Below are 57,671 nucleotides of genomic sequence, written 5' to 3' on the forward strand. Positions count from 1 at the left end.
AGTTCTTCTAAATTAAACATGCCTGAGGATCTCCACGATTTTGTTTTCTTTGACAAAAACTTTGATCGTGCCTCAGGCACTTAGTTCCCTTCTTAAGCAAACCTCAGGTTATATTACGTTGTAAGCAACTGGTGGAATTAGAAATGCAAAAAGCCCGCACTTGGCGGGCTTCTTACGAATTTGGCTCCTCCAACTGGACTCGAACCAGTGACATACGGATTAACAGTCCGCCGTTCTACCGACTGAACTATGGAGGAATTGTCCTTGACAACGAGGCGAATAATATCTGGGTATTTTGGGCTTGTCAAAGGGGAAAAGTAAAAATTGAGTTTGATTGGTTAACTGATGTTCAATAATGATGTTTTTTACCATTTTTTGGTCAATTAAATTTTCAGCTCAAGAAATGCGGGAACTAACTGATATTTACTCATGATAATTAGATGGTGAAAATATCATCTATATTTTTATTTAGAAAATAATTAATCATGAGCATTATAAATATAATTAAATATATATTAGATAATTTTATTTTTGTGTTATTTATGGTATTTTTATATTTCATGGTAATTTTCCTATTTTATCTGTTTTAATAGGTCACTTATTGTATTTTGATATTTATTAGCAGATTTACTCGTCTATAATTCTTAACCGAAAAAGTAATTTGTTATTTGATCTCTGATTTGGCAAACATGATATTAATCCACGCCAAAGCGAATGTTAAAGAGTTTGCCATTAATAATGAAATCTCATTTTCTGCTAGTACACTAAAGTATTTTCGATCTGATAATATATTTATATATGCATATAAAACGCAATGAAATGAATAAAAACTATTTCAGAAAATATTTTAAATTAAATAGTTGGTAAGGAGGTTAAAGTAATTTTAAATATAAAATAAGTAAATAATTTTCCCCCTGAAAAGAGTGGCTAATTTTCTGGTGATTTTTATAAAATAGATGAGGAGAAGTCATGAAGTTTTTAATTAATACTGATGTAACTAACTGGGTTTCACATAAAGACTGGTTTAACGTTCCATTACGATTGTTTGTAGTTCTACAGGATGATGATGGTTCTGTATCGTTAGAAAATTACAAAAGTAAAATCGTGGTGAATGGCTTGAATGAGGGTGAATATGAAATCGTAAATAACAATAACATATTTGACCCCATTAGTAGAGCATCTGAAATATTAGTAAAAATTAAGACAGATCAGAGAGTTAATGCTACAGTTGGTTTTGATGCCGAAGTAACGGATGCGAGTGGTGGTGTGGTAGCGAAAGCCGCTCTGAGTCGATTTAAACTAAAGTCAGTAGGATTGGCAGCACCTGTATATCCAGCACATTATGATAATGTTATTAGCGGTGATGATATAAAAGCAGGAGTTAGAGTACTTTTTACTGATTCCAATATTTTAGATAAACATGAACTGAAATTTGTTTTTGATAATGATAATGTTGAAGTTGTTCCTGGTGTACAAAATAGCGGTGATATTCGTAGTTTGCCTGTGAAAAATGATCTCCTTACTGAAGGTAAACATGATAGCCTTTATTATACTATTAGCGAAAGCGGTACTGCTAGATTTTCTGCTATTCAACGTGTACTTGTAGAGCTTGATGAAGATTCTGCAACAGTCCAGGTTCGTCGTGATTTAGAAGTGCCTTATATTGAAGAGTATGATGAAAATAGGGGCCGACCAATTGGTGAGAGTATTATTGATTATGACATCAATATTTTGGTCAACGATGTAAAACTTAAAAATAAGGAGTTGAAAAAAGGTACAGTACATATAAGAGGGTATTCTGCTGACAATCGAGATACAGGGGAATTAGTATTGAAGATAGATTCTTTACAAGGTAGTGAAGATAATATTTTCCGGTTAGCTGTAATTAAGCCTGAAGAAAATGCTGATGGTCAACCGGGTGGAGTTGATTTCTTTAATTATATAGGTAATGGTCAGGTAAAAATTCACTACGAAATATCATTTGTTGGTGAAGTGAATATATTGCATAAATCTAAAGAGAAGGTTTATAAGGTAGTTCTGGACTGATTATTTTGGTGCCGGAGAATGTGTTATTGCTTAAATAGAAAAAAGCCCAATTCTTATTGGGCTTTTTTGCATGCTAGCCATATTTTTTATACTAGCTATTCCATGCGTACTAGAGATTCTCTTTAGTATCTCCAGGCTTGAATTTGGCTCCTCCAACTGGACTTGAACCAGTGACATACGGATTAACAGTCCGCCGTTCTACCGACTGAACTATGGAGGAATCGTTCTTGAGAACGGAGCGAATACTAGCGATCAATTGAAACGCTGTCAACGCAAAAAAACTTACTAGCTTGTTATTTGCTTGCCATATGAGCGCATTGTCTTATAACTGTGCTATTTTATTGAAATTGAGAGCTTTTGTTCATTATCGGCTATTTATGATCGGTAACGATGTTGCTATATGTGATTGTTCAGGAAACGCCATGATATAAACATCATAAAAATGAATTTCGCCTTTCATTTGTATAATGCGTTTGATTTCATCTTTTATTGCCAATGGGACATGAGGGTGGGAACAAAGCTCTTTGATTGCGCAGTCTGAGATTTTTTCGCTGACGAACCATTCGCCGTTGTAACATACCCGTAGATCAAGTACGCCGATATCATCAAACCGATACACAGGTTTGATTTCGAGTAATAAAACCGCTGACATAATAATGAAGAGTACTGTAAAAGCTAGCAGTGAAAGTAAACTAAAATAGGGGGCGTACCAGATAAGTACAGCGAGAAACAGGTAGGATACAAGCATAGCCAGGCAGAGATAAGGATGATTGCTGATAAATTGTCTGTTAAAACGGGGTTTACCATCACGTTGTTCTTCAATGTTGATTCGTTCAAGATCCTGAATCAGTATCTGTTTAATGATATTCATATATTGACCTGATTAAGCAAAGGAAAAGTGAAATATTTTCATCACTATGTTGCTTTTAAGGTTAGCATGGGGGCGGTGATCTTACGTAGATCAGTTGTTTTATTTTAATCAGCCAATTGTTATTGACTAAGATTAACTCTAATGCTTTCATTAAGATAAAGGTTGAATAAATCAAAAAAACTTATAACCAATGACATTGTTTGTTAAATTATTGCATTAATAATGAGCATAAATATTTTTTTTAAAACACCTATGCATAAAAAGGTTGCTATTCCTTTTCTATCATGAGTTAATGCAGCCGGCCTGATAAACAGACCTACTTTATGTACGACATCTTGAGTTAATGAGTTATGTGTAAGTGTTATCCTCAGATAGCCTTTGTTGACGCGTTTCCTTCTTAGTGCCTCCATAAGTAATAGCTGATATAACTGGCCAATACATGCCCAATGGTGGCAAAATTTTTTTGATATATAGGAAAGTCACAATGTCTGACAAAATGAAAGGTCAAGTGAAGTGGTTCAACGAGTCTAAAGGCTTCGGTTTCATCACCCCAGCTGACGGTAGCAAAGACGTATTCGTTCACTTCTCTGCCATTCAGGGTAACGGTTTCAAAACTTTGGCAGAAGGCCAGAACGTAGAATTCACCATTGAAAATGGTGCGAAAGGTCCAGCAGCAGCAAACGTGATGCCTATCTAATTGCTTGGATGCTTTTGAAGCCCGTCACTATTTTCTATAGCGATGGGCTTTTTTTTTGCTAAAGCCATATCTTTCTTTACTTATTAATTACTCCTGATTATACTTCGTACGAATTTTATTGGAGAGATAACCATTGGATAGTCAAAGTTTTCAGTTAAATAGACAATAAAATGGCAAGCTATTTATTTCCTTCCGATTTGCTGCTTGCCAAATAAAGCGGGCAGTACCACTCAAAATGTCTGAGCTGTACTTAGAGCCTATCTCAATAGGCGTAATTGTTGAAGGCAGTTTGAACACGGACAGCGCGGAAAAACCGGAGCGTACACGTAGTACGTGAGGATTTTGAGCACTGCCCAGGTTCAAAATGGCAAATAAAATAGCCCTATTGGGATAGGTAGTTACTCAAAGAATGGTGTTATCCGGTACTTGGTCAAGTAGCCGGGATAGTATATTGGGTTTTTATTATGCTGTTATATATTTACGCTTTGTTACCTCCTGGTATGGACAGAAAATAGGGCTGAATTAAACATTCAGCATACGTTTCTGTGTGCAAAATAAATGCACATGATTATTTATCCATTTGGTTGTATGGAGAATGTCATGTTAATAACTCCTTTTGTCTTTCATTTATTATCGGCTATGTGCTTTGGCGCATTAATTGGTGCTGAGCGCCAATGGCGTCAACGTATGGCAGGTTTAAGAACCAATGCATTAGTGGCGACCGGCGCAGCAGTTTTTATCCTCAGTTCAATAACAACTTCACCCGATAGTGCTGGTCGTATTGCTGCACAAGTTGTTTCAGGCATTGGTTTCCTTGGTGCGGGTGTCATTATGCGGGAAGGTATGAACATTCGTGGATTAAATACCGCAGCAACCTTATGGTGCTCTGCTGGAATTGGTGTGCTGTGTGGCCTTGGACAATATTGGCTAGCTGCGATAGCAACCGCTATTATTCTTTGCGCAAATATATTGTTACGTGAGGCAGCTCAACGTATTAATTTACAACCCAGGCAGCAGGCTATTGATCAAGTACAGTGTTATGAAATTCACGTAGTGTGTGACAGTGATGACGAAATTCTGGTGAGAACGTTGGTATTACAGGCGCTCAATGGAGTAGCAGTGAGGTTAAAATCACTGAGTTTCGCTGATAGAGTTCAACCTGGAAAATTTGAAGTGTGCGTTGAAGTGTTAGCAACACTGGATGAGCAAAAAGAGATAGAAGCAATTGTTTGTCGTATAAGTCTGGAAAAGAGCGTTAGCTCAATAAACTGGAAAATTGCCCCTGAACTGCCGATCTGAAAAAAACAGCAATCACTAGTTTGATAAGGAATCACCGTTGACGAATGGTGTTTCGTCATAAGAAACAAACAAAACGTTGCCTATGGCGTGTTTCCTCGGTTAGGCAACGTTAATTAAGAGATCATTTAGCACTATTTTATGGATATTGTAGTTTTGCAGATCTTGGTACTAAGAATGACTGATCGAATATCTTGTACTAGGAGAGATGATGTTCTTGCTGCTATACCCGTTATCTTTTAAGTTGCTCTTTGTTGGTTGCACTCATTCACCCCGGTCACATCGTTCGCTATGTGGTCGGGGATTCGCCCCCTTGCCGTCTCCTCATATCAGAACTTAGTCGTGGTAAACCTGATATAGGTATCATACGCGGGTACAGAAAAATTGATGAGTTGATATTTAATTTGGTTCTCCATCAGCTGCTCATTATTGCTCAGAATTTTCAGTGAAAATATCAATTATTTTCAAAGGTTAAGTAGAAGAAGTGATCTAAGTTTGTTCTTATATAAGAGTAAAATAGATAATAATTCTGCTTGATGGAGAATGTCGTGAAAAAATAATGGAAGTAGCTGATGGTTACCATCAGACAAGATTTTAGAGTATTAATTTAACAGTTCGATATTTATCCGATGATAAAGTAAAAACACTTGTCATCTTTATGGTGATGAAAGAGTGATGATATTACAGGAGTTGCTAACTTTCCTTGATCCCGTGGAGGGGAGTGCGGTCCCTGTTATTTCTGTATTAAGAAAGAGTAACACAGCAGCAGGAGTTCTTACCGAGGATAATTCGGTTATTACTACCAGGATTTGTCATGGTGTAGGGTTAGAATTTAAAGTTATTTTAGCATTCTAACAAACAGAGTTGATGGTGGCTGAAATCTTGAGAAATGAAATCAGATTGGTATTTAGTAAACTGGGCATCGTAAAAATCCTGTATTGCAAAAGAACGGGCATACGGTTGGTTTCTTGATGATAACATTAATGGCGTTGTGGTATTGAGATACGCTGATGTAGGCGTTTTTGTTAGCAAAGGTACAGATAGTGCAAAAAAAGCGATAAATATTACTAGGCTTGATAAGAAGTTAGGGGTGTCAAATGAAGGGCCGTTAAGGGAAGAGAGGGGAGCGGGCGTATTATCAAGTGCTTGAATATAACGGTAAGTTTGAACTTTGCAATGTTTTTTCAATGTTGATTAGCAGAGCCTTTATTCCATTCTTTTTGTCGCAAAATATTCATTTACTAGTACAAGATCTGATGTGTGATATTTCTTGCTTTTTTTACATTGAGGTAAAATGGATTAAACAGCTCCCGAGAAGATCATGATAAATGAGGTAGTAAAAGTGTTGGATATTCTATAGTACTGGCGGAGCTAGTCTATTTCATTTTTATTTTATAGATATATATGTTGATATTGATGATTTTTTAGTGAAAAATTTCGTTAATCAGGTTTTATTTTAGCCAGATTAGTGTATTGAATTGTTATTTTTTCAGATACCTTTTGTTCATATATTATGCATATAAAGGATGTGTTTTGTCCAAAAAACAGATACATTTCCAGTGTTATTGATTACATAATTGATAATGATTCTCGATAGCTATATTCCCTTCTTGTTTGATGAACTATTGGGTTTGGTGACTTTTTTCTGAGAGTGTTTCTGTGATTAGGTTAGGTTGTAATCGGTTGTTGCATTAACTGTTATGTTTGATGAATAGGTATAATTACTTGGAAAATTATCACTATTATTTATATGGGAAAATAAATTTCTTATCAATATCCTATTTTTTCATCTTTTTTATGGAATATCAGGATATTTATATCACCAATGATTATTAATTTCATTATTCTGGTGGGAAATGATATTGATTTTTATCTCTATTCCTATTAATTATTTTGTTCTTGTAGAGTTAATTATTTTATCTATTTTTATCATTTAAGAAAATGACGGCTATGATATATATTAATGACATCATTAGCTATGTTTTTTATATGTATAAATAACGTTTTTGGGATGGTCGTCGTAAATATAATATGAAATAATGAAAAAAGGGAAAAATGACTTTTAATATTTCACTTGATTTGTATCATAAGAATATGAATTCGGAAATAGCATGTATTTTTTATTTAAATATTAATATGAAAACTATCCATTTATTGTATTATATAAATATTGGTAATTTAATTTATGATAGATATTTAATAAGATTATATATTTATATGGTTTGGAGGTTTTATTTCTGGAGTTGTATTTCTTATAGAACTTTAAAGCAGATTATAAGGATAATAAATTACATTCAATTCGTTTAAAATGCCTAATGTATTTAAAATATATATATTGACCATGTGTAAATTTAATTAATGATTAATTTAAAGTATGAAGACTAAAGATGAAAAAGATAAAATAATAGATAAAGAGGTTTTGCGTATTATTATATTATGAGATACAACATTTGATAAGTTTTTCTAATTGATTTTGCTGCTATTTAGGTTGTCAGGAGTTGAAATAGACCGATTTTTCTGGCTATCTCTATGCTGGATATTGATTGTTATGCAATCAATAAAATGTTGTTATAGTTGTTTTTTTATTCATTATCTTACTGTATTTTATGCTATTTTTGTATGGTTAGTGTTATTTGTGCAGGGTGGTATGCATTTTTAGTTAAGCTTTTTGGTTAAAAAAAGTACAAATATAAACGAAAAGTGATCATACCAGTATCTTTTTTGCAACCAAATTTTACATAAACTCAATCTGTTTTATCATACAAGTGGAAAGACTGGATCTCAGAATAAGATTATTGTTTACCCTGATTACTCAGGGATAAAACTGTCTTTTTTAGTGTTAGTTTGACTCAGGATAGGATTTTTTATCGTTATTTTAAATTTATAAGTTTAATAGATCGTATAAAATCAAAAAATATATCTAATATTTTTATTTAGATAATTTAACTTATTAAAATTGAGAATTCGGATTTTATTTAATTGTTTGAATGGTTAATGAGCAATTCATCGATTAAATGCATATTAAAAGCCCTTGTTTTTGTGAGTTATGTCACATAGTATTTAAAATTGCGCCCTCTTTCCGTTGTATAAGTTGATGATTCAGGAGTAAAGTTGTTCTGCATTAAGAATATTCTTAATCACCAATGAAAAATGTTATATCAGGTAACGCAATAATACTTTTGCAACTCACTACCGTAATATTTTTGACGTTAGATGAATCAAAAGTAATACAAAGGATGGTTACTGCTCTGACTAAGCCTGTATATTTTAGTTATGTAAGAGATTATTAATCCCTAAGCTATTTTAGGAATTTTGTCACGAGTGGTTTTTCGAACACTTAACTGATTTTTTAATGTAATCGGACGGGATAGAGAAATGAGTACGGTTGAATTGCTCAAACATATTTATGACATAAATTTATCGTATTTGCTTTTAGCTCAGCGATTAATTAACCATGAAAAAGCGTCAGCGATGTTCCGTTTAGGTATTAGCGATTCTATGGCTGATATGTTGTCTGAATTGACATTACCTCAGTTGGTCAAGCTCGCTGAGACTAATCAATTAGTCTGTAATTTCCGGTTCGAAGACAGTGAAACTATTCAGCAGCTTACTAGGGAATCTCGAGTGGATGATTTACAACAAATACATACAGGCATTTTGTTATCTACTCATTTGTTTCAGAAGTTATTTTCGAAAGACGATACGTCAGTGAAAAAAAGAGCATAAGAGATGGCCGAGAAAAGTATAGTTCAAGAAGCTAAGGATATACAGTTGGCGATGGAACTCATCACTTTGGGGGCACGGTTACAAATGCTTGAAAGTGAAACACAATTGAGCAGAGGGCGACTAATTAAGCTTTATAAAGAATTGAGGGGGAGTCCCCCGCCCAAAGGGATGCTGCCTTTTTCAACAGATTGGTTTATGACGTGGGAACAGAATATTCATTCATCGATGTTCTATAATGCCTATCGTTTTTTACTCAAGAGTGGTTATTGTGAAGGTGTAGAGGCTGTTGTTAAAGCGTATCGACTCTATCTTGAACAATGTCCTCCTGTTGAAGGGGACGCACCGGTTTTGGCGTTGACTCGTGCCTGGACGTTGGTACGTTTTGTAGACAGTGGCATGTTGCAACCTTCACAATGTCGGACCTGTGGTGGAACTTTTATTACTCATGCTCATCAACCTGTGAATAGCTTTGTTTGTAGCCTTTGCCAACCACCATCACGCGCAGTAAAAAAACGTAAACTTTCCTCTGAGTCTGCCGATACTAATTCACAACTGCTGGATGGACTTGCTCAGCACGCAGTGTGAATTTAAATGGGAAAATTATTCCTACAGGTTACAGATTTTACTTTTTCCTCCTGTAACCTGTATTGAAACCACAACCATTCTGGATTCAAACTGCTCAACTTCCCATCCGCTCACCAACTTAGCTAAAGGATATCGCGTGTTAGTACTTTTAGGATATATCGTAGTTTTTGGTGCGGTAATTGGTGGTTACCTGATTGTAGGTGGTCATTTAGGCGCACTTTATCAACCCGCTGAATTTTTAATTATCACTGGTGCTGGTATCGGTGCTTTCATTGTTGGTAACAACGGAAAAGCGATTAAGGCAACATTACGTGTTTTGCCAAAGGTAATGCGTAGATCTAAATATAACAAGGTGATGTATATGGATCTGATGGCGCTGCTTTTTCGGTTGTTAGCAAAATCCCGCATGCATGGTGTCTTAGCATTAGAGCGAGATATCGAACATCCTCAGCAGAGTGATATTTTCACCCAGTATCCGCGTTTGCTTAAGGATAAGCATTTGATGGATTTTATCACTGACTACATGCGATTGATTGTAAGTGGCAATATGAATCCCCATGAAATAGAAGCTTTGATGGATGAAGAAATTGAAACTTATGAGCAGGAAAGCGAGATTCCCGCAACCAGCTTGATGATGGTTGGAGATTCTCTTCCTGCTTTTGGTATTGTCGCTGCTGTTATGGGGGTTGTTAATGCTTTGGGCTCGGCAGATCGCCCGGCAGGAGAACTTGGCGTGCTGATTGCTCATGCAATGGTTGGGACATTCCTCGGTATTTTGCTGGCATATGGTTTTATCTCGCCATTGGCAACATTGCTACGTCAGCGCAGCGGTGAACATCTTAAAATGATGCAATGCATTAAAGTGACATTATTATCCAGCCTGAATGGTTATGCTCCACAAATTGCGGTTGAATTCGGTCGTAAAACACTCTACCTCACAGATCGCCCTTCTTTCACTGAGTTGGAAGAACATGTTCGCCGGGTAAAAGCCCCTGTCCAGCAAGAGACTGAAGAGCAGGTATGAAGGCGCGTAACGTCTCTGTCATTAGGGTAAAAAGACGTAAAAGGAATGGCATCAAACATCATGGTGGTTCATGGAAAATTGCTTATGCTGATTTTATGACCGCCATGATGGCATTTTTTCTGGTTATGTGGCTGTTGGCAATTTCCAGCCCACAAGAATTGACCCGAATTGCAGAATATTTTCGTACCCCGTTACAAGTTGCAATGAATAAAGGGGAGCGTAGCAGTGATAGCTCGAATCCTATTCCAGGAGGAGGGGAAGATGTGCTTCATCAGGAAGGCGATATTCTGCGTCAGGTTGAAGTCGTTGAAGCTAATGATGAGGCTCGCAAATTAAATAGGCTGCGTGAGCAACTTGATCAATTGATCATTACGGATCCTCGTCTTAAAGCATTACGTCCACATCTGTTGATTGACATGATGGATGAAGGGTTACGTATCCAGATTATTGACCGGGAAAACCGGCCAATGTTTATGGTTGGCAGTGCAAAAGTTGAAAGTTACATGAGTGATATTTTGCGGGCTATTGCACCAATCTTGAACGATATTCCCAATAAAATCAGCCTATCCGGTCATACCGATGACTTGAAATACGCTAATGGTGAGCGTGGTTACAGCAACTGGGAACTCTCCGCAGATCGGGCGAATGCATCAAGGAGAGAGCTGTTGATAGGTGGGTTGGATGAAGTAAAGATATTGCGGGTGGTTGGCATGGCTTCAACGGTTCGCCTGAAACAGGAAGATGCCAGTGCACCGGTTAACCGTCGCATCAGTATTTTAGTGCTCAATAAACAAGCGGAAGAGCGGATTGAACAGCAAAACACCGGCAGCGATTCCTTGATTATTAATGATAGTAAGGAAATTCACGAGGTGATTGGAAAGGATTCGGCTGAAAGTAGGCCAACACAACAGTCCAATGAAATCACAGTATTGGCCCAGCCAGCACCAGCGTCGCTGAGTGCTGAGCCTAATCGTGTACCGACCAAGGTGACAAAGTAACGATGGATATTACCGCGTTTTATCAGACCTTTTTTGATGAAGCAGACGAATTGCTGGAGGATATGGAGCAGCATCTATTGCAGCTCGATCCTGATACGCCAGATCAGGAGCAATTGAATGCTATTTTTCGTAGTGCTCACTCAATAAAAGGTGGCGCTGCGACTTTTGGTTTTATCAAACTACAGCAAACCACGCATGTTCTGGAAAATTTGCTGGACAGTGCCAGACGAGATGAAATGCGTCTGACGACTGATATTATCAACCTGTTTTTAGAAGCGAAAGATATTATGCAGCAACAGTTGGATGCCTATAAAAGTTCTCAGGAGCCGGATGAAAGTGCGTTTACCTACATCTGTGAGACTTTGCGCCAGCTTGCATTGGAAGTACAGAGAGAGAATGAAGATGGGGTTGAGTCTGTCATAGATGCGGTGATGCCAGAAGTGCCTGAATCTGAGCCAGAATTAAAATCGGAGCCTGTTGCGACTGAAAACCAGCAAGGTAGAGTTCGGGTTCATCTTTCTGGTCTGAAAGAGCGTGAAGTTTCTCTGATGCTTGATGAGCTGAGTAATCTTGGGGAAGTTTATGATGCTGAACAGACTAGGGATAGTGTTGAAGCATCATTGGTAACATCAGCCACAGAGGATGATATCACGGCAGTTCTCTGTTTTGTTATTGAACCGGAACAGATCACTTTCTTGCCGGTAGCTGAACCCAAAGACAAAGTTAACAATCAAGATACAGCTAAAGTCGTTAAAACAACGACGCCGGAAAAAGATTCCACACCGCCTGCTGGGCGTCCTGCGCCGATACCACCGGCTGGATCGCCACGTCAACGGGCAGAATCTTCCAGTATTCGGGTTGCGGTTGAGAAGGTTGATCAACTCATAAATCTGGTTGGTGAATTGGTGATTACCCAATCTATGTTGGCTCAGCACTGTAACGCTCTTGAACCGACTTTGCATGGCGATTTGCTAAATTGCATGGTTCAGTTACAGAGAAATTCCAGAGATTTGCAAGAATCTGTGATGTCTATTCGTATGATGCCAATGGAATATGTGTTCAGCCGTTACCCGCGTTTAGTCAGGGATCTTGCTAGCAAGCTGAATAAAAAAGTGGATCTAACTTTGGTTGGCAGTTCCACTGAATTGGATAAGAGTTTAATCGAGCGCATTATTGATCCACTGACTCATCTAGTCCGTAACAGTCTAGATCATGGTATTGAAGAGCCAGAGGTTCGGCTTGCTGTGGGCAAACCTGAAATGGGCAACTTGACACTTTCTGCTGAACATCAGGGCGGGAATATCTGTATTGAAGTTGTGGATGATGGCGCTGGGTTGAACCGTGAAAAGATTCTGGCCAAAGCGATATCACAAGGGCTATCAGTCAGTGAAAACATGAGTAACGAAGAGGTTGCGATGTTGATTTTCGCGCCGGGTTTTTCCACGGCTGAAGTTGTAACAGATGTATCTGGCCGCGGTGTAGGAATGGACGTGGTTAAGCGAAATATTCAGGAAATGGGAGGGCAAATCCAGATTAACTTCCAGGCAGGTAAAGGGACAGTGACGCGGATTTTGTTACCTCTGACACTGGCAATCCTTGATGGTATGTCAGTGAAGGTGAATGACGAAGTGTTTATTTTGCCGTTGAGTGCGGTAGTAAGTTCTCTTCAACCGCAGGAAGAAGATATTTATCCCTTGGCGGGAGATGAAAAATTATTGCATGTCAGAGGAGAATACTTGCCACTCATTAAGTTATATCGAGTTTTTGATATTCCTGATGCAAAAACAGATCCGACGAAAGGGATTATTGTGATTGTACAAAGTGCTGGCCGTCGTTATGCCTTGTTGGTTGATCAATTAGTTGGGCAGCATCAGGTGGTTGTGAAAAATATCGAAAGTAACTATCGCAAGGTACCCGGGATCTCCGCTGCCACAATTATGGGAGATGGCAGTGTGGCATTGATTATTGATATTTCTGCCTTGCAGCAACTCAATCATGACCAATTGGCACTCAACAAAGCTGAGTTATTAGCAAAAAATAAGCACTGAATGAGGAGGAATCCCCATGCAAAATCGTCAATCTCACAGTAAAAGGTAAGATCATGTCGGCCATAGAAGCGTTTAATAAATTGTCAGGAGAAACTGCTGGGGAAGGATATGTGGTTTTTACCCTAGGTGATGAAGAGTATGGTATCGAAATACTGAAAGTACAGGAGATCCGGGGCTATGATCAGGTTACCCGAATTGCAAATACGCCAGCATTCATTAAAGGGATAACCAATCTGCGTGGCGTTATTGTGCCTATTATTGACCTGAGAATTAAATTTGCTCAGGAAACGGTTACCTATAATGATAATACCGTTGTTATTGTTTTGAATCTGTTAAACCGGGTAGTGGGTATTGTCGTTGATGGTGTTTCGGATGTTTTATCGCTAAAAGCTGAGCAAATCTGTCCGGCACCTGAATTTGCAGTAACATTATCTACCGAATATCTAACAGGATTGGGTTCACTTGATGATCGCATGCTGATTTTGGTGGATATTGAGAAGTTGCTTAACAGTGAAGAGATGGCTCTGGTAGATTCAGTAGCTAAAAGTTAATTATTAAATATCACTGCCATCATCGACATCGACATCGACATCGACAGATGGCAGCTACTTTTGTCTACCCCTCATTAATTTCATCAGAAAAAATATTCAAATTTCTTTTATACGACCAGTAAAGTTTTCTTTGATGATGTCGATAACAGACCCATGCTGATCTATTGTAAAAAGGGAAAACATGTTTAACCGAATGAAAATAGTGACCGGACTGATGGCGGTCATCATATTATTTGGTGCTCTGCAATTTATATCTGGAGGGCTTTTCTTCCATGAGTTGAAAAGTAACAAGGAAAATCTGGAAATACTGGATAAAATGCGGGAACAGCAGACATTTTTGAATGACACTTGGGTTAATTTGTTACAGGCCCGTAACAACTTGAACCGTGCTGGCATTCGTTACATGATGAAAAAAGATGAGGGAGTCGATAATTACTACACACTGGAGCAGTTACTGACAGATGCCAGAAGTAACCTCTCTATCGCAGAGCAGCGTTTTGAACAATACGAACAGACCGCTAAATTGCCTATTCATGAATCAGAAAGTCTTAATCGCCTTAAAAAAGCCTATGATGTTTATATTTCAGCGCTGCATGAGCTTATTGTTCTGCTTGAACATGATCGGGCGGTAGAATTTTTCAACCAGCCAACGGGCAAATATCAGAGTGCTTTTGAGGAAGAATATAACTTCTATTTGACCCAAAACGATCATCTCTATTCTGATGTGGTATTTGATGCCAGTATCTCTTACAGAAATGCGGTGATTATGTTGGGTATCATCATGCTGATTCTGGTTTCAGCCATGATTTTTAGTTGGGTTAGCATTAAACATAGTTTACTGAATCCGTTAAACAAATTATTGGAGAGTATTAAGGCACTTTCTACCGGTGATTTGACACAAAATGTGACTGTTTCAGGCAGAAATGAGATGAGTACCCTGGCTGTTGGCTTGAAGCATATGCAAAAAGAATTTATCACGACTGTCAGTAGTGTTCGTCAAAGCAGTGAAAGTATTTATAACGGAACCAGTGAAATTGCTGCTGGAAATAATGATCTTTCTTCTCGCACTGAGGAACAGGTTGCTTCTTTGGAAGAAACCGCCGCCAGTATGGAGCAATTGACAGCAACTGTACGCCAAAATGCGGAAAATGCTCGTCAGGCAAGTAACTTAGCTGATAGTGCTTCTGAAGTTGCCCGCCAGGGTGGAAAAGTCGTGGCGAATGTTGTACAGACAATGCGTGAAATTGCCGGTAGTTCTCAGAAGATTTCCGATATTACTAGTGTTATTGATGCTATTGCGTTCCAGACTAACATTTTGGCACTGAATGCCGCAGTGGAAGCTGCACGTGCTGGTGAACATGGGCGAGGTTTTGCTGTTGTGGCAGGAGAAGTGCGTAATCTTGCACAGCGTAGTGCTGAGGCAGCAAAAGAGATTAAAACATTAATAGAAGATTCAGTAAGCCGCGCAGATACCGGTTCTGTCTTGGTTGAGAGCGCTGGCGAAACAATGAATAACATTGTCAGTTCAGTCACCCGTGTCACTGACATTATGGGTGAAATTGCATCTGCATCCGATGAACAAAGTAGAGGGATAACTCAGGTTGGTTTGGCTATCTCCGAAATGGATCGTGTAACACAACAAAATGCTGCTTTAGTTGAGCAATCCGCGGCGGCTGCGGCTGCACTGGAAGATCAAGCGGCTGGATTGAAGAAACTAGTTTCTCTGTTTCAATTACCGAATCTTGACGATAAATCTCAACCCGAAATGAAAATTGAGCATTTGCCTGTGGCTAAGATTCCTCCTGCTAAATCGAATCCACTGGTGTTGAAGAAAGCCAACAATGTGGAAGAACAAGCTAATTGGGAAACATTTTAAAACACTAAGCGATAACTACGGCTGCACATGCAGCCGTTAACAGAGGTGATTACATGTTAGGCAGGCTTCGTATATCAACCAGTTTATATCTGTTACTGATGATGTTTTGTGTAATGCAGATAATCTCAAGTGGTTTATCACTTGGAATCATTCACGCAGATCAATCTTATATTGAGCGGATTGATCTGGGCACACAGAAGAGGGATACCTTAGGGTTGAGCTGGGCAGCTCTGCTGCAATCGCGTAATACACTTAATCGAATCGCTGTAGGGAAAACGCTGCAACAATCTGAGGATCATATTGGCAGCATGACCGCTAATGTTAAGGAGACCTTAGATAGGGCTGAGATGCATTTTGCTGAGTTTATTGCGCTGCCTAAATTGAATGACGAGGATGGTAGTAGTGTATTGCTGGCCTCGGTAGAAACCAGTTATAAGGAATATATCAAAGCGCTTAGAGAACTCTCGGCTTTTTTAGAAAGTGGTAATTATGATGCATTCTTAGACCAGCCGACAGAAAAGTATCAGCAGCAACTTGAAGCTGATTTCAATCATTATATGCAATATATCGGTGAGGAGATTACAACCGCCGTTCAAGATGGTCGTCTTTATTACCAAATTTCAGTTGCCATGTTTGCAGGTGCGATCTTAATGGTACTGGTTGTTGCTTGGGCGGCGCATTGGTGGTTGAAAAAGAATCTGCTCAGACCTTTTGCCAATATGCGTAGTCACTTCCAGTATGTTGCGGAAGGAAAACTCAATAAAGAAGTTTCTGTTTTCACTCAAGATGAAATTGGTGAAGTGTTTCTCAAATTACGTGAAATGCAACGTTCACTGGTTAATTCCATTACTTTGGTAAAAGAGAATACTAACTTGATGTATAACGGTATTCAGGAAATTACTCAGGGTAATACCGATCTCTCTTCCCGCACTGAAGAGCAAGCTGCATCACTGGAAGAAACAGCCGCCAGTATGGAACAACTGACTGCGACTGTGCGTCAAAATGCGGAAAATGCTCGCCAGGCCAGTGAATTGGCGGTATCTGCATCGAAAACAGCCTCTAAAGGAGGCGAACTGACCGTTGATGTTGTGGAAACAATGGATGCAATTGCCAATAGCTCACAGAAAATCAGTGCCATTATCAGCGTCATTGATGGTATTGCATTTCAGACCAACATCTTGGCACTGAATGCGGCAGTGGAAGCCGCACGGGCAGGTGAACAAGGCCGAGGTTTCTCTGTTGTTGCTGGTGAAGTGAGGGATCTTGCTCAGCGAAGTGCCGAAGCAGCGAAAGAGATTAAGACATTAATTAGCGAATCCGTTCAGCGGGTAAGCCAAGGTTCCGAGTTGGTTAGTCATGCAGGGAAGACTATGAATGAATTGGTCGTTTCTGTAAACCAAGTCACGGATCTGATGGCTGAAATTGCTGCGGCATCTGATGAACAAAGTCGGGGAATTCATCAAGTAGCACAAGCTGTTACACAGATGGATCAGGTTACTCAGCAGAACGCGGCCTTGGTTGAACAGTCAGCAGCGGCGGCGGCGGCACTTGAAGACCAGGCCGATATTTTGGTGCAAATAGTGGCACAATTTGAGTTACCCGATAATTCAGAAAATAAGCTTGAAAATGAACTTTCACGGACACTGAGGTCTGCGGATAGAGAAGGGGCAGTCAATCAGACTCGCTGAGGCCAGATGAAATCAAATTTAATTGCTTCAGTGACAAGTTTGCCATCTTCGCCACTGAATCACATGATTCAGCGTTATACCATGGCAGATGCGCATTTTGAGCGCATCTGTCAGCTCATATATCAACGTGCGGGTATTGTGCTGGCTGCACATAAACGGGAGATGGTTTACAACCGTTTAATTCGGCGTTTGCGTACCCTTGAAATACGTGATTTTGGGCAATACCTGTTCATGCTTGAAAATGACATGAATAGTGAGGAGTGGCAGGAATTTATCAATGCATTGACAACTAACCTGACGGCGTTTTTCAGGGAAGCTCATCATTTTCCTCTGTTGGCTAAACATGCAAGTAAGAAGAATGGATCGTATCGGGTATGGAGTGCAGCGGCATCGACAGGAGAAGAGCCCTATTCGATTGCAATGACGCTAAGTGATGTCTTAGGGGAGCGTTTTCACCGGGCAAAAATTATTGCCAGTGATATTGATACCCATGTATTGGAAAAAGCACGCAAAGGGGTTTATCGACTGGATGAGTTGCGTCAACTGACTGATCAACAGAGAAAACGTTACTTTTTTAAAGGGATTGGATCTTATGAGGGTTATGCTCGTGTCCGGCCCCAACTTGCTGACATGGTGACATTCCAGCATTTAAACCTGTTAGATCCTAATTGGCCGTTTGAAGAGAAGTTTGATGCCATCTTTTGCCGTAATGTTATGATTTATTTTGATAAAAAGACGCAGGAACGGATACTGCGCCATTTTGTTGCTTTGTTAAAACCTGATGGATTGCTCTTTGCAGGGCATTCTGAAAATGTCACTCAAATAAGCCGGGAATTCTACTTGCAAGGACAGACCGTTTACGGTGTAGGTCGGGCAAGGAGAGGTCATGAATAAAATAACTGTTCTTTGTGTCGATGATTCAGCGCTTATGCGTCAAATCATGCGAGAGATCATCAATAGTCACCCGGATATGGAGGTAGTGGCGTGTGCGCCAGATCCACTGGTAGCGCGTGATCTCATTAAAAAGCATAATCCACAAGTGCTCACACTGGATGTTGAAATGCCACGCATGGATGGTATTGATTTTCTAGAAAAATTAATGCGCTTACGGCCAATGCCGGTGGTTATGATCTCTTCTCTGACAGCCAAAGGTTCTGAAATCACATTAAGGGCATTGGAACTTGGTGCTGTTGATTTTGTAACCAAGCCTCAATTGGGTATTCGTGAAGGCATGCTGGCTTACAGTGAACTTATTGCGGAGAAAATACGGACAGCAGCACAGGCTAAATTATCTGTGCCAATAATCACCCCGGTAAGTTCTGCTCCTTTAAGTTTTAAGCCTTTGTTATCCAGTGAAAAACTGATAGCAGTAGGCGCTTCTACTGGAGGAACGGAAGCAATAAAGAATTTGTTGCAACCGTTACCTGTCACGAGCCCGGCCCTACTTATTACTCAACATATGCCACCTGGTTTTACCCGTTCTTTTGCTGAACGACTGAATAAACTTAGCCAAATTACCGTAAAAGAGGCTGAAAATGGTGAACGGATTTTGCCGGGGCATGCTTACATTGCTCCGGGTGATCGCCATATGGAACTATGTCGTAATGGTGCTGATTACCAGGTTCTGATCACCGATGCACCGGCTGTTAATCGTCATCGTCCGTCTGTAGATGTGTTGTTCCGATCAGTGGCTAAATTTGCCGGGAAGAATGCTGTTGGAGTGTTACTGACCGGCATGGGCAGTGATGGCGCAGCGGGTTTACTGGAGATGAAGCAAGCTGGAGCGTACACGTTGGCGCAGGATGAAGCAAGTTGTGTGGTATTTGGTATGCCAAGAGCGGCAATACAAATGGGGGCGGTGGATGAGGTGATGGATATACTCAAAATGAGCAAGAGAATGCTGGTAAAAATAAGCTCGGGGCAAGCTGTCCGTATTTAACGGCTATCGGATAAATTTCATTTTTTAAGCGGCTCTGTGCTGATTGGTAAATAATTTCAAGGAATTTTTATGGCGAATAAGGATCTGAGATTTTTGGTGGTTGATGATTTTTCAACCATGCGTCGCATTGTTCGTAATCTTTTAAAAGAATTGGGCTTTAATAATGTAGAAGAAGCTCAGGATGGGGCGGAAGCCTTGACTAAGATTCGTGCATCTCAATTTGACTTTATCATCTCTGATTGGAATATGCCCAATATGGATGGTTTAGAGTTACTAAAAATCATTCGTGAAGATGCCCAATTGGCTAAGATACCGGTTTTGATGGTGACCGCAGAAGCGAAGAAAGAAAATATCATTGCAGCCGCGCAAGCCGGGGCCAGCGGTTATGTTGTTAAACCTTTTACCGCAGCTACTCTGGAAGAAAAGCTCAACAAAATATTTGAAAAACTGGGCCTCTAAGGAGACATAATGAGTGTAAATCCAGTCATGCCAAGGGATGAGACCATTAGCGCCAGTGAAATTATCAGCCGTATCGGCCAGCTTACGCGTATGTTGCGTGATAGTTTACGTGAGTTGGGATTGGATCAAACCATTGCTCAGGCTGCTGAGGCAATCCCCGATGCGAGAGAACGCCTGGACTATGTTGTGCAGATGACAGCGCAGGCGGCGGAGAGGGCACTTAATTGTGTTGAGGCGGCGCAACCTCGTCAGAATGAGTTGGAAGCATCGGCAATATCATTGACTAAACGTTGGGATGAGTGGTTTGAAAACCCGGTTGAATTGCCAGTGGCGCGCGCTTTGGTGATGGATACCCGGAATTACCTCGATTCGGTACCTGAACATACTGCTTTCACTAACGCTCAACTGCTGGAGATCATGATGGCACAAGACTTTCAGGATCTTACCGGTCAAGTTATCAAGCGGATGATGGATGTTATTCAGGAAATAGAAAAACAGTTGGTGATGGTATTAATGGAAAACATGCCGGCTGATCAGATGGCGAAAACTAAGAAAGAGGCTGATAGCTTGCTAAATGGTCCGCAGGTGAACCAAAACGGCGTGGGTGTTATCGCTAATCAGGCTCAGGTTGATGATCTACTGGATAGCTTAGGTTTCTGAATAAACGTGGCAGGGGTAAACCTGCCACTCAGGATTAAAGATTTTCCGGAAATTATTGACCACTACAGTCGAAAATTCTGATCTTGGAACAGGCACTTAGTTCCATTTTTTATCCACCATCCGAACAAATGTTGGCGGTTGTCTGCGCAGGTGGACGACTCAATGACATTTTTAATCAATTGCCCGAAAACCCATTACCCAAAGAGCAGAAGCAGAGGACAATATGACACAGCATAAAGAAAAATTTGATGGTTTGGCTAAAGGTTATGATCGCTACCGCCCTCGTTATCCACAGGCACTTTTCCGTGAAATTTGCCACTGGCTGCCTAAAGACAGGGCACTGTCTGTTGTCGATATTGGTGCTGGAACTGGCATTGCTCTCGAAGGGCTGACAAATCTGTTTGGTCAGCAACACCACTACACGGCTATTGATATTTCGCAGGATATGATCGACACCGGTAAACAGAAACTGCCGTGGGTCAATTGGTTACATGGCAGCGCTGAACAGCATCTCGCCAATGTGGGTAATCCTGACCTGATCATAGCAGCACAATCTCTTCAATGGATGGATCAGGCAACGGTATTAAATCTGGTCAGAAACAGTCTGGCAGATAATGGCATCATAGCGATCCTGCAAAATAACCGAGATTACCGGCATAGTGAATTTCTGAATGAGTATGAAAATCTGCTGGAAGAATTAAGCCCTAACTATAGCCGTCACTATCGGGATTTTGATTATGCGCAGGAATTGAATACTGCATTTCTGCATGAAAATGTCCTCCATATTACACTCAATACCCGCTGGAATATGCCTATTCCCGGCGAAACATTTATCGGGATGAGTCGTTCATCGACTCAAGTGCAACGTGCTTTAGCTGCTCACGGTGAGTTATTTATCGAAAGATTAAAAATGCTGGTGGATAAATATCAATTTGAGGGGAAATTGGCAGTTTTATATGAAAGTCAACTGTTTATGGTTGTTAAGCAGGTTAATTCTGGAAACGAATAATGTCAGAAATAGCGATCAGTTTTTCTATACCAATTGAGGAAGATATCAAGGGAATATTGGCACTCTTGCAAGACGTTTATCTGCCATTTGTGGCTGATTTTATGCCGACAGCACTGAATGAAATGCCTGTCAATATTATGGATAAGTTAATTTATTGGAGAATTGCTATACCCTATGGATTTCAATATGGATCGCGACGGCAAGGGAGTGAATCCTTGGGAGCATAGGTAACGATGTGACCGGGGTGAGTGCAGCCAACAAAGAAGCAACTTGAAAGATGACGGGTATACACACAATCATCCATGTCGTTACATGTGGCAACTGTTACTAAAGGTGAAACAGCTTATCGCCACCATTTCACCTTTCTCCTTAGAAGCCAGACTAATAAAACAAGAGCGTAGCGATAGTATCTAAACCAAATACAAGATCCAGAGAGCTCCAAATTTTTATTACAGCGATATCCTACTTAATGAGGTACTTCAAATTTAAAGTAATCGCTGAGGAGAACTATTTTGTCGTCCATAATTTCTATTAATGTCACGCCCATGTTGCTATAAATATCACTATTTTTACGGCGCCCTTCATTTTCCCAAATAACGCAAGCCTGGTTATTACTAGCAATGAACCCTGTTTGCCTAAAATGTAAATATTCAAAATTTGAGAAAAGTTTCTTGAGAAAAATAATCGACATCTTTTTACCTACCATTGGTGGAAGGCCCGGATAATAAAGTGAAATATCTTCAGAAAAAATATTATCCAGTCGTTTAAGGTCATACTGATTCATTGAGCTAAGAAGTTCTGCGGTTAACTCATCTATTCGGTTCATTATGTTTTGTCCTCTGTTTTATTTACTTGCCAGTATAATCACGTTAAAAATTTAGGTCTGGCTGACTACTTCATTTTCCTGCTGCAAAGCGTTCAATCGTTGCACCAGTTGGCTGACCCTCGGTGCGTTAAATAGATCGCGCAACGTTATTTCAACGCCGAAGTCACTACGCACTCTTGCTATTACCCGCATTGCAACCAAAGATTCGCCGCCGAGCTCAAAGAAATTATCCTCTGGAGAGATATTTTCTAATCCCAACAACTCGGCAAACAGACGACAAAGCGAGAGTTCCTGTGGGCTGGAGGAGACGCTTTCATTGACTACTACACTGTTCCACATGGGTTTCGGTAATGCTTTACGATCTAACTTTCCGTTAATGGTCAACGGGAAGTGATCAAGCTGCACTATTGCCGCTGGAATCATCGCTTCGGGCAGGCATGTGGTCAGACTGGACCGTATTAACTGTGATTCAAGCGTAATACCTTTATGAGCAATGACATAACCCACCAACCGCTTCTGTTGACCTTCATCTTCACGCACAATGACCTCAGACTGCACGATATCAGGGTGTGCATTTAGTGCTGCCGCCACCTCGCCCAATTCAATACGGAAGCCGCGGATTTTAACCTGATCGTCGGTACGGCCAAGGAAGTCCAGTACCCCATCCCGACGCAATCTTGCCAGGTCACCCGTGCGATACATGCACGCATCTGTGCCGATAAAAGGATCAGCAAGAAAGCGTTCAGCAGTGAGTTCAGGACGATTCAGATAACCACGCGCTACCCCCGCGCCGCCCACATATATCTCACCCACAAAACCTACCGGAACCGGGCACTGAGTCTCATCAAGAATATAAATACCGAGATCATCAATAGGTTCACCAATAAGACTTGAAGCAGGCTGAGCAATGACTTCACGTGAAAGAGGGAAATAGGTCACATGTACAGTGGTTTCAGTAATACCATACATGTTTATCAACTGAGGTGCGTTGTCATCGTGTCTTTGATACCACTCTTCCAGAATATGCGCATTCAGCGCTTCTCCGCCAAAAATCACCGTGCGTAGTACCAAACTCTGCCCAAGCTCAGGGGCTTCGCGATCAGCATGGATCAGCGCCTGAAACGCTGAAGGTGTCTGATTTAATACGGTCACTTTTTCGCTAACCAAAAGCTGCAAAAAATCTGTGGGTGAACGGCTGACTTCCCAGGGAACAATCACCAATCTTCCGCCATTCAACAATGCTCCCCAACACTCCCAGACAGCAAAATCAAACGCATAAGAGTGAAACATTGTCCAACAATCAGTTTCAGAGAAATGAAACCAGTGCTGGGTACTTTGTAGTAAACGCATCACATTATGATGAGTCACTACCACGCCCTTGGGCACACCGGTGGAGCCAGAAGTGTAAATGATATAAGCAGGATGCGCTGAAATCAGCGGTTGCAAGCGCTCTTTGTCAGACAGATCAGCAACACTCTGCATTTCCAGATGGGCGATCAACTCGGGGTCATCTAGCAATAACATGGGGATATTGGTTGTCAGACGTTGCGCAATTTCACTGGTGGTGATCACACAAGCAGGTTCAGCATCGTCAATCATAAAATCAAGACGACTTTGCGGATAATCCGCTTCTACTGGCACGTAAGCAGCACCAGCCTTGATGATAGCCAGCAGTGTCACCACCATCTCAATAGAACGTGGTAAGCAGACCATAACACGCTGTTCCGGGCCTATTTGCCGTGATACCAGATAGTGCGCCAGTCGGTTAGCACGTTGGTTCAATACCGCATAACTCACATTCTCCTGCTGATAAGTCAGCGCCACACTATCCGGCATGGCAATTGCTTGTTGTTCAAAGCGCGAGGTCAGTGTTTCCTCATTTAATACTGTGCGCCGTGCAGGTAATAGGCTGTTTCCTATGTGCCAGCCTGGTAATGTCAGTTCACCAATGGGGCGTGATATATCTGCCAGCAATTCAGTGATGAAGTGCTGAAAAAGAGATTTTTGCAGGTTAATATCGTGGGGAGTGTAGAGGTTATCATTCGTATCGAGCGTAAACTGCAAACTATCGCCTTCGCCATGATCATAAATGGTCACAGTGAGGTCTTCTACCGGCCCGCTGGACAAATTTTTGATACGTCCAAAATTACCCGCAAAGCTTACATTGCTGCTAAACAGCATCACATTAATATTCTGCGCAAACAAGCGGGGGGAAGAGCCATTTCGTTGTAAATCACGATAGATATCTTCAGAGCGATACTGCTGATGTTTGAGTAACTGGCGGATTTCTTGGCTGACGTGCTTACTAATGTCGCCTATGGAATGAGCAGGATCTATTGTCAGACGCAGAGGTAATACATTGGATACCATGCCCGGAATACTACGTAACGCACGCCCTGAACGCGCAGTGACTGGCATACCTAAAGTAATATCTTGCTTATCGGTCATACGAGAAATCCAGGAAGCAACGATGGCAATAATAATTTGTGCCATACTACTTCCACTCTCTTCACTCAGAGTACGCAGAATATCCTTGGCCTTTGTCGAGATTTCACATTGGGTGCAACTGAACGAACCCAAGTCAGCGAACTGACCGGGTTTCGCCCCCACGGCAAGGCTCTGTGGCTCACTTCGGCCAGCCATGTACTGTGACCACCACTGACGGTCATGTTGAAAATTTTCCGAGCGGCGGTACTCTTCATCAAAAGCCAACAGATTGCTAAGAGGTCCGAAAGGATTTTCCAGCTCAGCAGCGCCAGTCAATTTCTGGGTATACAGTTCAGCAAGCCGCTGAATCAGCAACGTAGTGCCAAAAGCATCACTCGCCAGATGATGGACACGGATAAACAAAAAATAGTGTTCATCGCTGATTTTTAGCAGCGCAAAACCAAACAACGGCCCCTGTGTTAACGCCATTGGCCGCACCAATTCAGCCTTCATCCAGATTTCAGCTTCTGTTAACACATCCACATGGTTAGATAGATCAATAAGCGGGCAGCTCCATTGCAGGTTGGTAACAATCTGTTGTTGTGGTCCTTGTGGGTGTTGCACAACCACCACTCGTAAACATTCAGCTTCATCTATCAACTGGGACAATGCCGTGTTAAGTGTCTCAATATCGATAGCGCCTGAAATATCAATATAACAACCAGTGTTATAAATTCCTGCGCTTACATTTAATTGTTCAGCCAGCCAAATTTCTTGCTGTGCTGCGGTCAGGGGGTAATAGGTCCCTTGATGTTGTTTCATAATTAATCCTCACAGGCTGGTGATATTTTTATTTATATAAATTGCGTAATGTGATGTCTGCCTGAGAACCACGCAGCAAAATCAATATGGCGCAGAAGCAAACAACGACAGCAATAACAAAGGGAAGCCCTTGAAAATAGAGAGATTGCCCCTGATGAGATGAAAAATGCAGCAATAACGCCCCCAACAGCGGTGAAGCAGTGATAGCCAGCCCCAACATACAGTTCTGTGCTCCCAGATATTCCCCTTGTCGCTCATTGCCGGCCCGCAATGAAATCAAAGCACGAAGCGTCGAATCGCTGATCAACGCCAGTGCATGCAGAGCAATTGCACCCGCAACAATCAGTGGTGATACCGCCAGGCTATAAGCGATAAACGCCAACATATAGAGTCCGTAACCGATGATTGCTGTGCGGTATTCGTTGCAGCGCGCCACGAACATTTTTAGCAACCAAGTTTGCGTTATGATGATCCCGACGCCGAGCCCGGTGAGAGCCAGACCATTTTCACGTGGTCCCCAGCCCAAACGCATTTCATTGAGTAAGACAAAACAGGCCAGAAAAATGCCATAAGCCACCATGCCAAGAGCCGAAGCATAAACCAATCGTCTCAGTACCCCATCTGTTGCCAGTAGTTTCAGGCTGCCCAAAGGGTTGGCACGGCGCCAGTCGAACGAACGCCGGTTCTCCTTGGTCAGACTTTCGTTCAGAACGAACATAGCGGCAATAGCGTTCACGGCGGCCAGTGAGCCAGCAATCACAAACGGAAGGCGCGGTGCAATCATGCCCAATAACCCTCCGAAGGCTGGCCCGGCAACCATGCCGAAGCCAAGAACACCGCTGACCAGACCGAAACGCGCGGCTCGCTGTGCTTCTGGTGTCACATCTGCTACGTAAGCCGATGCCGCGGAAGTACTGGCGGCAGTGGAGCCGGAAAGAAATATACCGGCCACCAGCCATCCTAGCGACGGTGCTGTTGCCACCAGCGTATAGCTTAGCGCTGTGCCAAACAGGGTTGCGAGCAATACCGGCCGCCTTCCCCAAGCGTCGCTAAGCGCCCCTAACAGCGGGGCGAAAAGGAACTGTGCAAAAGCATATAGTGAGACAAATAACCCGATTAACGGCACATCCGCTTCCGGTGGTTGCGGGGCAACCTCCCGCAACAGATCGGGTAAAACTGGGAGTACAATCCCGATACCCAAAGCATCCACAGCCAATGTCATTAGGATCACGGCCAATCGGCGTTTATGCTGGCGGTTTTCAGCAAGGTGAACCGTTGGGGATGAATCACTCATACCTGTCCTCCTGTGATTATTGACGGAAAGTGATGGATTATTGCCTGAGATACATGTGCTACGTGCTCTTCCATCAGACAGCTATAATGATTCCCCGGCACTTCTGCGATACGAATGGGAAGAGTGGAGAACTTCTCCCAACCCCAGGCATTGGTCTCCCGGATCTCTGGCACAACAACCCCTTTCGGTAAGGGTTCTACCGCTTTTACTAACAGCATGGGAATTGGCAACTGTACGGGTATTGGACGATATTTCGGTGACATATCCGACGCAGCCCGATAGACATTGAACAGTCCGTTAATTGAGCCCATATCATTCTGTGCCTGAATCAATGAGAAACGTTTTAGCTGCTCTTTGATATAGTTCAGTAACGCCTCGCGTGGTAATGCACGCATTTCGTTGTCATCCAAGCTGTCGATCATTTCCAGTCGGTCAGTGTAGTAAGCAAAAATACCAAGAATAACTTTGGCAATATCAGCATCTTCCTGATACGGAACCGGTGCATAGGGTGGTGCGGCAGAGTCGAGTAGCACTAGAGAACCGATGCTTTCTCCCTCAGCATGAAGCTGCCGTGCCATTTCATAAGCCACCTTGCCGCCCAATGAATGACCGCCGATATGATATGGCCCCTGCTTCTGTACCGAGCGCAAACAGGCAATGTAATGTGTTGCTATCTCTTCCACCGATTGGTGCGGCGCAGTTTTTCCATCAAGTCCTAAATACTGCATACCGATAAATGGCAGTTCTCGTGGTAATGCCGCCGCCAAAGGCATAAATTGGGTAACGTTGCCGCCCATACCCGGCACACAAAAGAAGGGTGAATAATTACCATGACCGCCGTGATTAATTGGCACCAAGCAGTAGCGGATATGGGCATTCTCAGGAGCCTGGCTCTTTTTCTCGTCAGAGAGTGAACGGACAACACGTGCCATTGTCGGCTGTTCGAGAAACTCCGCCAGCGTCAAACAGTGCTGGAAATGATCACGCAAACGGGAGATCATCTGTGTTGCCAATAGTGAATGACCGCCCAGTTCGAAGAAATCATCTTCCAAGTGAATCGTCTCTTCGCCCAGTAGCTCATACCACAATTGACGAACCGCTTCCTCTGGGCTGGCGGAATCAGATATCACTGATAAATCCTGTAATTGTGTGCGCTGAACAGGGGGAAATTTATTGACAACGATCTGTGCTTCCATTCCAGCGATCGCCAGATCGAAAATAGCGCAGCCCTCTTGATTACTGAGACCGATCACGCTTTCTTGACGGCGTGCAGCATAATCCACGGCCATCCCCACTTCTGCCCAGGTATCCCAGTTAACTGACGTTACCGGTATAGCCTGCTGTCGCCAGTAGTGCGCCACGGCATCAAGATAACGGTTCGCCGCCGCGTAGTCTGCCTGACCCATTCCACCTACCAATGAGGCAAGTGAAGAGCACAGCAGAACAAAGTCGAGAGGGTCCTGACTTATCGCCGTCATCAATTGCTGTGTACCACTTACTTTTGCTGCCATCACATGCCGCCAGTCCTGCGACGTGCCATGCTCCAGCAATCCACTGGCTTCAATACCCGCTGAATGAATCACACCGTTGATAGCACCAAATCTTGCCCGCATCTGTGCCAGTGCTTTAGTCAATGCCGCATCATCAGCAACATCAGCGCGTAACATCATGACTTCAGCACCGGATTTTTGTAACACATCGAGTAAAGCTTCACTTACCGCATTAGTTCCTCGGCGGCTCAAAATACCGAGTTTAACCTTACTGCATTGATTGCTGATGTGACGTGCCAGTAACTGACCGATACCCCCCAATCCACCCGTAATCAGGTAAACACCGCCATCCCGCAGAATTTGCCGGTGAGGTATCTCATCAAGCTCAGTAAATGTTTGTAATTCACGCTCACCCTGTTTAAGCGTAATGCTGGTAACCGGTATTCCTTCTGCTGCTTCTTCCGGTTGCATATCCGTATACAGCTCTGCAATCAGCGATTGATATGTAGCAACAGTGTCATCATCCAGATCGATATGACGTGCAGAACACCCCGGGTACTCGGCCGCTAATATTCCTAGCAAACCAAGCGCGGGTGCGGCATTACAGGCTTCCAACACGCTGGCTGCCTGTAACCCACGGGAAATCAGGGTAATATTAAAAACCTTGTGATGACCGGTAAGCGCTTTAATCGCAGCCGCCAGTTGTTCAAACGCAGCCTCTGGTTGCGAAATCCCTGCCGCAGTCCAGCACCAGATAATACGTTCTGGTAGCACTTGTTGCTGTATCAGGCAATCTATCAGTCGTTGATAATCTTCGGGTTGATCCTTACGCAAACGAAAGCGGTAGGTACTCTGTTGTAGAAATTCATCAGCATCTTCAACAACGATACTGCCGGGCGCCGCCGCTTCCGATAAATCACTCAGCTCAGCGGCTTGGGCACCAAAAATCAACCACGGCGCATGATTCTGTTTTGCTTCGCCTAGCGGCTTCGACAACCATCGAGGGTAACGACACCACCGTGCTACATTCGACTCGCTGGCTGGCTGGAATGGTAAAGAATTGAACTGTCGTAAATTGTAACCGTGGATTTCAGCCAGCACCTGCTTGCAATTTTGACTCTCATCCCAACTAAATAGCGTTATGTCATAAGTCCGAGGTGCCGTCTCAGCCGCCAGACTGTAAAATTCGGCGCATAATGGCTGGTGCAGCGTCAGCGAATCGTAATGGAACGGTATTGAAGCATCACCCGGCAACAGACAGGCATGTAAGAACACTGTGCCCAAGTCGAGCAAAGCCGGATGTAGTGCAATATCAGGCAAATCATCGATAAATGCCTGATTGAGTCGCAACTGTGCCAACGCACAGCGATCCCCCATCCATACACCTGCAATGCATTGCCAACGTGGTCCATAGTCAGCAAATGCCTGATTGAAACGCTCCGGGGCCTCTGTAACTTCTTCAAGCTGCAAATTCCGACGTAACTCATATGGTGAAACAATCTCTGCTGGTGGAGGGCATACGGCAGTAACATTGCCGTTTGCATGGAGTTGCCACATGTCATCACCATCACCGTGAGACTCCAGCGTAAAGGCAAAGCTGCGATCAATGGCGGTCAAGCTGATGCGTATCTGACGCTCAACACCCGACGATAATACCAACGGTGAGGGGAAGTAAACTTCACTGAAAGTCGCTGTGCCACCGGGTTGCAATTCGTGAAACGCACGACGCACTAATTCCAAGCAACCTGTGCCCGGTAAGACACCTTGCCCTTCGAAAATGCGATGTTCATCAATAAACCAGACATTATCATCCAGCTTACAAGTAAACTGCGTGACCCCCTCTCTATCCGATAACTGTGTGAAAGTCGGTAGTTTTCTCCGTTGTGTACTGATGACGGTGGCTGATGTAGTGACAGGATGTTCCAACCAGAGATGTTGGCGTTGGAAGGGGTACACTGGCAGCATAACCCGATGTAATTTGTGTGAATGACCAAATGCAGCCCAATCGATAGCAACTCCTTGCTGCCACAACTGCCCGATGGTATTGAGCAGCACCTCTTCATCCGGTTTTTGCTGGCGAGGTTGGCGCATTGTGGTCAGTGTCTGAGCCTGGCCTGTCTGCTGTAGATTTTTCAGCATGCTAGTCAGTGCACGCCCTGGACCGACTTCAAGCAGGATTGGATTATCATAACGGTTCAGTAACGTAAGAATACCATCATAGAAGCGTACCGGCCGACGCAGATGATCTCCCCAATAACCAGAATTATCGCGATCCTGTTCACTGAACCAACGGCCACTGATATTGGATATCATCGGAATGGTACCGGATTGTAGCGTGAAGCCTGCGCTGAATTCCCGCATCTGTTGTGCGGCAGTATCCATCAATGAACTATGAAATGCATGTGATGTTGTTAGCCGTTGGCAAGAAAGACCTGCCTTGTTGCATTGCTCTTCCAGTACCGCAATGTTGTCATGGCTGCCAGTTATTACGCACTGTTCAGGCCCGTTGATCGCTGCAAATTCACTCTCTGGCGCCAGCGAAACCATGCGCTCAGATGATGCCTGTACCGCCAGCATTGCTCCTGTGGGCTGGCGCTGCATGATTGCCGCTCGATTTGCTACCAATGCCAGTGTATCTTCCAGTTCAAGCATACCCCCTACACAGGCCGCAACCAGTTCACCGAGGCTATGACCAATCATTGCTTGGGGGGTAATACCCCAAGCTTGTAGCTGGCGGGCTAGAGCATACTCAACAGTGAATAGCGCAGGCTGGGTATAACGTGTCGCATTTAACCGGCTGACAGCATTGTCGCGCGCCGATTGCGGATAAATTAACTGCCTGATATCCAGTTTGATGTGTGGCTGTAGCAGTTCGGCACAGCGATCAAATTGCTGGCGGAATACACCATCACGCTGATAGAGCGACTGGCCCATTTCAATAGATTGACTGCCTTGTCCCGGAAACATAAAAATCACCGGCCGATGCTGTTGTTTGCGACTAACCGTCTGCGGTGATAGCTGGCGTAGTTGATTGATTAATTGCTCCCGATCTTTTCCCACAACAAAAGCACGCTCATTGAAGGCGCTGCGTCCCTGTTGCAAAGTCCCGGCAATATCCGCCAGTGGATCATTACCGGTAGTCAGTGCTACTGCCAAGCGTTCCCCTTGCTGAAGCAACGCTTGCGGCGTTTTCGCTGAAATCGGCAGCAGATGCCAGCGTTCGTCATCTAATATACGGGCATCTTGCTGACGCGGAGCTTCTTCCAGAATAAGGTGCGCATTAGTGCCGCCAATGCCGAAAGAACTGACACCGGCACGACGTGGCTGACTTGTTTGCGGCCACGGGCATGCTGTCTTGATCACAGCAAACGGGGTCTGTTCGAAGTGGATTGCAGGATTGGGTTGATGATAGTGAATACTTGGTGGCAAAGTCTGGTGACGCAGCGCCAACACGGTTTTGATTACACCGGCTATACCGGCAGCAGCATCAATATGTCCTATATTTCCTTTCACAGAACCTATTGCACAACTCCCTACCGGTAACACTTCACCATCAGATTGTTCCAGGAAAGCCTGAGTCAGCGCACGTATTTCTACTGGATCGCCTAAAGAGGTCGCCGTACCGTGTGCTTCGATATAACTGATGCTGGCAGGCGATACCCCGGCATTACGCAGCGCGTCTTTGATCACTGAAGATTGGCCGTCAATACTTGGTGCCGTGTAACTCACCTTTTGTGCACCATCATTATTGACAGCAGAACCTTTAATTACCGCATGGATGGTATCGCCATCTTCTAAAGCAGCGGACAGACGTTTTAGTAATATCATCCCACCGCCGCTGCCGCTAGCTGTACCGTTGGCTGCAACGTCAAATGGTCGGCAAAGGCCATCTGGAGACATAATTCCACCACTGACATGAACAAAGCCAACCTGTTGTGGGTCCAGTGCGACGGCACCTGCTAATGCCATATCACATTCACCACGCCGTAGGCTTTCGCAGGCAAAGTGAATCGCGGTGAGTGATGACGAACAGGCGGTACCGATACTGACAGCCGGTCCGCTAAGGTTCAGTTTGTAAGCAGCACGTGTCGCGATAAAATCCTTGTCATTACCTATTTGCCACTGACCGGGGTCGAGGTGCATCCGGTCTTTATTGGGCATGACGTTTTCCAGCAGGTAATAATTGAAGCCACTGCTACCAAAGACGCCCACTGAACGCGGTGTACTATCATTGCCATAGCCAGAGAGTTCCAGCGTTTCCCATGCCATTTCAAGAAACAACCGCTGTTGCGGGTCCATCACCTGCGCTTCACGTGATGAATAACCAAAGAAGCGTGCATCAAACTCCGCACACCCCTCCAGCGAACGTGCGCGTCTGACAAACTGTGGGTGACTTAACAGCGCTGGATTGACACCCCGTTGTAACAACGCCTCGTCAGACAACTCGACACTAGCATCGTAACCCGCCAACAACCGCTGCCAAAAAGTGTCGAGGTCGGGCGCTTGTGGGAAGCGGCCAGTCATACCAATGATCGCAATAGCATTGCTATCCTGAGTCGAAACATCCAACGTTGGTGTTGTTGTCTTTTCAGTGACTATCAGCGGTGTGACTGCCACTGTAACGGGTGTTTTTTGTTGCGACAGCGTGTCCAGTAGTTGAGCCTGTTGTCGAATGGTGGGATGAGCGAAAATATCGGTCACAGATAAACCTCCACCAAACGCCTCATTCAATTGCTGGAATAGCGCCATAACCCGTAGTGAGTGGCCGCCAGCATCGAAAAAGTTTTCGTCATAACCGATCTCATCCCTCTCCAGCAATTCACGCCAGATAGCCTCAACGCGACTGAGTGATGACACAACTTTGGCGGGCAAAGGAGAAAATTGATGCTGACCGGCACGTGTTAGTTTCATTTCAGCCAATGCTTTCAGATCGACTTTTCCCGTAATGCCGGTAGGCAGTGCATCAAGAAAGAACAACGCTGTTGGCACCATCACTTCATTAACCTGTTGGCGTAATGCGCTCAGGATCTCACCACGGCTGGTTTCGCCAACAATGTATCCCGCCAACTCTTTATTCCCTTGGCTATCGGTGATCGCCAGCGCTTCGGCCTGACGTACACCCGGTAATGCACTTAGGGCGGCACGTACAGCATTCAGTTCAATTCGATGACCACGGATTTTTACCTGACGGTCAACCCGGCCAACAAATTCCAGTGCGCCATCCATGCGTTGGCGCACAATGTCGCCGGTACGGTACATACGAGCCTTTAATTGTGGTGCAAAGCTATCGGGTAAAAACACCTCGGCGGTTTTTTCATCCATACCCAGATAACCTTGTGCAACACAGGTTCCTGCTAAATAAAGCTCACCCATTTCCCCCGGTGCCACGGGCTTTCTCAGTTCATCAAGCAGATGGAAGCGAACATCGCCCATTGGACGCAGCACTAGATTTTGTCCTTCGGCATGATAATCGGTAAGGGAGACCACAATCGCACATTCAGTAGGGCCGTATCCATTCATCAGCCTGCGCCCTACAGACCAGCGCTGGGCGACTTCGGGCATACAAGGCTCACCGGTTACGATAATCACCTGGAGACTTGGCAGCGGTACTAACGGCACTATCGCCAACGCAGAAGGGACAATCCACATATGCGTAATCTGTTGATGTGCCAGCCACTCTGTCAGATTACTGCCAGGCAACAGTTGCTGTTTATTAGCGAAGACCACGCAAGCACCCGCTACAAGTGCTGGAAAAATTTCTCCCAACATCACATCAAATACGGGCGAGGAGTACTGCACTATGCGAGAAGAAGGTTCAAGCCTCAGCTCATCGCGGATTGCCAGAATGTTATGGCAGACACTGCGGTGGGTGACAGCAACACCTTTCGGTTTACCCGTTGAACCAGAAGTGTAAATAACATAGGCTGAATCACTCTCCTGAACCGGCCAAATTGATTGCACATCCGGTGCTGGTTGACGAAACAGCCCATCAACTTCCAGTACAATGGTACGAAAATCAAGCAAACCAACAGCATCCTGTTCACTGGTGAGGATCAGGACTGGCTGAGCATCATTTATCTTATCGGCGAAGCGAGGATCGGAGGGAGACAACGGCACATAAACCGCACCGGCAGAGAGAATAGCGTAAAAAGAGATGACAATTTCTGGCCGGTAGCTCATCAATACGGCAACCCGGCTACCCGGCTCAACGCCACATTGGCGCATCTTCGCGAGCAGGCATTGTGCGTACTCGTCCAGTTGAGCATAGGTGAAACGTTGATCACGCCAAACAATAGCTTGGGCATCTGGATTATTACGCACCTGCGACTTAATGAGTTCAGCTACCGAAATAAATTCCAATACCGGCAGAGGTTCTGCCGGTCGGGAGAAGCGAGCCAGTGTTTCCAATTCTTCTGGCGGCAACATGCTACATTTGGCGACAGAACGCTCAGGTTCACTTAACAAGCTATCCAGCAATGTCTCATAGTGATTCACCATGCGAGTAATGGTGAGGTTATCAAACAAATCGGTATCAAATTCAACCAGACAGAGTAGTGAATTTGGGGATTCTTCGATCGATAGCGTCAAATCATATTTAGCAGTACCAGAATGGATAAATTGTACTTCTGCTGCTAACCCATTCAGTTGCAATGTTTGGCCCGGACTCTTCAAATAATCAAACATAATCTGAAAAACAGGGGAATGGCTCAGAGAACGTAGGGGCTGTACCACATCGACAATCTCATCGAACGGCAAATCAGCATTTTCATATGCATCAAGCAATATATCGCGTGCTTGAACCAATAGATCACTGAAACTTATCCCTTCATTAACGCGAAAACGCAACGGTAACAAATTGATAAAAAAGCCAAGGCGAACATGTTCATCAATATTGTGACGATTCGCAAATGGACTGCCAATAACGATGTCGTCATCGTGTGAATAACGATTCAGTAATACGGCAAAAGCGGAAATCGCCACCATATAAGGTGTCAATCCATAACGTTGGCAGATTTTAGAAATACGTCCAACGAGAGATAAAGGAAGTGACTGCTGATATACCGCACCACGTCCCCGTTGTTCCAATAACCGTGGCCGATCGGTAGGTAATTTATGTAGCTCAGGCAATTCCGCTAGCTGTTTTCCCCAATAGCCGCGTAAGCGTTGCCGACGAGCGCTACTCATATGAATATTTGTTACAGAGTCACTGACATGCGGGTAGGTAATTGTCGTCAACTTAGGCTGTTGACCTACTTTATACTGGTTATAGGCATGGCTAAAATCATTAAGAAAAACGTGAGTAGACCAATCATCAAATACAATATGGTGAAGCGTAAATATCAACTGATGATCGTTCTCTTGTCGGCGAAGCAATAAACAACGAAAAGGCAAATCACTACTGAGATTAAAACAATATCTGACTTCATTATTACAGATTGACTGTATTTTGGTTTCGCGCTCCTCCGGGGAATAATCGCTGAGATCACTGATACGTAATTCAGGCCGCTGCGGATCCAATGCTATCTGCAATTCTCCATTGACAACATGAAATTGTGAACGCAACACCGGATGACGCTCAATCATAAAAATAATCGTTTTTTCAAGCGCTTCTCTATCTAACGTACCACGCAAACGTAGCGAAAATGGCACGTTATATAATGCTGAGTCCATATTTCCTTGGCTAATAAGCCATAGCCTGCGTTGAGCTGGTGTTGGTAATAAGAATGGAACATTCGATAAGGTGTTTGAATAATTACTCACAAAATTTTTCCTAAGATAAAAAGATTTTTACAGCTCAGTGATTGCCGTAAAAGCTATCACTCCTGGCACTCCTGGCACTCCTGGTTGCCAGCCACTTTCATGACAAAAGCGCTACTGGGAACACCTGTCACTCTGTTCTAACGGGGTGAAATCAATCAGAATGATAGTGCGGACTCCAACGCTGGCGTTTTCATCGCAAGTGACGGGATTGATGTAATGACAAATCGCTGCATCATCGATGATATAGCTATCAAGGGGATCATTAAGGAGAAAACGAGTTATCTCATGAGCAGGGACTGCTTCAAGCTGGCAATTCGCATAATAAGGGGGCGCGATATGTGTTGCACCGCCTTCGACATTGTAACGTTCAATCAAATGTACAGCGGTGAACGGTTGACCGTCACGATGAAAACAGTTAGGCGTAATTTTTGCCGGTTTACCCGGTAGTGCCTGCATTCGGATCAGATGCACACCACACAGCAAACGGGAATAATGTTCTGCCATGCCGGTTAGACTCAGATCGTGCCAAATGAGTTTATTAAGCAGCCCTTTATTGAGTATCTCATCGGGCATGCGCAGGAATTTGCGTACCACACCACCAAATTCAGGTTGATATTCACTGCCCTGATGGTAATTAATCTCTATGTTACCATCAGGCTGCGGATAACCTGTTTTCCAATCAATAGTTTCTGTTTCACGGTTCCACACTCCTTCACAATAACTGCGGTGGCGACCTCCTTCACCAAATCGATCTAACGGCAGTGACTTCGATAATTCACAGAGAGAGATAAGATCGATTTTTTCACTGTCAGAAAGGTCAAGATCGGTGGCATTGAAAGTGGCAAACCCTTGTTGGTGCAAGCTGTTGCGGATATGCGCGGTGGTAAGACGGTAACTATCTGGTGCGTTAATAAATATATTCCAGCCCATTGTAATATCTCTTTATTAGGGTGAACTAAAATGGCATCGTATTAAATTAATTACGATATCTTAGAAAAAACCAGTTAATACTAATTAGCTCAAGAAATTATTTAGTTATATTTGATGATTTCAAAAAACACCTATAAATAATAATATCGAGGTTTCGCATAGTAAGTGCAACAACATTGTCATGCTTTTTTTCGATCTACAAAATCAATCAATCAATTTCTGACAAATCAGATAGTAAAGAATATTGCTGGATAAATGATAGAGATAGTTTTAAATAAATAGTCTATTAGACAAATCTATTATATTATAAAACCGTTTTTTGAGTGAAGTAATGACCTCAATAATATTACTTTGCTTGCCGGGTGAAACAATATACCCATTATCTTTCAAGTTGCCTCTTTGTTGGCTGCACTCGCTCACCCCGGTCACATAGTTTGCTATGCTCCCGGGGATTCTCTCCCTTGCCGTCGCGATGCATCTTGAAATCCATAGGGTATATCTAATTCTTCACTGATCATTTCATGATTCGCAAATTCTAAACTATTATCAGACGTCATTATTTTAACCCTTATGCTTTAATGGGTACGACGCCTTTACTGTAGTGGTTGCTAATTCTGATGCTTGTTTTCTGTTTAGGTCATAGTACATTTTCCTTTGGTGAAATAGATGCTTACTATAGCAACTGACCGCCTTTCTGAAAGATTGCACTTATTAGTCGAACCCGCCCAATAATAAAAATATTTTCACTAAAATTAAATAGAAAATAGAACGCAAAGTATATAATGTCAACTCGGGTTTTTATTTTTAATTTGGCAAAAAAAATTTACATATAAAGAGGTATTAGAATATTAAATTTAATTGATTTTAACTTTAGTATATCATCAACCGCTTTTATTGATTCGACCAAAATTGCGTTTGTCACAACCTCCGTATTCCCCGTCATTGAGTATTTGAGGGAGTCGCACAGCGAGAAAAAACGAGTACGGGCTGGTTTTTATGGCTTTTTAAACGAAACCGAGGTTAATTAAGACAAAGTGCCGGATAAAAAAACAGCACTTTGTCAATAATCTGAAGAAAGTCCGCAGAGCGGGCTTTAAAATAGAGACATTGCCCGTCTTGGTCCTGCACACCCATTAGTTTGCAATTAGAAGAGATATTTAAATCTGGCGCGTGCACCATAGCGTCGGTCATTATTACTGTTGGCAATTTTGTTGTTATTATTGGCTTCCAGCATAGAGACGTAGGCACCAAGATAGAGATTAAAGTTCTTCATATTCATGATACTAGGAATCTGATATGACATATGGATGGTATTTATATCGTATTTACCCGGTTCATTGAATGGGTGATTAATATATGCGGTTGTATCGTCAGTATTGAACGTTTTGATATGGTTATGGGCATAGATATAACCCAGTTCGAAACGATGCCACATCACATTAATTCCGGTAGTGAAATTGTGTTCATCTGAGGCATCCAAATAGGCGGTATTCAGGTTAGCGACAATGCCATCATCAGGATCGGCCTCCAGACCATTCCAACTTAATGTCATGCCGTAACCATTGCGTCTGGATTGATCGACCCATTGCCCTTGATTATGCTGGTAGCCATAGGCGTTATTGACGACATTACTCTCCATCGCTATGGCTGCACTAAACTGATCTTTTTTCCAGGCTGCTACCGGGCGCAAATAGGCGACATTTTTTTTATTTTCCAATGTATTGCCGTGGTAAGTGTTATCTCGGAATAGCGAAGTGCCATCTTCGAATAGAGTATTGAGTTCGAAATACCAGTTACCGGCGTATTTGCTCAGCATCAAGTTACCACCGCTGTTACTGCGGCCACGTCCTTCTTTCATCATATAGATATAACCGAAACCATCGGCATACAAATCGTTGGCAGTATTACCAGAATACTGAATAAAAGTATCTTGGTTGAGTGGGAACATATCGTAGGCTTCAAAACGCCCGATTTTTACCTGCCAGTTTTTCTCATTGCCGAAGAAGAAAGCGGCGTCGTCGAGATTCATTTTGCCAGTCATGTCTGCTAATGGTTGCACTCTAAAGCCGGCAAAGTTGTTGTTTTGATCACGGCGGTAACCGTCCAGCCCGATCAAAATGCGGCCATTAACATTCCAACGCTCTTTGTCGCCAGGTTTCCAGTCTTTATTATCGCTGGTTTTAAGTGAAGTAAGCTGACCGGTTCGGCTGGCGCTATCGAGATTGAATTCTACATCACCGTACAATTTGAGATCGCCAAAATCATTCAGTTTCAAGTTGCTGGTTGATGAAGCACTGTTTTCCCGCGGAGTGGGGCTTTGTGCTATTTGTATGGTCTGTTGTTGGGTGTCGATAGCGCGTTGTTCCAGCTGCTGTGCGTGTTGCTCGGCGGCAGTGGCTCGTGCTTCCGCTTGGGCGGCTCGTTGTTCTGCTTGTTGCAGTCGCTGCTCAAGTGCATCAAGGCGTGCTTCGATGCTATTAGCAGGTGAAGCAAGGGCAGAGGCCGAAAGCATTAATCCTGGTGTGACAATCAGATAGTAAAGGTTTTTCATGATATGCTACCCTTTTGGGATATGAGTTATTATATCGTAGTTAAATTATCAAGCTGGTTTTTGGACTAAAAGATAATTGAGTTGATTGGCAGATCGCAATCAAGTCGATTAACCAGATAAAGCTATTGTGATCGAATACGCAAATTCGGCATGAACGATAAGTAACAGTGGAATGGATGACCACCACCGAGTGTTTAGGTTTGCATTTGCAAGATCAACAGGAATGATTGGCATGGTGCGAAAGTACTGGAGTTGTTTGTCAATGTTAAACAAAGGGGGCTGTCAAAGCCGTTGTTATTTGAAATGAGAGAGAGTATCTGAAGTAGAAATAATTGCATGAATATATCATTTTTCGAAGTATGAAAATGACATACGATATATTCGATTCTATTATTTATAGAAATAATTTATAGAGATAAATTCATTAAAATCAATCTCTTGGAAATTATATTTTATCTTATCATTTTTTTAATTTACTATTTGAATGATTGGTAATATATTCAAAAAGTTATGAAATATATTTTTATATACCCTATGGATTTCAAGATGCATCGCGACGGCAAGGGAGTGAATCCAGATAACTATGTGACCGGGGTGAGTGCAGCCAACAAAGAGGCAACTTGAAAGATAATGGATAATATGTTGATATCCTACTAATTGCATTATAATATCAGCGCTGGTTGGGATGATAACTTCATAATAATCATATAGTTAGATTTTTTGCTACCCTTTTTGTGATCATTCCCGCATTACTACAGTTTTTTTTATGATAAAACATAAGAGATAATAAGCTAAATTTGTATAAAATATCAGGATTGATGCGGGATGATTTCATCAATTCAGCTTTATCTATTGTTTGATATAAGGAGGTCATTATTGACATTCATCACAAAACATAATGAATTCTAATGTGAACATAAAGTCTCAAGTTCGATTGATGTAATACGTGTTATTATTGAGGCTATGTCTTGGTTAAACATAAAAATACCTAATGAAGAGCTTGTCGAAAAAATCTGATTATCAAAATAATTTAGCAAAGTAAAGTAATGAATTATTCCTATGTCTTATCATTGCAGGGCTCAAAGATATAGGTAAAAGCCTGTTTTTTAATTGTATTGTGATTATATTGTATTGTAATCATGGAAATGCCGGTGCTTGTTGGCCCTACTCTTAACGAATGGCTGTTGTTCATCGGTTGGAGTTTTTTAAATGGTGTCACATTATGTTCAGGACAATGCTAAAAATTTAGGGAATACCATGACAGCCGAAACCATTTATGGTTATGGAGATAATTTTTCCCCCCATGTTAGATGTATATACCCTATGGATTTCAAGATGCATCGCGACGGCAAGGGAGCGAGTGCAGCCAACAAAGAGGCAGCTTGAAAGATGACGGGTATATACCTTATAGATTTCAAGATGCATCGCGACGGCAAGGGAGTGAATCCCCGGGAGCATAGAGAACTATGTGACCGGGGTGAGCGAGCGCAGCCAACAAAGAGGCAACTTGAAAGATGACGGGTATAAACGTAATTAAAAATTGTGGCCGTATATCTCTATCTTTTGCAATTCGTGTAGGCAATAACCCTACATTCATTTCTTTATCGGGATCTATAGTCTCTCAAGTAATCATGAACGGGACTACCCCGTGTTCGCTTTTTTATCAAGCATTAAGCGCAATAACGACAACTACCACGTTAACTATTTGTGAGGAAAAAGAGAGTGATAGACGTACAGATCAGTGAAGTACCTCTTAAGGAACACAGCCCTTCAATTAATGATTGTTTGGATGAGCAAAAGTTACTTTATGACATGCTGCTGTCACGGGAATTTGATAATCGTAGTGCGATAGTTACACGGCAAGGCCGAGCTTGGTTCCATGTATCGGCTGCTGGACATGAAGGGCTGGCTGTGTTGCCTCAGCTTATGGAAAAGAATGATGTACTGGTTCCTTACTATCGTGATCGGGCATTAGTATTAGCGCGTGGTATGTCTATTGTTGAAATGACAAGGGAACTTATGGGTAAGGCCACCTCTCACTCGGCCGGCCGAACCATGTCGAATCATTTCTGCTCCAAAGAGCATAATATCTTCTCGGTAGTCAGCTTGACCGGAACCCAATGTATTCCTGCGGCTGGAGCCGCTTGGGCAAGCGTGTTGGACAATAAAAATGGGCTTGTCGTGTGTGGTGTTGGCGATGCGGCAACCCGGCAGGGAGAATTTTATGAAGCGGTCAGCTTTGCGGTTGAAAAGCGTTTGCCAGTCGTCTTTGTGGTTTCCGATAATAAATTGGGTATTAGTACCTCAACGGAGAAGATGGCTCCGTATCGATTGGGAATATTTAACGAGTGTTTGATTCGCCGTGTTGATGCCCGCAACCCGGAAACTTTGTTTCCTGTTGCACAGGAGGTATTCAATAAGGCGCGATTTGAGCGGACGCCCTGCATATTGGTTTGTCGTATGGATCGGTTAGATTCTCATTCCAATTCAGATTCTCACAAACTATACCGTACCCCGGATGAACTGGAGGTACTACAGGATCCTATTGAAAATTACGTTGCTTATTTAAAGGAAAAAGGGGCGATTACCGAGCAAGCTCTGGCTGAACAAAAAGAGCGCATTAAAGCGGATGTCGCGGAAATATTTGAGCGTGTTTACCACGAAGATGAGCCTGATCCTGCAAGTGTCAGTACCTATTTATGCAATCGTGAAGGAAAGCCTACCGTACATGTTGAGATGGAAGCCGAAGAGACACAGGTCAAAGCGGTAAATCAGGTTTTGGACGAGGCATTGAGTCAGCATCCGAATGTGCTGATATTTGGTGAGGATATTGAAGATCCTAAAGGCGGTGTTTTTGGTTTCACCCGTGGCTTATCCACTCGCTATCCTGATCGCGTTATTAATGCTCCTCTTTCGGAAGCCACGATTATTGGCTCGTCTGTTGGGTTATCCGTCAGTGGTTGGCGCCCGATTGTTGAACTGCAATTTATTGACTTTGTTGGGCTAGGTCTCAATCAGTTACAGTCACAACTTGGCACTTTAAGTTGGAGAACGGTAGGAAAATGGCGTTGTCCGGTGGTGATATATGCTCCTTATGGCGCTTATCTTCCTGGCGGTGGTATATGGCACAGCCAAAGCTCGGACGGTATCCTAGCGCATATTCCCGGTATTAACGTTCTGGTTCCAACGACACCGGCTGATACCGTCGCGTTGTTCCGTACCGCGTTAAGTCTGGACATGCCGAGTCTGATTCTGATCCCTAAACACCTGATGAGAGAGCGCCATGAACGCCGGTTGGTGAGTCCAGTGTCGCTTGGGCAGGCAAATATTGTCAGGGCAGGAAAGGATATTACCCTGGTTGCTTGGGGAAATACGACTCAGCTTGCGACGATGGCAGCTCTTCAGGCGGAAAAAGACAATATTGACATTGAAGTGATTGAATTACGTAGTCTGGTACCTTGGGATAAACAACGGATTGCGGAATCTTTACGCAAAACCGGGCGGCTTATCGTTGTGCAGGAGGATACCCGGACGGCCAGTGTTGGTGCATCCATTATTGCTGATATTTTGGATGAGAATGACAATTTCTTCTCTTTACTGGCACCTCCGCGCCTGGTGACACGTGAAGATATTCATATTCCTTTTAATCCTTGTTTAGAGAAAGCTGTTTTACCCGGCACGGATGATATTTTGGCTTCCGTCTATGCGGTAATGAGCTAAGGAGAACTTATGGCACAGTTGCTTATTCCCCCGATGGGAGAAGGAACCACTGAAGTCGTCATCATCCAGTTACTTAAGCAGGTGGGGGATCATGTCAAGCGTGATGAACCTGTTTATGAAATGGAGACGGATAAGGCCGCCTTTACCATTGAATCTGATGTTGAAGGGATCTTGGAAAAATGGTTGGCGGCAGAAAATGATATTATCCCTGTTGGATCGCCTATTGCCGTCATCAGAGCCGTTGGCGAGATGGCAGAGCCTTCCCCTGTCAGTGACGCGTTAACGCCTCCGCCGGAGAAAATGGAGAGAGTGGCGGAGGACGCAGAAAAAATAGAGAAAGTGGAGGCGGTTCCTGAAAAATCCGCTCCTCCTGCGCGTATTCCGCCAAAAACCCGTCAGTACGCACAAGAGCACCAAATTGAGCCGCACATTCTTAGTCAACTGGCGGAAAAACATGGGACATTATTGCCTGGTCATATCGATGATTACCTCCAGCAGCACCGCGAAACTAAGATATCAGAAGAAACCAGTCCATCAGAAAAGAGCAATGCGGAAAATGACAATGTGGGTTTTCTGTCCAGAGATCAGCAGCGTCTTAATCGTGCAATACGGTTAAATAGTGCTACGGTACAACCTTGCTGGGCAGCTAAACCATTACCGATTGAGCTTGTTGATAACGCTATTCATCATTTAACGGAAACCTCTGGGCAACAGGAGTGGATAACGCCATTTCAGGTTATCACTTATGCGATTTCTCAGGCATTGAAAAAATTCCCGATGCTGCGTTCGAGACCGCTTGATCAAGAGCGTTACCACACTTATACGGATATCAACCTGGGTATTGCTTTTCTGGATGAGAAAGGCGATTTGAGCTCGTTAAAAGTACCGAGCACGCAGACAATGAGCTTTTTTGAGTTCAGGCAACACTTGAATGGTGTACTTGATCCCGATGCGGAAAAACTGCCCGTTGATATTGATGTTCCTATGATGATCTCCTATACCGGCAACGATGGTGCTACCTTTGCCGTACCCGTTATTGTGCCGCCATCTCAGTCAACATTGTTCATTGGTGCGCCTCACAATAAAGAGATGAGCCTCGTTCTGGCATTTAATCACTATCTGCTCAATGGGGTAGAGGCGTCTGGGTTTATTTCCGAGATTATTGTTCAGGTTCGTGCTCTGTCTGGGCCACGATCTGTCGCGCATCAGATAGCAGGTAAATCAGGTAAATCGGTTTCCGGGCAATTACGCACGCTGCTGGCGGATTTCCTGCATTGGGACGAAGATTTTACTGAATCAATGATGCAGCGCACTTGGGCTGATTTGGGCATTGATTCGCTCAAGGCAGTAAAACTTGCAGAGTTGATGTCAGTGCATTTCGGTCGGAAATTATCGCCAACACTGTTCTGGCGTTATAGCTCGCCGCATCGATTGATTGAATATCTTGACACTGCCAAAACTGAGCTGACTGAGAATAAACATTCCTTAGATGACTTTATTAATGCGATGCGTAGTCTTGATGGTGAAGCAGCATTAAGGTTACAGCGCCTCATAGAAGGAGGAAAGCATGGATAATCTGCACCACATATATCATTCGCTTAGTTCGGATGAACAACGGATAGCTAAATCTGCCTTGTTGGAGCATTTAAGTTCCATTACTCCCTCGATAAGTAGCGCGGGAGATACGAAACAGATGCCTATTGCTATTGTGGGCATGGCTTTCCGACTTCCTGGGGCGGAAGATTCTCCAGAGCAGATGTGGGAGATCTTAAGATCTGGGCGCAGTGTGATAGAAGAGATTCCCGAGCAGCGGTTTGCATCCGGGAAACCTTACGTCATTCCGTTGCCGAAAAAAGCCTTAAAGGCCGGGTTGCTTGACAGTATTGATGGTTTTGATGCGCCATTCTTTGGCATTTCTCCGCGAGTGGCGGCCATGATGGATCCGCAACAGAGAATGCTATTAGAGCTGACCTGGCAAGCGATCGAAGATAGCGGTGCCAATCCGCTGGGTTATTCAGGATCAAAGACCGGTGTTTTTATTGGCTCGTGCAGTAATGATTATCGTGAACTGGTTGCGGCCGATATGGCGATGGCAAATGCTTATGCAACGACAGGGACACTGAATTGCCTTCTGGCTAACAGATTGTCATTTTATTACAACTTTATTGGCCCAAGTTTGCAAATTGATACCGCGTGTTCAAGTGGATTGACGGCACTGACGCAAGCGGTGAATTCATTGCGTTCTGGGGAATGCCAACAAGCGATAGTTGGCAGCGTTAACCTATTGAGCAACACATTCAACATGGCTGCTTATTACCGGGCGGGAATGTTATCTAAAGATGGCTGTTGTCGGGTTTTTGACGCGGATGCTAATGGCTTTGTCCGTGGTGAAGGGGCTGTCTGTCTATTCTTGAAAACGCAAAAACAGGCATTAGAGGATCGGGATCCGATTTATGGATACGTTCGAGCATCGGCGGTCAATCATGGTGGACGCGCTAATTCACTGACTTCACCTAACCCTGAGCAGCAAATTGCGTTGGTTAAAGATTGCTTGCTACAGGCTGGCGTTTCTGCGGAACAAATCAGTTACCTTGAAGCACATGGAACGGGAACCTCGTTGGGTGATCCTATAGAGTTTAATGCGCTTAATGAGATCTTTAATCGTGATGAATCAGGAGAAACGCTACAACCTTGCTATATTGGTTCAGTAAAAGCCAACATTGGGCATTTAGAAGGCGCTGCGGGGTTAGCTGGCATCGTTAAAGTTTTATTAATGTTGCAGCATAAATCTATTGTACCTAGCGCTGCGTTTCAGCGTTTGAATCCTGAAATTGATAGTGTGGATTCACGTTTACAACTGGCTACAGAGGAAAATTCTTGGCGAGTGGGGGCAGGGCAAAAGCGTTTCGCAGGACTCAGCTCTTTTGGATTGGGAGGCAGCAATTCCCATGTCATTTTAGAGGAGGCACCAACCCAAGCGCAGCAACAGATTAAAGCCAATTTGGAGGGGTATTATTATCCCATCTCGGCTAATAGCCAGGCATCGTTACAAAAAATGGTGGCTATGCTAGGGGATTTTATCGAGAACGATGAAAGCATTGAACTGCCAGCGGTTAGCTGGACATTACAGTTTGGCAGGGCAGCGTTATCCTATCGGGCACTGTTTGTTGCAACATCACGGCAGGATCTTTTGAAGCAGTTACGGGATTTTGCTTCGTCTACTGCAACGAAAGAAGATCATCAATGGCTTCATATGGCAGAAGACGACTCTCGATTTTTATGGTTACGAGGTCAAGATATAGATTGGCGTACTTGCTGGCCTTCCGGGCAGAAACCGTTGCGTATTCGATTGCCCAAATATGCTTTTGAACATCGACGTTACTGGTTACCTCACAATGAATCCGTGGTTGCAAAACAGTAGGCAGTGAAGCGGGACAGGAAAACCAGAGAGCATGGTAAAAACCCCACAATCTCGCCAGAGGTCGTGGGGTTTCTTTGAGGCACAACTTATGCTGTTCACCCTCTGTAATAAGAGGTGAGCAGTGAATAAAGGAATATTTTGCGTGAGATGTTAGAGGATTTGATGTTTGGGTGATTAATGTGGAACGTGATTTGTTTAATAAACTAAAATAAAAAATCGCATTTTCATATCTCTGAAATAGTTATTTTTAGTGAGAGTTAATATCAACTTAATTAACTCCATTATTGTCCTGATTTAACAATATAATTAATCTGACTTTTGTCTGATGTTATTTTTAATCGGGGTTATCTTCTACAAAGAAATTTAAAACAAGAGTTTTACAGTGATTGTTGTCACAGAGTGAGCTTTTGTAAAATACTACTATGGAATTACATATTTCTATTTGATATATTGTTAATAGCCAGTTAATTTCTTTGTCGATATTATTTTGTGATGATTGAAATTTTACTGGGAAATATTTTTTTATTTGCTAGAGAGATAATGTTATACCCAATGGATTTCAAGATGGATCGCGACGGCAAGGGAGCGAATCCCCGGGAGCATAGAGAACTATGTGACCGGGGTGAGAGAGTGCAGCCAACAAAGAGGCAACTTGAAAGATGACGGGTATAATTCAATTAACCAAGAGAGATGATAGTCACTTTAAAATAAAATTTTATTTGTAGAGATAAAAGGAAGGTAATATGGAATTTATTAAAAATAGATTTTGTCACTGGAATGGTGAACACCTTGTTGTCGATACAATGGCCAGAAATCATAAAATGGTTAACAGTATGGGAACGGGCGAGGGATTAGTTTCGTTTGATGGCTTTGGTGCTGATCTAATTCGTTTCAGCAAAGATGAGGGGATGCAGAATCATACTCACTCAGGGCATCATATCTTATTTGTCCTCGCAGGAACGGGTTATGTTATTTATGCGGGTGAAAAGCATAAAATAGAGCCTGGAGTTTGTTATTTTGTGAATGGAGAAATAGATCACGCGATTAAAGCAACCAGCGATTTGGTTATGCTTGTTGTCGGTAATAATCATTGTGCGGTTGATTCGCAAGATAGGACTACACTGGTGCCATATAGAGAAGGAACGCCAGAGGAATTAAAGGTTTAACTTGGGATAAATTGAATTAAACATGTGCTAGTGCTTGGTGAGTTGCGAGAATGCTATGATATTCATGAAGGTAATTATAAATCAGGATAAGTCATTGGAGTGATAAAAAGATGATATGAGCATCTCATGAAGGGGATCAGGTACTAGCCTATGAAATATTAAATTTACTGAAAATAAAATGGAGAAATATATTAGAGATAATATGCTATTGTAATAATAAAGGTTGGAATGACTATTGAAATCATTTTAATGTGACATTTAGATTGGAAAATAATTTCAATGAGTGGTGGTAATGAGTTTTCGGATGGAAATTAACTTAAATAACCTGAGTTCTGGTTAAGCCGTTACTAACATATCCATTTCTAAGCAGGAAATATTCAGTGACTGTTCTCTTTGAGATAATAAGCTATCTGTCCCTCTAACACATTTAACATTAATCCTTGCACACTACAGTGTCGTGAATGTTCTGTCTGGGAAATATTGGGTATCCGTATTTGGGGATTGATGAACCAACTAAAGGATTCCCTTTCTCGATATTTATATCTCGTATTTAATGGTTGAGTAGTGTCAATCTTAATGCTACGGTGAATAGTATTATCATTGTTTCTCAGGCCATTACAAATGCCAATTATCAGTGAATTTTTTGACATCTTGATCTGGATGTATTAACCATAATCCGCCTCTCAACAAGATTGAACCACTGGAGAGATTATCATGCGCAGAGTAACGAAAGTGGAAATAAAGCCAGAATACACCTTGGCGGTGACGTTCGATGATGGCACCTATGGAGAGGTGTGCATCGCGGATCGGTTGTTCGGACCCATGTTCGAGCCACTGAAAGAGCAGGAATTCTTTGCCCAAGCGCGTGTTGATGAGTGTGGCGCAGTGTGTTGGCCGAATGATGTTGATCTGGCACCCGACGCACTCTACAAAAAGCTCAAATCCCACTTAAGGGGTAATATATGACTGAACTGTTTGCATCGCTTGCGTTTGGATATTGGCAAAAGCGAGCGTTTTAGTCATTTTCTAGAAGGTATAGTTCGGTCCAATCATCTGTTATTTTCTAAAGCCCGGTTTACCATTTTTGGCTCGCCATTTTTTAATTTTTTTTGTTATTGATTCAGGGCTACATTCATTGTCAGAAGTAGCATAGTAAATAATGTCTGTTCCTTCTGGGTATTCTGTCACTTTCTCAAAATGAGATAGTAATACGTCTAACCTTTCATCTGTTCTTGCAATATTCTCTTTGAAAATTTCTTCCATAAATTCAATGAATTCATCCTCTGTATATAATTCTATCTTATTTTTCAATTCCATATCATTTTTCCTCTTTACCAGAATACATTCCAATATGTCGTATTGGTATAACCACTTGTAGATTATCTAGATCATAAACAGCTCCTCCATCTTTAACCGGTTTTACATGATGGAGTTTAAAAGAATTTCGTTTACAACCGCATCAATTCTACGAGTTTTAGCTGCCTTACCTACTATCATATCCAATGATATATAATCACAGCCTAGTTCTCCTTTAGGCTTTGTTTTATAAGGAATTAATCCTTCACTATAAATTTCCTGATAAGTTCTACCTAAACTATTAATTAACGCTTCAACATTAACCGCCATTATTAATATAACCCCTTCTCATGGTTTAACTTATGCATCTTAGATCGAGCTTCTTCTAACTGCTCTTCTGTTGCTCCATAGTTCTTCAATGCTGGTTTTATAGTATTAAAATCACGATCTAACGCTGCTCTTAAGTTTTGTGCTTCCTGTTCTATTTGAGTCTGGGAATTTCGACCACCATAGGTTGTACTGAATTTTTGATGAACCTCTGCTGGAATGATAATTGCTGCAACATCTTTTGCTAAAAGATTTAATTCATCCTTATCTAAATCAGGATATAACACTTTCAATTTTGTCCGAACCGCAGCAGCCGAAGGCATATGATCAGCATGCATCCCATTTCTTGGTCTCCCCGCAAAATTACTATACAAATCCACCTCAAACAATTTCACCGGCGGTTTACTCAAATACACATACACCGGCGGCATATTCGGGATGGGGAGTATCAGAATATAATCCCAAAAATCCTTCTCTTCCGGCATTGGCAACGATTCAATACCAATATGATAGCTGTGTGAGGTATTAACCTTACTTAACCGTGATAAAAAGGATTATAAAAATCCTTTTTATCACTGACTTAATTGCTATTTTTTAAAGCCAGGTTTACCGCTTTTGGCTCGCCATTCTTTGATTTGCTTCACTATTCCTTCAGGAGAATCATCCTGACCAGACGATGGGTAAAAAAGGATATCAGTACCATCTGGATGCTCTGATAAACGGATAAAATCTTGAACTGCAACATTAGCTTCATCTTCCGTCGCATAGTCTGCATTGCATACTTTTCTGGCAAATTCTAAAAACTCAGCTTCTGTATAATCTTCTAACTTTTTATTTAGCTTCATTTTATTCCACCTTTGCTTGAATGAATTTCGATATGCCTTTTTGGTGTTGTTACACGAAGGTTATCGAGATTATAGACTTCACCACCGTCTTTAATAAATTTAACATGATGGATCTCATATTTTTCTCGATTTCCAATGTGTTCCTGTCGTGGTGAATATGGAGAGTAACTCTTTTTTAAAAACTCTTTATTATGTGAATTAAATTGCTGAGACAACTCAGGATCATTACCAACCTCTTTCCAAAATGCCCTTCTGAAATCATCAAAGTTGTTAAATGTTCTCCCTCGTAATTTATCTGCTATCTGGCTAGGAATGGGAGCTCCCATATCTTGTCCGGCGAGACTTAACCAGTTGCCTTCGATTTTTTGCCCCCGACCAGTTACTGTTCCTGGCTGATTTCGAGGGGTATTAAACATCACATAGATCGGTTTAATGCCTAAATTGGCTGGAAATACCAGAATATAATCCCGAAAATCCTTCTCTTCCGGCATTGGCAACGATTCAATATCGCTGCCGACTTTATCCGGGATCGGCAATACGGTTATCTGCGACGGAATAAACGGCTGTTCCTCATTCCCGGTATGGGGTGGAACTTTGAATTCCTGATCGTTTGGTGTCCATAAAATCGTTGGCCGATATTCTCCTGGTTCCCAGAACTCATAATTACCGGTGACTGGATTCCGTTTCATCATACGAACCGGCACTTTATCCAGACCACTTTCTGGGCTGACGTGATACCCCTGAACCGTCATCCTGCCGCTTTTTTCATCTCTGATCCAGCGAAAACGGACACGGGTCGGTGCTTTACCATACTGACTGGCAATTTCACTAAGATGATATTGGTTTAAGTAATCTTCCTCGCCTTCATTTAACCCCGATGAATAAAACAACCCCATTAACCCGACTGTCAACGGATTCGGTGCCGCCAGCCAACGTCCGGCACTGGTAACGCCACCGCCAATGAAACGCATCACCAGCGCTTCGCCATCCGCTACCGCACTGCGGGTCGTTGCCGCTACAACAGTCGCAGCGGCTTCGGCCTTACCTTTGCTGTCACTAAACCACCGTTTATACCACGGTAATTTTTTATCCTGTGGCTTATCCGGTTCTGGCGGGTGTTTTTTGCCTTGCGGAGGCTGTTCAGGCTTTGATTCCGTGACAGGGGTGGGCGATGATAGAACCTGATATATCCCCATCCTACCGAAATTATTTGCCGGTTCAGTCTCCGTACCGGCGTCGGTACAGCCTTTGCCCCGTTGACGAGATTTGGCAAATACCGGGATCGGTGGAGGCGGCACTTGTGTCACCGGTGGAGGATTGGACTGAACTGTTGTTGCTTCCTTCATTGGTGATGAGAAGTTTTGCGTCGCCGTATAAGCAGGTGTTACCGCTTGTTGGCGAGGCTGTTCCTGCTTCTCGTAGCTGTCCATAACTGAGTTAATAAACCGGGCCCGGCAAGGGCAGGTGCTGACACTATCCAATGTGCCGGCTAATCGTTGCCCCATATCAAACATATCTGATATGCCGCCGACAATCATATAAGTACCGGGATGCTTGCCGCAGGTGACTTTATCCCCTTCACGCGCGGTTGCTCGCCCATTAAATGTCATGGTGTGATCACCCGTAATAATCTGTCCGCCACAGGTGGTTTTGTCACCAACCAGCAGGTAATACCCTATTGCCATCTGCTTCACTTTCCCTTTGACTAACCACATTAATCGTTTGTTTAACTAAAATAATTACCATATCGCTACCACTTAAAAGGTAATAATTGATCGGTAATGCAATATATTTGAGTTAAGGAGATATAGAAAAGTTCAGAAATTAATGAAAATAAAATCGAATTTTTTGCTGCTAGCTCTATCCCGCAAATACCCGGTCAAATTTCTCATTGTTCCAGCCATCGGATTTTTTCTCTTTTGTCATGCTAACCGCCATTTGATTCCATATTTTCTGATCGATAGCGTTTGAAAATCTGACAAGGAAAGCCGTGGCTGAAGATAGCGATCTTGAGAAAACAGAAGAACCCACGCCCCATAAGCGGGAAAAAGCGCGAAAAGAGGGGCAAATAGTCCGTTCCAGAGAGCTGAGTTCTATCTTGATGTTGACCAGTGGTTTAAGTTTGCTCTGGATGAGTGGTCAGTCAATGACGCATGAATTGTCGTTGATGGTGTTTGAAGGGTTTAGCTTTGATCACAGCATGGTCAGCAATGATAAGCAGATGGTTCAACAGATTGGCAGGTTGCTGCAACAGGCTGTTTTGGCTCTGCTGCCAGTTTTTGCTGGATTAGTGTTAGTTGCATTAAGTGCTCCGGCGCTATTGGGTGGGTTAGTGTTCAGTACCAAATCCATCAAATTTGATCCAAAAAAATTAAACCCCATTTCTGGCCTGAAACGTATTTTTTCAATGAATGCGTTGGCGGAATTATTCAAAGCACTACTTAAAGCGGGATTGGTCGGTATTGGTGCTGCTTTGTTCCTTTGGATGAACTGGCCTGCCATGTTACGGCTCATCGCTCAACCGCCACTGTTGGCACTGGATGATGCTATGCAAATGCTGATATTCGCCGGTTATGTGGTGGTTTTCATGTTGATACCGATGGTGGCTTTCGATGTTGTTTATCAGATATACAGCCATTTGAAAAAACTGAGAATGACCCGGCAGGAAATAAAGGATGAATTTAAAGAACAAGAGGGGGACCCACATGTCAAAGCGCGTATCCGTCAGCAACAACGGGCGGCTGCTCGTCAGCGTATGATGGCGGATGTACCGAAAGCGGATGTGATTGTCACCAACCCAACTCACTATGCTGTTGCGCTGAAATATGATGAAAAAGCGATGAGTGCGCCAAAAGTATTAGCGAAAGGGGCGGGGATTATTGCATTACGGATTAAAGAAATAGGTACAGAAAACCGCATTCCATTACTTGAGGCGCCGCCACTTGCCAGAGCACTTTATCGCCATAGTGAAATTGGCGGGCAGATCCCCGCGACACTTTATGCGGCAGTCGCGGAAGTGCTTGCTTGGGTCTACCAATTGAAACGTTGGAAACGGGAAGGCGGCTTGAAGCCGAAGAAACCTGAAAATCTGCCAGTGCCGCCAGCACTGGATTTTGCTGGAGAAAATAATCGTCATGGCTAATTTGGCCTCTATACTTCGTTTACCGAGCAATATGAAAGGCTCGCAATGGCAAATGCTTGCCGGGCCGGTATTGATCCTCTTGATTTTGTCGATGATGGTATTGCCATTGCCGCCATTCATGCTTGATTTACTGTTTACGTTTAACATAGCGCTATCAATCATGGTGTTGCTGGTGGCGATGTTTACCCGGCGTACGCTAGATTTTGCCGCATTTCCGACCATTTTGCTGTTCTCCACGTTATTACGTTTATCTCTTAACGTAGCTTCAACCCGTATCATTTTATTGGAAGGGCATACAGGTTCTGCGGCAGCCGGGCACGTTGTAGAGGCATTTGGCCATTTTCTGGTTGGTGGCAACTTTGCTATCGGTATTGTGGTATTTATCATCTTGGTATTGATTAACTTTATGGTCATTACTAAAGGTGCAGGGCGGATTGCTGAAGTGGGCGCCCGTTTTGTGCTGGATGGTATGCCGGGTAAACAGATGGCAATTGATGCCGATTTAAATGCTGGATTAATTGGTGAAGAAGAAGCGAAGAAACGCCGTACTGAAGTGACGCAAGAATCGGATTTTTATGGTTCGATGGATGGTGCCAGTAAGTTTGTGCGCGGCGACGCGATTGCGGGATTGATGATCCTGGTTATCAACGTCGTTGGCGGCTTAATTGTTGGTGTGGCCCAACATGGTATGAGTCTGGGGGATGCGGGAGAAGCGTATACCCTGTTAACCATTGGTGATGGTTTGGTTGCACAGTTACCTGCTCTCATTATTTCTACTGCGGCGGGTGTGATTGTGACTCGCGTAGCAACGGATCAGGACGTTGGTCAGCAGATGGTGACTCAACTGTTCAACAATCCCAGAGTGATGATGTTGAGTGCGGGTGTTCTCGGATTGTTGGGCATGGTACCGGGAATGCCCAATTTTGTTTTCCTGTTATTTACCGCGGCATTAGCTGGTCTTGGCTGGTATCTATATCGCCGTACTGATGCGCCGACGATAAATGCAGAAAAACCAAAAATAGAAGAGCAGCAACAGACATCAGAAGCTTCATGGTCAGATGTTCAGCTTGAAGATCCTTTGGGTATGGAAGTGGGTTATCGTCTGATTCCGATGGTTGATTTTCGCCAGAATGGTGAATTACTGGGGAGGATCAGCGGAATTCGTAAGAAATTTGCTCAGGAGATGGGATATTTACCGCCGGTAGTTCATATCCGGGATAACCTTGAACTGGCCCCAGCGGGCTATCGTATTCTGATGAAAGGGGTAGAAATTGGTCGTGGTGAAGCGCATCCGGGGCGCTGGCTGGCGATTAACCCCGGTGGTGCAGTGGGGGAATTGCCAGGTGATATCACGAAAGATCCTGCTTTTGGCCTCTCTGCGGTTTGGATTGATGATAGCCTCAGAGAGCAAGCTCAGGTTCAGGGATACACGGTGGTTGCTGCCAGTACGGTGGTTGCGACCCATATGAATCACCTGTTGACGCAATATGCGAATGAGTTATTTGGTCGTCAGGAAGCTCAACAACTGTTTGAGCGCGTCAGCCAAGAGATGCCTAAACTGACCGAGGACTTTATTCCTGATGTTGTTAATCTGACAACCTTGCATAAGGTGCTGCAAAATTTGTTGTCCGAACAAGTGCCGATTCGAGACATGCGGACAATTATTGAAACCTTGGCTGAACATGCACCTGGACAAACTGATCCTTATGAATTGACATCTTTGGTTAGAATCGCGCTTGGCCGGGCAATTGCTCAACAATGGTTCCCCGGCGCGCAGGAAATTCAGGTCATCGGATTGGATGCGGGCCTTGAGCGCTTGTTAATTCAGGCATTACAAAATGGCGGTGGTCTGGAACCGGGATTGGCGGATAACTTACAACGGCAAGCGACGGAAGCACTGCAACGCCAAGAAATGTTGGGCGCGCCTCCGGTGCTGTTGGTCAATCATGCATTACGCCCGCTGTTATCGCGTTTCTTACGTAGGACTTTGCCTCAATTAGTGGTTTTATCTAATCTTGAAATCAGTGATAACCGTCAAATTCGTATGACCGCGACCATTGGTGGTAACGGATAGCGGTATCAATAGAATAGCAGGCCATTTATTCCAAAATGGCTTGCTATAATCATCTTTCGACATTAATAGTCATTTTTAGTCATCAAAATTAATTGATTTCTAATTTCTGTGCGGAACCTGCAAAATCGGTATGGCAATTATTCCAGCCGGGATATATCGAAGACTATCAGTGATAACAGTATTTTATTAACGATAAGCAAATATCAAATCAGATGCTGTTGTGGAGGTTTTTATGTTTAGAGCAGTTTCCCGCCCTAATTCGTTAGTGATGAGCCATTTCTTTTCTAGTTAACTCAGCTAGAAAAGCAGAACGATTTTTATGGTGGTTGTTTTCCTCAATGTAACGATCTATAGCAGTTAACAGATTGCCAAGTATGGTTAAATTGAATTTGATGACCTTTGATTCATATTTCTCTGGGTCTAATTCAATAAGAGTAATAACCTCCCCATTTCCAGACAAACGAGGAGCACCGATGTAATCGGATGAGTTGTTGGGGACATAGCCGCCCTGTTCGGTTAAAACATCCATATGCTGCCCGAATTGCTAACGCTGATGGGAGAAATTTTCGTATCAGTCAGAGTGTAGGTAGAACTTTAATAAAAAAATATGTTTCAGATATCGGGACTACAACTTCAATTTAGAAAAAATAAAAGGAATTATTATTTCATTGTAGCATCAGGTGTAAAATGTGACGGCAATGAAATTTCCATTGCACATGATAGAGTTATAGGCAGGGAATATATTGATGCCTATAGTGTATCTACGCGAAAAATAAATATGTATGCTATATTTTTTTAATAATTAAAATAAAATATTTTCATTATGTGGCAATAAGTTTCCTGAATGGGAAGGCTTAAAAAGCATTGACGCAGCAATGAGTTATTATATTGATAAAATAGGAAAAGAGTCACTTGACTATCATTACTACATCAGTTCAGCGGAACACAGTCGCGCCGACTTTGCGGCTGCTGTTCCGGAGCCACTGGAGGACAGAAGCACGGTTACACAGGGTTTTGATGTCTCCATGAAGGAAGATCTCTGTCTCCCCCGCAAGGGAGATTCCTCTGAAATATTGACGTGCATGCGACATCTAAGCCTGAATATACTTCTGGTAGAAACGACAAAACAGCTAGTATTTGCCGAAAACGAAGAATTTCGAGCATGGACATTGGCTATTTGGATAGGGTATTAGATGCTGGAGTTAATATGTTTGGCAAGAAATAAATACTCATGCTATTGCCCTGATTGATAAGTTGGACGTGATTAGGATCGAAAAATAAAATAAATAAATTGAAAAATGATATTTCTTCTTTGACATTGACAATTTCCTAACATACGATTCATTCAGCTCAAGCATTAGGGCTAATAATGAAGTGGTACACTAACCAAATTATTGTGAGGAAAAGTATCATGGAATCAGCAATGGAACTTTTTGAAGTAGATATTAATGATTGCGACCTGCAAGGTCTCTGCATGTGGTAATAAAAGGTAAGGGAAGCTAGTGCTTCCCTTACTTGTCTATCTTATTATTCATTATCAACAGGGGCTCTCAAATTGGACGATCGTGGATTTCACAATGTCTGGGATATTGTCTTGCATGATAATGAGATATTATCTGATGCGGATTCATTGAACACTTTTTTTTATGAAGCGCTAAAGAGATCTGGCTTCAGAATAATAGGTCATCTCTGTCATAAATTTACCGATGGGGGGGAAGGTGTCACTGGATTATTCCTTCTTTCTGAATCACATCTATCATTTCACATATATCCCGAGACAAACTACATAAGCATTGATGTTTACACTTGTGGAAAACAAGATACATGTATACATAACGATATAGAAAAGTTTTTCAAGGATAGTAAAAGATTTACTGTTCGTGGTTTGCAAAGAGGGAGTAGTCTAGATACCTATCCATTAACAACAGGATGATTTATTTATGAAATTAATTAATAATGGAATAATTAAGTTCGATTATAAATTTCCTATATACAATTTTTTCTTTCCAAATCAAACATTTAATTCCTTTAGTGGAGATGAAAACTCCATATCAAGGATATTAGGAAATGCGAATTCTGAGGTCAGTTCGAGAGCTCTTTATTTCC

General features: G+C 42.9%; 39 protein-coding genes, 2 tRNA genes and 2 pseudogenes (1 of these 43 running past the window's edge). 26 read left to right on the top strand and 17 right to left on the bottom strand.

Going from position 1 to position 57,671, the window contains the following annotated elements; translation table 11 throughout:
• Positions 1-181 precede the first annotated feature (181 nt).
• A tRNA-Asn gene (locus SLS51_RS00005) sits at positions 182-257 on the bottom strand.
• Positions 258-969: 712 nt separating this feature from the next.
• Between SLS51_RS00005 and SLS51_RS00010 the strand changes: the two genes are divergently transcribed.
• A complete protein-coding gene (locus tag SLS51_RS00010) occupies positions 970-2,046 on the top strand; it encodes a hypothetical protein (RefSeq protein WP_323834316.1) in 1,077 nt (358 codons plus the stop codon).
• A gap of 144 nt (positions 2,047-2,190) precedes the next feature.
• On the opposite strand, the gene SLS51_RS00015 is transcribed toward SLS51_RS00010, so the two are convergent.
• A tRNA-Asn gene (locus SLS51_RS00015) sits at positions 2,191-2,266 on the bottom strand.
• Between the two features lie 144 nt (positions 2,267-2,410).
• A complete protein-coding gene (locus SLS51_RS00020; protein WP_323834318.1) occupies positions 2,411-2,917 on the bottom strand; it encodes a YlaC family protein in 507 nt (168 codons plus the stop codon).
• 484 nt (positions 2,918-3,401) lie between these two features.
• On the opposite strand from SLS51_RS00020, the gene cspE reads away from it, so the two are divergent.
• From cspE to SLS51_RS00100, 16 genes are all read left to right on the top strand, one after another.
• Positions 3,402-3,614: a transcription antiterminator/RNA stability regulator CspE gene (gene cspE, locus SLS51_RS00025; RefSeq protein ID WP_323834320.1), complete on the top strand. Its 213-nt coding sequence runs from the start codon at positions 3,402-3,404 to the stop codon at positions 3,612-3,614.
• 600 nt (positions 3,615-4,214) lie between these two features.
• Positions 4,215-4,913: an MgtC family protein gene (locus SLS51_RS00030; RefSeq protein ID WP_323834322.1), complete on the top strand. Its 699-nt coding sequence runs from the start codon at positions 4,215-4,217 to the stop codon at positions 4,911-4,913.
• A gap of 3,372 nt (positions 4,914-8,285) precedes the next feature.
• Positions 8,286-8,636, top strand: coding sequence for a flagellar transcriptional regulator FlhD (gene flhD / locus SLS51_RS00035; protein WP_323834324.1), 351 nt, complete (start codon positions 8,286-8,288; stop codon positions 8,634-8,636).
• 3 nt (positions 8,637-8,639) lie between these two features.
• On the top strand, positions 8,640-9,221 hold the full coding sequence (gene flhC / locus SLS51_RS00040; protein ID WP_112877895.1) for a flagellar transcriptional regulator FlhC: 582 nt from the start codon (positions 8,640-8,642) through the stop codon (positions 9,219-9,221).
• A gap of 136 nt (positions 9,222-9,357) precedes the next feature.
• Complete coding sequence (motA, locus tag SLS51_RS00045) at positions 9,358-10,245, top strand: flagellar motor stator protein MotA (RefSeq protein ID WP_011146119.1); 888 nt, start codon at positions 9,358-9,360, stop codon at positions 10,243-10,245.
• Entirely contained in the window at positions 10,242-11,243 is a 1,002-nt protein-coding gene (motB, locus tag SLS51_RS00050) for a flagellar motor protein MotB (RefSeq protein WP_323834331.1), read from the top strand. Before motA ends, motB begins: the two co-directional genes overlap by 4 nt.
• Before the next feature lie 2 nt (positions 11,244-11,245).
• A complete protein-coding gene (gene cheA / locus SLS51_RS00055; RefSeq protein WP_323834333.1) occupies positions 11,246-13,291 on the top strand; it encodes a chemotaxis protein CheA in 2,046 nt (681 codons plus the stop codon).
• 53 nt (positions 13,292-13,344) lie between these two features.
• Entirely contained in the window at positions 13,345-13,842 is a 498-nt protein-coding gene (gene cheW / locus SLS51_RS00060; protein ID WP_323834335.1) for a chemotaxis protein CheW, read from the top strand.
• Between the two features lie 181 nt (positions 13,843-14,023).
• Positions 14,024-15,718: a methyl-accepting chemotaxis protein gene (locus tag SLS51_RS00065; protein ID WP_323834337.1), complete on the top strand. Its 1,695-nt coding sequence runs from the start codon at positions 14,024-14,026 to the stop codon at positions 15,716-15,718.
• Between the two features lie 53 nt (positions 15,719-15,771).
• Positions 15,772-17,406: a methyl-accepting chemotaxis protein gene (locus SLS51_RS00070; RefSeq protein ID WP_323834339.1), complete on the top strand. Its 1,635-nt coding sequence runs from the start codon at positions 15,772-15,774 to the stop codon at positions 17,404-17,406.
• Positions 17,407-17,412: 6 nt separating this feature from the next.
• On the top strand, positions 17,413-18,300 hold the full coding sequence (gene cheR, locus SLS51_RS00075; protein WP_323834341.1) for a protein-glutamate O-methyltransferase CheR: 888 nt from the start codon (positions 17,413-17,415) through the stop codon (positions 18,298-18,300).
• Positions 18,293-19,345, top strand: coding sequence for a protein-glutamate methylesterase/protein-glutamine glutaminase (locus SLS51_RS00080; protein WP_323834343.1), 1,053 nt, complete (start codon positions 18,293-18,295; stop codon positions 19,343-19,345). Before cheR ends, SLS51_RS00080 begins: the two co-directional genes overlap by 8 nt.
• 69 nt (positions 19,346-19,414) lie before the next feature.
• The gene (gene cheY / locus SLS51_RS00085; protein WP_049582061.1) at positions 19,415-19,804 is read left to right on the top strand and encodes a chemotaxis response regulator CheY; all 390 of its coding nucleotides are present in this window, start codon (positions 19,415-19,417) and stop codon (positions 19,802-19,804) included.
• A 9-nt stretch (positions 19,805-19,813) separates the two neighbouring features.
• Positions 19,814-20,464 (top strand): protein phosphatase CheZ, encoded by a 651-nt coding sequence (cheZ, locus tag SLS51_RS00090; protein ID WP_323834348.1) that lies wholly within the window; start codon positions 19,814-19,816, stop codon positions 20,462-20,464.
• 223 nt (positions 20,465-20,687) lie between these two features.
• Positions 20,688-21,473: a class I SAM-dependent methyltransferase gene (locus SLS51_RS00095; RefSeq protein ID WP_323834350.1), complete on the top strand. Its 786-nt coding sequence runs from the start codon at positions 20,688-20,690 to the stop codon at positions 21,471-21,473.
• A complete protein-coding gene (locus SLS51_RS00100) occupies positions 21,473-21,700 on the top strand; it encodes a hypothetical protein (RefSeq protein WP_323834352.1) in 228 nt (75 codons plus the stop codon). Before SLS51_RS00095 ends, SLS51_RS00100 begins: the two co-directional genes overlap by 1 nt.
• Positions 21,701-21,939: 239 nt before the next feature.
• Here the strand turns inward: SLS51_RS00100 and SLS51_RS00105 are convergent, their stop codons facing one another.
• From SLS51_RS00105 to SLS51_RS00130, 6 genes are all read right to left on the bottom strand, one after another.
• Positions 21,940-22,299 carry a nuclear transport factor 2 family protein gene (locus SLS51_RS00105; protein WP_323834354.1) on the bottom strand — a complete coding sequence of 120 codons (360 nt, stop codon included), beginning with the start codon at positions 22,297-22,299 and terminating at the stop codon, positions 21,940-21,942.
• Between the two features lie 51 nt (positions 22,300-22,350).
• Positions 22,351-25,548, bottom strand: a complete 3,198-nt coding sequence (locus tag SLS51_RS00110) for a non-ribosomal peptide synthetase (protein WP_323834356.1) — start codon at positions 25,546-25,548, stop codon at positions 22,351-22,353.
• A 28-nt stretch (positions 25,549-25,576) separates the two neighbouring features.
• The gene (locus tag SLS51_RS00115; protein ID WP_323834358.1) at positions 25,577-26,842 is read right to left on the bottom strand and encodes an MFS transporter; all 1,266 of its coding nucleotides are present in this window, start codon (positions 26,840-26,842) and stop codon (positions 25,577-25,579) included.
• Positions 26,839-36,093 carry a non-ribosomal peptide synthetase/type I polyketide synthase gene (locus tag SLS51_RS00120; protein ID WP_323834360.1) on the bottom strand — a complete coding sequence of 3,085 codons (9,255 nt, stop codon included), beginning with the start codon at positions 36,091-36,093 and terminating at the stop codon, positions 26,839-26,841. Before SLS51_RS00120 ends, SLS51_RS00115 begins: the two co-directional genes overlap by 4 nt.
• Positions 36,094-36,204: 111 nt before the next feature.
• Positions 36,205-37,023, bottom strand: a complete 819-nt coding sequence (locus SLS51_RS00125) for a 2OG-Fe dioxygenase family protein (protein ID WP_323834362.1) — start codon at positions 37,021-37,023, stop codon at positions 36,205-36,207.
• Between the two features lie 1,144 nt (positions 37,024-38,167).
• Positions 38,168-39,574, bottom strand: a complete 1,407-nt coding sequence (locus SLS51_RS00130; protein WP_323834364.1) for a carbohydrate porin — start codon at positions 39,572-39,574, stop codon at positions 38,168-38,170.
• Between the two features lie 1,722 nt (positions 39,575-41,296).
• Between SLS51_RS00130 and SLS51_RS00135 the strand changes: the two genes are divergently transcribed.
• From SLS51_RS00135 to SLS51_RS00150, 4 genes are all read left to right on the top strand, one after another.
• Positions 41,297-43,294 carry a dehydrogenase E1 component subunit alpha/beta gene (locus SLS51_RS00135; RefSeq protein WP_323834366.1) on the top strand — a complete coding sequence of 666 codons (1,998 nt, stop codon included), beginning with the start codon at positions 41,297-41,299 and terminating at the stop codon, positions 43,292-43,294.
• Positions 43,295-43,303: 9 nt separating this feature from the next.
• Positions 43,304-44,869, top strand: coding sequence for a biotin/lipoyl-containing protein (locus tag SLS51_RS00140; protein WP_323834368.1), 1,566 nt, complete (start codon positions 43,304-43,306; stop codon positions 44,867-44,869).
• Positions 44,862-46,715: a type I polyketide synthase gene (locus tag SLS51_RS00145; protein WP_323834370.1), complete on the top strand. Its 1,854-nt coding sequence runs from the start codon at positions 44,862-44,864 to the stop codon at positions 46,713-46,715. The genes SLS51_RS00140 and SLS51_RS00145 overlap by 8 nt, the downstream gene beginning before the upstream one ends.
• A 743-nt stretch (positions 46,716-47,458) precedes the next feature.
• Entirely contained in the window at positions 47,459-47,881 is a 423-nt protein-coding gene (locus SLS51_RS00150; protein ID WP_323834372.1) for a cupin domain-containing protein, read from the top strand.
• A 336-nt stretch (positions 47,882-48,217) separates the two neighbouring features.
• Here SLS51_RS00150 and SLS51_RS00155 read toward each other — a convergent pair.
• Positions 48,218-48,363 (bottom strand): annotated as a pseudogene (locus SLS51_RS00155) (IS982 family transposase); the annotation flags it as partial.
• 232 nt (positions 48,364-48,595) lie between these two features.
• Here SLS51_RS00155 and SLS51_RS00160 point away from each other — a divergent pair.
• Entirely contained in the window at positions 48,596-48,847 is a 252-nt protein-coding gene (locus SLS51_RS00160) for a DUF2442 domain-containing protein (protein WP_011146152.1), read from the top strand.
• Positions 48,848-48,937: 90 nt separating this feature from the next.
• Here SLS51_RS00160 and SLS51_RS00165 read toward each other — a convergent pair whose 3' ends face one another.
• The 6 genes and pseudogenes from SLS51_RS00165 to SLS51_RS00185 all read right to left on the bottom strand — a co-directional run bounded on the left by SLS51_RS00165 (position 48,938) and on the right by SLS51_RS00185 (position 52,034).
• On the bottom strand, positions 48,938-49,198 hold the full coding sequence (locus SLS51_RS00165) for a bacteriocin immunity protein (protein ID WP_323834376.1): 261 nt from the start codon (positions 49,196-49,198) through the stop codon (positions 48,938-48,940).
• 1 nt (position 49,199) lies between these two features.
• Positions 49,200-49,280: pseudogene (locus SLS51_RS24085) on the bottom strand (hypothetical protein); the annotation flags it as partial.
• A 20-nt stretch (positions 49,281-49,300) separates the two neighbouring features.
• Entirely contained in the window at positions 49,301-49,507 is a 207-nt protein-coding gene (locus SLS51_RS00170; protein ID WP_439126825.1) for a DUF6392 family protein, read from the bottom strand.
• A gap of 2 nt (positions 49,508-49,509) precedes the next feature.
• Positions 49,510-50,010: an S-type pyocin domain-containing protein gene (locus SLS51_RS00175; RefSeq protein ID WP_323834668.1), complete on the bottom strand. Its 501-nt coding sequence runs from the start codon at positions 50,008-50,010 to the stop codon at positions 49,510-49,512.
• An 81-nt stretch (positions 50,011-50,091) separates the two neighbouring features.
• Positions 50,092-50,349: a bacteriocin immunity protein gene (locus SLS51_RS00180; RefSeq protein WP_011146157.1), complete on the bottom strand. Its 258-nt coding sequence runs from the start codon at positions 50,347-50,349 to the stop codon at positions 50,092-50,094.
• Positions 50,346-52,034, bottom strand: a complete 1,689-nt coding sequence (locus SLS51_RS00185) for a pyocin-S2/colicin E7-DNase domain-containing protein (RefSeq protein WP_323834379.1) — start codon at positions 52,032-52,034, stop codon at positions 50,346-50,348. The genes SLS51_RS00180 and SLS51_RS00185 overlap by 4 nt, the downstream gene beginning before the upstream one ends.
• A gap of 305 nt (positions 52,035-52,339) precedes the next feature.
• Between SLS51_RS00185 and flhB the strand changes: the two genes are divergently transcribed.
• Complete coding sequence (flhB, locus tag SLS51_RS00190) at positions 52,340-53,491, top strand: flagellar biosynthesis protein FlhB (protein WP_323834381.1); 1,152 nt, start codon at positions 52,340-52,342, stop codon at positions 53,489-53,491.
• A complete protein-coding gene (flhA, locus tag SLS51_RS00195; RefSeq protein WP_323834383.1) occupies positions 53,484-55,565 on the top strand; it encodes a flagellar biosynthesis protein FlhA in 2,082 nt (693 codons plus the stop codon). Before flhB ends, flhA begins: the two co-directional genes overlap by 8 nt.
• Positions 55,566-55,827: 262 nt before the next feature.
• Here flhA and SLS51_RS00200 read toward each other — a convergent pair whose 3' ends face one another.
• A complete protein-coding gene (locus SLS51_RS00200) occupies positions 55,828-56,094 on the bottom strand; it encodes a type II toxin-antitoxin system HicB family antitoxin (protein ID WP_323834385.1) in 267 nt (88 codons plus the stop codon).
• A 1,026-nt stretch (positions 56,095-57,120) separates the two neighbouring features.
• Between SLS51_RS00200 and speD the strand changes: the two genes are divergently transcribed.
• On the top strand, positions 57,121-57,498 hold the full coding sequence (gene speD / locus SLS51_RS00205; RefSeq protein WP_323834387.1) for an adenosylmethionine decarboxylase: 378 nt from the start codon (positions 57,121-57,123) through the stop codon (positions 57,496-57,498).
• Between the two features lie 7 nt (positions 57,499-57,505).
• A protein-coding gene (locus SLS51_RS00210; RefSeq protein ID WP_323834389.1) for a radical SAM protein crosses the window boundary here: on the top strand, positions 57,506-57,671 show its start. Its footprint extends 1,247 nt past the window's final position; the window shows 166 of its 1,413 coding nt (coding positions 1-166); it begins with the start codon at positions 57,506-57,508; its stop codon lies off the right edge, out of view.

This window comes from Photorhabdus africana (assembly GCF_035181445.1).
Lineage (GTDB): Bacteria > Pseudomonadota > Gammaproteobacteria > Enterobacterales > Enterobacteriaceae > Photorhabdus > Photorhabdus laumondii.

Excerpts from the sequence above, each read along its gene's own strand:
- SLS51_RS00200 (WP_323834385.1), bottom strand. The coding sequence starts at position 56,094 with ATGGATGTTTTAACCGAACAGGGCGGCTATGTCCCCAACAACTCATCC.
- SLS51_RS00185 (WP_323834379.1), bottom strand. The coding sequence starts at position 52,034 with ATGGCAATAGGGTATTACCTGCTGGTTGGTGACAAAACCACCTGTGGC.
- flhA (WP_323834383.1), top strand. The coding sequence starts at position 53,484 with ATGGCTAATTTGGCCTCTATACTTCGTTTACCGAGCAATATGAAAGGC.
- SLS51_RS00070 (WP_323834339.1), top strand. The coding sequence starts at position 15,772 with ATGTTAGGCAGGCTTCGTATATCAACCAGTTTATATCTGTTACTGATG.
- SLS51_RS00125 (WP_323834362.1), bottom strand. The coding sequence starts at position 37,023 with ATGGGCTGGAATATATTTATTAACGCACCAGATAGTTACCGTCTTACC.
- SLS51_RS00030 (WP_323834322.1), top strand. The coding sequence starts at position 4,215 with ATGTTAATAACTCCTTTTGTCTTTCATTTATTATCGGCTATGTGCTTT.
- SLS51_RS00095 (WP_323834350.1), top strand. The coding sequence starts at position 20,688 with ATGACACAGCATAAAGAAAAATTTGATGGTTTGGCTAAAGGTTATGAT.
- cheZ (WP_323834348.1), top strand. The coding sequence starts at position 19,814 with ATGAGTGTAAATCCAGTCATGCCAAGGGATGAGACCATTAGCGCCAGT.
- SLS51_RS00130 (WP_323834364.1), bottom strand. The coding sequence starts at position 39,574 with ATGAAAAACCTTTACTATCTGATTGTCACACCAGGATTAATGCTTTCG.
- motB (WP_323834331.1), top strand. The coding sequence starts at position 10,242 with ATGAAGGCGCGTAACGTCTCTGTCATTAGGGTAAAAAGACGTAAAAGG.
- cheR (WP_323834341.1), top strand. The coding sequence starts at position 17,413 with ATGAAATCAAATTTAATTGCTTCAGTGACAAGTTTGCCATCTTCGCCA.
- SLS51_RS00110 (WP_323834356.1), bottom strand. The coding sequence starts at position 25,548 with ATGAAACAACATCAAGGGACCTATTACCCCCTGACCGCAGCACAGCAA.
- flhC (WP_112877895.1), top strand. The coding sequence starts at position 8,640 with ATGGCCGAGAAAAGTATAGTTCAAGAAGCTAAGGATATACAGTTGGCG.
- SLS51_RS00080 (WP_323834343.1), top strand. The coding sequence starts at position 18,293 with ATGAATAAAATAACTGTTCTTTGTGTCGATGATTCAGCGCTTATGCGT.
- SLS51_RS00180 (WP_011146157.1), bottom strand. The coding sequence starts at position 50,349 with ATGAAGCTAAATAAAAAGTTAGAAGATTATACAGAAGCTGAGTTTTTA.
- SLS51_RS00065 (WP_323834337.1), top strand. The coding sequence starts at position 14,024 with ATGTTTAACCGAATGAAAATAGTGACCGGACTGATGGCGGTCATCATA.
- cheY (WP_049582061.1), top strand. The coding sequence starts at position 19,415 with ATGGCGAATAAGGATCTGAGATTTTTGGTGGTTGATGATTTTTCAACC.
- SLS51_RS00150 (WP_323834372.1), top strand. The coding sequence starts at position 47,459 with ATGGAATTTATTAAAAATAGATTTTGTCACTGGAATGGTGAACACCTT.
- SLS51_RS00010 (WP_323834316.1), top strand. The coding sequence starts at position 970 with ATGAAGTTTTTAATTAATACTGATGTAACTAACTGGGTTTCACATAAA.
- SLS51_RS00100 (WP_323834352.1), top strand. The coding sequence starts at position 21,473 with ATGTCAGAAATAGCGATCAGTTTTTCTATACCAATTGAGGAAGATATC.
- SLS51_RS00020 (WP_323834318.1), bottom strand. The coding sequence starts at position 2,917 with ATGAATATCATTAAACAGATACTGATTCAGGATCTTGAACGAATCAAC.
- SLS51_RS00145 (WP_323834370.1), top strand. The coding sequence starts at position 44,862 with ATGGATAATCTGCACCACATATATCATTCGCTTAGTTCGGATGAACAA.
- SLS51_RS00105 (WP_323834354.1), bottom strand. The coding sequence starts at position 22,299 with ATGAACCGAATAGATGAGTTAACCGCAGAACTTCTTAGCTCAATGAAT.
- SLS51_RS00140 (WP_323834368.1), top strand. The coding sequence starts at position 43,304 with ATGGCACAGTTGCTTATTCCCCCGATGGGAGAAGGAACCACTGAAGTC.
- cheA (WP_323834333.1), top strand. The coding sequence starts at position 11,246 with ATGGATATTACCGCGTTTTATCAGACCTTTTTTGATGAAGCAGACGAA.
- SLS51_RS00115 (WP_323834358.1), bottom strand. The coding sequence starts at position 26,842 with ATGAGTGATTCATCCCCAACGGTTCACCTTGCTGAAAACCGCCAGCAT.
- cspE (WP_323834320.1), top strand. The coding sequence starts at position 3,402 with ATGTCTGACAAAATGAAAGGTCAAGTGAAGTGGTTCAACGAGTCTAAA.
- flhD (WP_323834324.1), top strand. The coding sequence starts at position 8,286 with ATGAGTACGGTTGAATTGCTCAAACATATTTATGACATAAATTTATCG.
- SLS51_RS00160 (WP_011146152.1), top strand. The coding sequence starts at position 48,596 with ATGCGCAGAGTAACGAAAGTGGAAATAAAGCCAGAATACACCTTGGCG.
- SLS51_RS00165 (WP_323834376.1), bottom strand. The coding sequence starts at position 49,198 with ATGGAATTGAAAAATAAGATAGAATTATATACAGAGGATGAATTCATT.
- SLS51_RS00170 (WP_439126825.1), bottom strand. The coding sequence starts at position 49,507 with ATGGCGGTTAATGTTGAAGCGTTAATTAATAGTTTAGGTAGAACTTAT.
- cheW (WP_323834335.1), top strand. The coding sequence starts at position 13,345 with ATGTCGGCCATAGAAGCGTTTAATAAATTGTCAGGAGAAACTGCTGGG.